Origin of the sequence: Acidocella aminolytica 101 = DSM 11237, assembly GCF_900129125.1 — a bacterium.
GTDB lineage: Bacteria > Pseudomonadota > Alphaproteobacteria > Acetobacterales > Acetobacteraceae > Acidocella > Acidocella aminolytica.
On the sequence record NZ_FQVJ01000006.1, the window covers coordinates 56277 to 113947 of the forward strand.

Here is a 57671-nt window from a genome sequence, read left to right on the forward strand (position 1 = left end):
AAGAAATCCTCCAGCGCCATTTGGCGCCGGTTGCCACCTTGCCGCAGCGTCAGCGCTGCTTCCAACGCGATGAGCGCGGGCGGTGTGTCACCGATTGGCGATCCATTGGCGATATTGCCGCCGAGGGTGCCAGTATTGCGCACCTGCGCGCCGCCAATCCGTCGGACCAATTCGCCCAGCGCAGGATGCAGGTTGGTAAGGACCGCTTGTGCTTCCGTATAACGCACACAGGCGCCCAGCCGCACGCCTTCCGGCGTTTCTTCAATGAGACGCAGATCCGGGATGTCGCCAATGAAAATGAGGTCATCCAGAACGCGCTGCTGCTTGGTGACCCAGAGGCCGACATCCGTGGCACCGGCCACAAGCCGGGCCTGCGGGTGACGCGTGTAAAGGACCGCCAGTTCATCCGCGCTGCGGGGGATGAAGGCGCGGCGCTCACGCCCCTCTAGTCCGTCCTGGAACTGCAATTCGGTGCTTGGCGCCTGCAAGGCCCGTAAGGCCGCCACGGTTGCTGAATCATCCCGCGGGGTGCGGCCTACCGCCTCGCCCGCCGCCAGAATTGGCCCATAGCCAGTGCAGCGGCAGAGATTGCCGGCGAGGATATCAGCCACGCTCTGCTCTGCTCCCAGTGCACCAATGGCGCGGCCGTAAAGAGACATGACAATGCCTGGCGTGCAGAACCCGCACTGTGAGCCATGATGCGCGACCATCTGCTGTTGCACGGGGTGGCCACCACCCAGACTTTCCACGGTCAACAGCGCCTTGCCATCCAGCATTGGCAAGAAAAGAATGCAGCTATTCACGGCGCGCCAGAGGATTTCATCGCCTTGTAGTTCGCCCAGAAGCACGGTGCAGGCGCCGCAATCGCCCTCCGCGCAGCCTTCCTTAGTGCCGGTGCGGCGCAGGCGCATGCGCAGCATTTCCAAAACCGTGCCGGTGGGGTCCACCTCATCCAGCGCGATCACCTCGCCATCCAGCAGGAACCGCACGCTCATCGGCGTATCTCCCCTCTTTGTCCCAACGGGCAGAATGTTCACCCCCGCATTCCGGCCTGTCAACCACGCGAACGGCGCCGTCAAATGCAAATGGGCAGAGCATGAAACCGCTCTGCCCATTCAGAAATCCAAGCCTGCACGCTTTTTAGGCGCGCTGTATGAAGTCAGCTCTTGCGGGTCACCGTGAAACGGGCCAGCGCACGTAGCAGGTCGGCACGTTCACCGAAGCTATCCAGATGCGCGCAAGCCTGCTCCGCCAGCGTTTCAGCCTGGGAGCGCGCGCGGTCCAACCCCAAAATCCGCACCATGGTCGCTTTCCCGGCGGCAGCGTCTTTACCGGCTGTCTTACCCATCTCCTCGGCGGAGGCGGTTTCGTCCAGCACGTCGTCATAAATCTGGAAGGCCGCGCCGAGGTCCCGCCCGTAGGCCATGATGGCGTGGCGCTGCGCGGCGGGCGCGCGGCCGAGAATCGCTCCAGCCTCAGCCGCGTACTGGATCAGGCGGCCGGTTTTCAGGGCTTGCAGACGGGTGATCTCGGCGCCAGTGAGATCTTTGCCTTCGGATTCCATGTCGATCATCTGCCCGCCGACCATGCCGCGCATCCCCGCCGCCAGCGCCAACGCCAGAACCAGCTCGATCCGGGCCTCAGAGTCGGCATGGGTGTCTTCCTCGGCCAGCACCTCAAAGGCACGGGTCTGCAAGGCATCACCGGCCAGAATGGCGGTGGCTTCGTCGAATTTCTTGTGGCAGCTCGGCTGACCACGACGCAGATCGTCGTCATCCATCGCCGGGAGGTCATCATGCACCAGCGAATAAGCGTGCAGCATCTCCACGGAGGCACCTACGCGTGCGGCGCAGGTGCGGTTGACGGAAAAAAGCTTAGCCACTTCCATCACCAGAAAGGCGCGCAAGCGCTTACCGCCATTCAGCACAGCATAGCGCATTGCTTCGATGAGCCGAACCTCGGCGGTTTCGGGCACCGGCAGCAGCGCGTCGAGTTGCGCCTCCACCAGGCGGGCAGTTTCGGCCATCGCCTCGGCCAGAGCATCCGGCTTGCGCACCGTATCAAGCGCCATGTCTTATTCTCCGTCCTTCAAGGCGAGCGACCCATCCGCCCGCGCCACGATTGCCTGCACCCGCGCCTCGGCCTGGGCCAGCTTTTCCTCGCAGTGCTTCTTCAGCGCCGCGCCACGCTCATAGGCGGTGATCGCGTCCTCCAGCTTTTGCTGGCCGGATTCCAGCCCACGCACAATGGCCTCAAGAGCTGCCAGCGCCTCCTCAAAGGACAGGGCGGCAATATCGGAATTATCTGTCATGCTTGCTCCCGTACCCAAGCCGCGCGTGAATCACAACCGCATCAGCGTCCGCACATGCGCCGCGCAGCTCTGTGCCAGCGCGTTGAGATCATACCCCCCTTCCAGCAGCGAGACGACCCGCCCCGGGCAGCTTTGATCCGCCACGGCCAGCAACTCCCGCGTGGCCCAGACGAAGTCTGGCTCGCGCAGGCGCATCTGCGCCATTGGGTCGGCGGCGTGGGCATCGAACCCGGCGGAAATAATCAACAACTCCGGCTCAAAGGCGGCCAGACGCGGCAGCAGCGCCATGGCCCAAGCTTCGCGGAAAGCCTCACTCCCGGTGCCAGGCGGCAAGGGTACGTTGACGATATTCCCCACCCCGGCCTCGGTTTGCGCGCCGGAGCCCGGGTAGCAGGGGAATTGGTGGGAAGATGCATACATAACCCCCGCATCCGCCGCGAAAATATTCTGAGTGCCGTTGCCGTGATGCACATCGAAATCCACGATGGCGACGCGCTTCAGTCCCCAGCGGCGTTGCGCCTGCCGAGCCGCCACCGCTGCGTTGTTGAAAAAGCAGAAGCCCATGGCGCGGTCTGTTTCCGCGTGGTGACCGGGTGGGCGCATGGCGACAAAAGCCGCCTGCGCCCAGCCTTCCATCACCGCATCCACCGCCGCCGCGGCCCCGCCCGCTGCGTGCAAGGCAGCGTCCAGCGTGCCGGGGCCAAAGACGGTGTCGCCATCTATGGTCGTGACCTGGTCACGCGGCAGGGCCAGGATGGCATCGACATAATCCGGGTCATGCGCGGCCTTGAGCTGCTCGAGCGTTGCCTTGGGCGCCAACTCGCGCAGGAGTGGGGTGAATTCAGGCGCCTCCAACACGCGCAGCACGTGGCGCAGCCGCTCCGCGCATTCCGGGTGGTCATACCCGGTATCATGCCCCAGGGCCGCCGGGTGGGTGAACAGCGCAATGCTCACGCGTCTTCCTCCCGCAGGCATTTCAGAGAGAAGCTGAACACGCCCTTGATCTCGCTCGCGGCAATGAGCGCGTGACCTGTGTTTTTGCAGAACTCCCGTATATCCGCCACGGCGGCGGGGTCCGTGGCCAGCAGGCGCAGTTTCTCGCCCACCGCCATGAAGCGCAGGGCACGCGCCGCCCGCAGCACGGGGATCGGCGATTTTTGATATTGTGCATCGATCAGACGTTCACCCATGACCGAAACATGCGCCTTCATGTGGGCTTGAGCAAGACAGTGTTTCGGCTCAGAAACCTGGCATGGGACATCGAATCGGCATCGACCTCGGGGGTACGAAGACAGAGATCATCGTTCTGGGGGACGATGGCGCGGCCCTGCTGCGCCGCCGCCGCGGCACTCCGGCTGGATATGATGCCGCCTTGCGGATGATGGCGGAGATGGTGGTCGAGGCCGAGCAGGAAACCGGCGCGCGTGCCAGTGTGGGGGTGGGGATTCCGGGCTGCATCTCGCCCGCCACCGGGCTGGTGAAGAACGCAAACTCCAACGCACTGAATGGCCACCCTTTTGACCGCGATCTGGCCGCCTTGCTGGGACGTGAGGTGCGGGTGGCCAATGACGCGAATTGCTTTGCCCTTTCAGAAGCTACTGACGGCGCCGCCGCCGGGCAGAGCGTAGTGTTCGGGGTGATTATTGGCACCGGCACTGGAGCGGGAATTGTGGTGAATGGTCGGATTCTTGAAGGCCGCCACCGGCTAGCCGGAGAATATGGCCACACCCCCCTGCCCTGGCCAAAGCCGGACGAAATTCCACTGCGAAGCTGCTGGTGCGGCCAGGCTGGCTGTTTGGAGTTATATCTCGCCGGCCCCGCATTGGCGCGCGAATGTGACGGCCCCGGCTATAATGACGCCACCGGCCTGCCCCAACGCGCCGCCGCCGGTGATGTGAAAGCGCAAGCGGCACTCGACCGCCATGCCGAGCGAATGGCCAGGGCCCTTGCTGTGACTACCAATCTGCTAGACCCGGATTGCATCGTACTCGGCGGCGGGTTGTCCAACATGGACCATCTTTACACCACGCTGCCGGCGCTGATGCGGCCTTATATTTTCTCGGACCATGTAGCGCCGAATATCGTGAAGGCCAAACATGGGGATTCGTCTGGTGTGCGGGGAGCCGCCTGGTTGTGGCCGGAAGACTGAACCATGCCCGAACGGACGAGCAAACACCGCCAAGACCGGCTTTAAATTTTTCTCAAATGCTCAGCGTCAAGCCAGGCAAGGTCGCTACATCGACCAACCGCCGTCGACGATCTGAGTCGTACCGGTGGTGAAGCTCGACTCATCGCTGCCCAGATAAACCGCAAGGGCAGCGATTTCTTCCGCGCTGGCCAAGCGGCCCATGGGCTGACGGGCGACAAAATCCTTGCGGACTTCATCTTCGCTGCGGCCTTGTTCGCGGGCCTGCGCGGCAATGCGCTGATCCAGAGACGGGGATTGCACCGTGGCCGGGCAAATCGCATTACAGCGCACGCCTGATTTAACGTAGTCGGCGGCAACAGATTTTGTGAGACCGATCACCGCAGCCTTAGTTGTGCCATATGCACAGCGGTTGGGCGCGCCTTTCAGGCTGGACACCAAGGAAGCCATGTTGATGATCGAGCCGTGCCCGGCTTCCAACATCCCGGGCAGCACAGCGCGGATGGTGTGGAACATGGAGGTGACGTTCAAGGCCCAAGAAAAATCCCAGGATTTTTCTTCGGTTTCCAGAACGGAGCCGGAATCCACATAGCCCGCGCAATTGAACAGAACATCAATCCGCCCAATCTCCGCGACGGCGCCGCAAATGGCGGCGTTGTCCGTTACATCGAGAAGCCGCGTTTCAACGCCACTCAGTGTTTCCAGGCTAGCAGGCTGAATGTCGGTTGCAATGACCTTCGCGCCCTCCGCCGCGAAGGCCAAGGCCGTGGCACGCCCAATCCCCTGCCCTGCCGCCGTGATAAGAGCCGTCTTGCCGTGCAGACGCATCTCTGAACCTTTCAATCTTTGGACGTTGTCTGAGTTTTAAAGGTTACGGCATGATTGGAACCAGCACACGATAACGTCAAATTCAAAAACCTCCAGAATCAATCATCAAAGTCACATCAATTGTCATGGCTGAGTGGCTAAGGCTTTGCGGACAACGATACTAATTTGACTATCAATCAGCGCAAAGATGCCATTTGACACCCGCTCGCCACGCCTACCAAAATGTTCAAGCAGACGATTTCAGCTGCCGATAAGCGGCCACCAAAACAAGCCATAAGCAAAATGAATATGAGGAAATGAGCATTTTCACCCAGTTCCACCATTCCGGCCTTCATACCTGTTTTACCGGTTTAGCGCGCAGATGAGCGGCAACGCCCTCCTGGCTGATTGGGGCACCAGCAATTTGCGCCTCTGGCTTGTGGATGAGGCTGGAACTGTGCTTGCCCACAGAGCCAGCACACAAGGCGCAGACGGCCTCGGGCCAGACGGCTTTGCTGCGGTTTTGCAAGGACATCTGCAAGCCATGGACATGCCCGTATCCCCCACGCCCCTGCCGGTAGTGATCTGCGGCATGGCCGGGGCGCGGCAAGGTTGGCGCGAGGCGGGATATGTGCATGTTCCAGCCACGCCAAACGCCTGTCTAGTCCAAGCCGTGACCGTTCCCGCCGAAGGGTTAGACGTGAGAATACTCCCCGGCCTTGCGCAGCAAGCGCCGCAACCATCCGATGTGATGCGTGGCGAGGAAACGCAGCTTATTGGCCTGCTCGCAACTTCTCCGTCATTGACCGGCACGGTCTGTCTACCCGGTACGCACAGCAAATGGGTCCGCACGAGCCACGGGCAGATACAGCAATTTCACACCGCGATGACCGGCGAATTATTCGCCTTGCTATCAAGGGATTCGGTTCTGCGACACGTAATAGCGGGTGAAACGCGCTTCGCCCCGGAGGACCCGGCCTTCGGGATGGGGCTGGAAACATCCTTCACGCAGCCGGGCACTTTGCCGCTTACATTATTTCAAATCCGTGCCGCAGGATTGCTGGCGGGGCAGACTGGGGCCAGCGCCGCCGCGCGGCTGTCCGGCCTGCTAATCGGAGCGGAACTGATCGCGGCGTTGGACGGCTTGCCGGAAACTGAGGAGGTTGCACTGGTAGCCGCCGGTGCTTTGGCACCGCTTTATGCCTACGCCTTTACCCAAGCCAAGCGCCGCTTTTGCCTTCTGGATGCTAACACCCTGACCCTAGCCGGGCTGCTTGCCGCGGCACGGCATTTATTCCCGGCCGTATTCAAGGATTAAGCCATGCACGACGACACACCCGCCTGCCCCCTGCCAGCTTTTAAGCGCGGACTTATTGCAATTTTGCGGGGCCTGACGCCAGAGGATGCGGAGCCGGTGGGGAAAGTTCTGGCCGAAGCCGGGTTCGAGGCAATCGAGGTGCCTTTAAATTCGCCCCGCCCGCTGCTCTCAGTTGAAAAACTAGCAAAACGCCTTGGTGAATCGGTGCTGATCGGTGCGGGAACCGTGCTGTCCGCCGAATCTGTGCGGGATGTGGCACAGGCTGGCGGGCGGCTAATTGTGGCACCGAATGTGGATGAAAGCGTGCTTACTGCCGCTGTTGTGCAAAAGCTGGTGAGTATGCCAGGTGTTTTTACCCCCACAGAGGCGTTGCAGGCCCTGCGCTGGGGAGCGTCCGCGCTAAAATTCTTTCCGGCGGTTACGCTAGGACCGGCGGGGATTGGCGCCATCCGCACCATTTTGCCGCCCGATACGTCCATTGGCGCCGTAGGAGGAGTGGCAGAGGCGGATTTCCCAGCTTATTGGCGGGCCGGAGTGCGGCTCTTTGGGCTCGGCTCCAGCCTTTATAAACCCGGCGACAAAGCTGCGACCGTTGCCGCGCGGGCAAAGGCCGTCATAACCGCATATGACGCACTTCATAATCACATTGCATGAAACTCGTCATGCGTGATAACAATTTCATCACAAAAAAGCATCACAAGGGGAATTGGAAACGCGCATGGACCCACTCGTTCCTCCCCCAAAACGGGGATTTTGAGCCGATGCCGCATGGCCTGATGCCTGATTGGTTTCTACGTTCACGCCTAAAGCTCCGACATCTACAATTATTGCTGGCCATTGACGAGCAGCGCAATTTACACCGCGCGGCAGAACGGATGAACATTGCCCAGCCCGCGGCCTCCAAATTGCTGGCGGAGGTGGAGGCTATTTTCGGACAACCGTTGTTTGACCGGCATCCGCGCGGGCTGACCCCAACCGTGCAAGGGGAAATTCTTATCCGCAATGGTAGCCTCGCCCTGCGAACTTTGACCCAGGCTGCAACCGAGGTGAATGCCTTTACCAAAGGCCAGACCGGCATGGTGACGGTAGGTACGGTAATGGCGCCGATGATCGAACTGCTGGTGGACGCCATTGAGGAAGTGCGCGCGCATCATCCGGGGCTGCAGATCACCGTTGAGCATAATATCAGCGATGTTCTCGCCCCGAAGCTGCTTGAAGGGGAAGTCGACTTCGCTCTGGCGCGGATTCCGGGGGATCATGACCCCAAACAATTCACCTACCAGCAACTTTGGGGCGAAGAACTGCATCTTCTCTGCCGGGAGACGCATCCACTCGCCAATAAGGAAGCCGTGACGATGGCGGAATTGGCGCAATGGCCGTGGGTGCTGCAACCCCGTGGCGCGCCGCTGCGGCAACGGATTGAGCATCTGTTTCTGGAAGCAGGTACGCCCATGCCGCGCTCCATCGTCAATTCCACCTCGGCCGTGATGTCTCTGATCATGGTCAATCAGTCCGATGCGATTACGTCACTGGAATGGAATGTGGCCAAGCTAATGTCCGGCATGAGCCGGTTGCGGATGCTGAATTTCCCTGAACGTGTTTTTTTGCAGCCTTACGGCCTGCTGACCGTGGCGGAACGGCCGCTCTCCCCCGGTGCGAAGATTATGTATGACGCGATTTTAGGGCTGGCAGCGCGCCGGGAGAGGGAAAAGTCGCTGGAAGAGTGCCAATAGATATTCAAAACGGCATCAAACAGCAAAAGATTAGCATTTGACGGCTATCTCAGCGATGCCTTACCCAACCTTGCCCAGTCAGGGCGCGCAGAAAAGCTGACGGCCTTCCAGGACGCTTCACACAGGACCGGCCCGTCAGAAAAGGAGAGGAAATGACACAAATTTTGACGGCGATTTATCCTAGCCTGAAAGACCGCGTGGTATATATCACCGGTGGCGGAACCGGCATTGGCGCCTCGCTGACCGCTGGATTTGCCGCTCAGGGTGCAAAGGTCGCGTTTGTTGACATCGCGGAAGAACCAAGCCGCGCCCTGGCTGAGCAGATTGGCGCGCAAACCGGCCGCAAGCCGCTGTATCTGCCTTGCGATCTGCGCGACATTGCCGCGCTGCGCGCGACCATCGCGCAGACCCAAGCGGAGCTGGGTGAGATTGATGTGCTGGTCAACAACGCCGCCAACGACCAGCGCCATAAGATCGAAGAGGTGACGCCGGAATTCTGGGATGAGCGGATGGCGGTGAATCTGCGCCCGCAATTTTTCACCGCCCAGGCCGTGGCCGAGTCGATGAAGGCGCGTAAATCCGGTAGCATCATTAATTTCGGCTCATCCTCCTGGAAGAAAGGGCAAGGCGGCATGCCAGCCTATACCGCCGCGAAGGCCGCCATCCATGGGCTGACGCGCGGTCTGGCGCGAGATCTTGGCCCCTATAATGTGCGCGTCAATACCATCGTACCCGGTTGGATTATTACCGAGCGCCAACTTGCCTTGTGGCTGACGCCGGAAGCCGATGCCGAGCGCGCACGCCAGCAATGCCTGCCGGAGCGGGTGATGCCGGACCATGTCACCGCCATGGCCTTGTTCCTGGCCGCCGATGACAGCGCCGCCTGCTCAGCGCAAGAATTCACAGTCGATGGCGGCTGGATCTGAGATCATGGCCCAGTTGCGCGACCCGGCAGGCGCGTTGCTGGGCGAAGGCCCAGTCTGGCATGTTGCGGAGCAAGCGGTCTATTGGGTGGATATTAAAGGCCGCCGGCTCAACCGCTACAAGCCGGAAGACGGCGCGGTACAGCGCTGGTCGTTTCATGATAATCTGGCCTGGGTCCTGCCGCGCCGCGCAGGCGGCTGGGTTGCGGGTACACGGCATGAAATTGGAGAATTAAGCCTGGACCCGGAACTGGTCTTTACCCCGCGCCTGCGCGTAGAGCCAGACAAGCCCGGTAACCGGCTGAACGATGCCAAAATTGATGCCGATGGCACAATCTGGTTCGGCACCATGGATGATAACGAGGCCGCACCCAGCGGAGCCTTCTATCGCATATTGCCGGATTTTTCGGTCTTGCGGATCGATACAGGCTTCACCATCGCCAATGGTCCGGCCTTCGCGCCGGACGGACGTACCATCTACCACACCGACTCTGCCGCACGGACCATCTATCGTTATCCGCGACATCATGACGGCACGGTTGGACCGCGCATGCCCTTTATCCGCTTTACTGACGCGGATGGGTTTCCCGATGGCATGACTGTCGATGCCAAAGGTGGATTATGGGTTGCGCATTGGGGCGGCGGACGGGTGAGCCGGTTCACGCCGGAAGGTGTGTTAGACCGCACCCTGGCGCTGCCTGTTTCGCAAGTGACAAGCTGCTGCTTTGGCGGAGCGAATCTGGACCGGCTGTTTGTCACCACCGCTGCGATTGGATTGAGCTCGGAACGGCAAAAAGGAGAACCATTGGCGGGCGGCCTGTTTGAACTGGCCCCTGACATTGAGGGCCTGCCCGCTCCGCTTTTCGCGGGCTGAACCGCAAACGACCGATAACAAAAACAATATGAAAATGCTCTTTTAAAATATTTGACATATATCATACGGATTTTAAAATCCTTCGCGTGGCGGACAGGCGGCCAAGCTGAACTGACTAAAAAACACGCGCCTGCATCTAGTAAAAAACCAAATGGAGAGGATAGCCAGGATGGATGAAGACAAGAAGACCGAAGGGCTTCTGAACGTCAAACGGCGCATGATGGTTCAGGGCGGCCCCGCTCTGCTGGCCGCTGCCGCCGGTATGGCCGCCATGACCAAGACCGCTCAGGCAGCGGATCCCAGCCCCTTGCCAAAGCATAAGCGCTGGAAGCTGGTTTTTGTGAATCACGTCACCACCAACCCGTTCTTTGTGCCGACACAATATGGCATTCATGATGCTTGCGCCTTTTTCGGCTGCGATTATCAGTGGACCGGCTCCGAGACCGCCGTGGTGGGCGAGATGGTGAATGCGATGGATGCCGCGATTGCTGGCAAAGCCGATGCCATTGCCATCGCCATTGTCGACCCCAAGGCTTTCAACGCCCCCACCGCCGCCGCGTTGAAGGCCGGTATCCCGGTTTTCTCCTATAACGCTGACGCCCCCGCCAATAGCGGTAATGAGCGTCTCGCTTATATCGGCCAGGATCTTTACAAATCCGGCTACGAGATGGGGCAGAAGGTCGTGGAACTGGTTGGGTCCGGCCATGTGGCGCTGTTCATTGCAACGCCGGGTCAGCTGAATATTCAACCGCGTATTGATGGCGCCGCCGCCGCGATCAAGGCGTCCGGCAAGCCAATTACGTATGAGGAAATCGCCACCGGCGCGACTATTGATGAAGAACTGCCGAAGATCAAAGCCTATTATCTCGGCCACCAGGATGTGAAAGGCATGTTCGCGGTGGACGCCGGATCCACGCAAAGCATCGGCCAAGTAATGAAGGAATTCAACTTGGCCGCCAAGGGGGTTCATGGTGGCGGTTTCGACCTAGTGCCCCGCACCCTACAATCCATCCATGAAGGCGTTCTCGATTTCACCATTGACCAGCAGCCTTATCTGCAGGGCTTCTACACGGTGATGGAGATGGTGATGTTCCTGGCCTCCGGGGGGCTGGTTGGTCCGGCGAATATCAATACAGGTCTGAAATTCGTGACGAAGGAAACGGTTGATCCGTACTTGAACACCGCGACCCGTTACGAGGGTAACAGCTCCAAACCTCAGATCGTCCCCCGCTCCGGGCCGATCGCGAGCTGATCCAGTCAAGGCAGGTAAATCTTGAATTTGGGATGAAAATAGCGTGAACAAGAAAACAAAAGGTTTACTTGCCTTACTGCTCCGCAAGCCGGAGGCAAGCATTCTTCTGGTTGGTATTATTCTGATCATCACCTTCCAGAGCCTAACACCGGACTTCTTCACCAACGCCAACATGCAGACGGTGAGCCAGTTCTTTGCTCCCTGGACGCTTATTGCCTGCGGCGAAATCATGCTGCTGATTTCGGGTGAGGTGGATCTTTCCGTTGGGCAGGTGTTTGCCCTGGCGCCTTTCATCATGCATTTCGCCATCGTGGCGGGCTTGCCGGTGGTGCTGGGTGTTGTAGTGGCCTTATTGGTTTCCGCCTTTCTGGGCTTTTGCATTGGTGTTATTACCGTACGATTTGGGGTGCCCTCCTTCATCACCACGCTGGGCGCCATGCTGTTGTTCAACGGGTTGACGCTGACAATCAGCGGTGGTTTCCCGCTTGATACGCCGGACGGTATAACAGGCGTTATTCTCGGCGGCTGGGAATATAGCGAAATTCTCTGGGCGGTGGGCATAGCCCTGGCAATGCATATCATGCTGCGCCACACCCGCTGGGGCCTGCATACGGTGGCTGCAGGCGGCAATCCCACTGGGGCCGCGGAAGCGGGTATCCATATCCGCCGCATCAAGATCGGCAATTTCATGATGTGTAGCGTGCTGGGCGGTTTCGCTGGTATTCTCAACGCGTTCCACGTCACCTCCATCGACCCGAATGCCGGCGGCGCGAATGTCATGTTCCTTGCCATTGCTTCGGCTGTTATCGGCGGCACCTCGCTGCTCGGTGGCTCAGGGACCATTCTGGGCGGTCTGTTCGGTGCAGCTGTGCTTGGTATTCTTCAGGATGGGTTTACGTTGCTTGGCATCAATGCCTTCACGTTCGACATCATCACCGGCGCGGCCATCCTCATCACCATGATCTCCAACGTCCAATTCGCGGCTTGGCGCCGCCGGAGCCGTATCTGACATGAGCGACACGAATCATGCGCTGGAGGCGCGTAATATCACCAAGCGTTTTGGACGGGTGCAGGCGCTGCACGGTATCTCCCTGACGCTAAAGCCCGGCGAAATGCTTGGCATTCTCGGCGATAACGGTGCGGGCAAATCGACCCTGATGAAGATTTTGTCAGGCTATCACGCCCCCACAACGGGTGAGTTGCTGGTCAAGGGCGAGCAGGTGGAGTTCACCTCGGTCGATCATGCCCGCAGCTTTGGCATTGAGTGCGTGTATCAGGATTTGGCACTGGTCAACACGCTCTCTGTATATCACAACATGTTCTTGAACCGCGAGGTGCGCCATGGCGCCTCGCCCTTCCTGAACCATAAGGAAATGCGTGAGCGCGCCGCCGCCGCGCTGGAAGATATCGGAGTAAATGTTCCCTCCGTGGATGAGGAGGTGGGCATGCTCTCCGGCGGACAACGCCAGGCGATCGCCATTGCTCGCGCCGTGTCCTCCAACGCCCGCGTACTGCTGCTGGATGAGCCCCTGGCCGCCATGGGTGCACGCGAGGCGGGCATGATTATCGCGCTGATTGAACGCTTGAAGGCGCGCGGTGATGTGTCGCTAATTATGATCGCGCATAATTACGCGCAAACGCTCGACGTAGCCGATAAAGTGATGATGGTTCAACGGGGCACCTGCACCTTCGAAGGGCGCTCCGCCGATACGTCGGTGCTGGAACTGCTCGATATCGTGAAACGCGAATACCGCGCCGCCGCGCAGTAACAGCAGGATTACCATCATGACCTCTCCCGCTCAGCCGCAGCCTTATCGCGGCGTCTTTCCTGTCGCCCCGACGGTGTTCAATGCGCAGGGCGCGCTGGACCTTGAAGGGCAGAAACGCGCCATTGATTTCATGATCGATGCAGGTTCGCACGGGCTCTGCATCCTGGCGAATTTCTCCGAACAATTCGCGCTAACGGATGCGGAGCGCGAACAGGTCATGATCACGGTTCTCGAGCATGTGGCTGGACGAGTGCCTGTTATCGTCACCACCAGCCATTTCAGCAGCGCGGTCTGCGCCGCGCGATCGCGTCAGGCGCAGGACGTGGGCGCGGCGATGGTAATGGTGATGCCGCCTTATCACGGCGCCACATTCCGCGCCGCCGAACCGCAGATATTCGAATTCTTCCAAACCGTGTCAGACGCCATCTCCATTCCCGTGATGGTGCAGGATGCGCCGGTGGCAGGCACGCCGCTTTCTGTCCCGTTTTTGGCCCGCATGGCCAAAGAAATCGAGAATCTGTCCTATTTCAAAATCGAGGTGCCGCGGGCTGCGGCCAAGCTGCGCGGGTTGATTGAAGCCGGTGGCACCCACATTCTAGGCCCTTGGGACGGCGAGGAAGCCATTACCCTGATGGCCGACCTCGAAGCGGGCGCCACCGGCGCCATGACAGGCGGCGGCTTTCCGGATGGCATCCGTCAGATTATCGATCCCTGGTTTGCCGGCAACCGCGAAGCGGCGATGAGCGCTTATGAACGTTGGCTGCCACTGATCAACTGGGAAAACCGACAATGCGGTTTCGCCACCGCCAAGATTTTAATGCAGGAGGGTGGCGTGATCGCTCACGACACGCTGCGCCACCCAACACCGCCCGTACACCCGGCGGACCGCGCCTTGCTGCTTGACTTGGCCCGGCGGCTGAACCCGCTCGTACTGCGTTGGGGGCGCTAAGCACATGACCGCACACCATCCGCGTTTTCTCACTCTTTCCGCTTTCAATGGAGAATCATTATGAGCTCCAAGACACCTCAGCTGCGCTCCCGTGCCTGGTTTAACGACCCCGCTAATCCTGACATGACGGCGCTGCATATCGAGCGCTATATGAATTTCGGCATAAGCCAGAAAGAGTTGCAGGACGGACGGCCGATTATCGGCATCGCGCAAACCGGGTCAGATCTCTCCCCGTGTAACCGGCATCATCTTGAACTCGCCACGCGGGTGAAAGAGGGTATCCGCGAGGCGGGTGGGATTCCGCTAGAGTTTCCAGTGCATCCGATACAGGAGACCGGCAAGCGCCCCGCCCCGGGACTGGACCGTAATCTTGCTTATCTGGGGCTGGTGGAACTGCTTTACGGCTACCCGCTGGATGGCGTGGTGCTGACCATTGGTTGCGACAAAACCACCCCTGCCTGCCTGATGGCGGCTGCGACGGTAAATATTCCCGCCATCGCTCTGTCTGTTGGACCAATGCTAAATGGTTGGTTCCGTGGTGAGCGCACCGGGTCCGGCACGATTGTCTGGAAGGCGCGTGAGTTGTTGGCGAAAGGCGAGATCGACGAGGCCGGGTTCATCAAACTTGTCGCGTCCTCAGCACCGTCAACCGGCTATTGCAACACAATGGGCACGGCGACGACCATGAACTCCCTGACTGAAGCGCTGGGGATGCAACTGCCCGGTTCCGCCGCTATCCCCGCCCCTTACCGTGACCGGCAGGAGATGGCATATCTCACTGGACTGCGGATTGTTGAAATGGTCCGGGAGGATCTGAAGCCATCTGACATTCTCACCCGCGAGGCTTTCATTAACGCCATCCGGGTAAACACCGCCATTGGCGGCTCCACTAACGCGCCGATCCATCTCAATGCGCTAGCGCGTCATATCGGCGTTGAGTTGTCGATCGATGATTGGCAGAATTTTGGAGAGGAGTTACCCCTGCTGGTTAATCTTCAGCCTGCGGGGGAATATCTGGGCGAGGATTATTATCACGCGGGCGGCGTGCCAGCGGTGGTAAACCAGTTGATGCGATATGGGTTGATCCATGAGGAGGCGCCAACCGTGAATGGCCGCAGCCTGGGCGAGAACTGCCGGGACGCGGAAATTACAAACGAAGCGGTGATCCGCCCCTTCGAGCGCCCCTTGAAGGAAAAAGCCGGATTCCGCGTGTTGCGTGGTAACCTCTTTACCTCGGCGATCATGAAAACCAGCGTGATTTCGGAGGAGTTCCGCACCCGTTACCTCTCCAACCCGGAAGACCCGGATGCCTTCGAGGGCCGTGCCATCGTGTTTGACGGGCCGGAGGAATATCATGCCAGTATTGATGACCCGGCCCTGAACATCGACGCCAACTGCATCCTGTTCATGCGTGGCGCCGGGCCGATTGGGTACCCCGGCACGGCGGAAGTGGTGAACATGCGGGCACCTGATTACCTGATCAAAGCGGGCGTCAGTTCCCTGCCCTGCGTGGGTGATGGGCGGCAATCCGGCACCTCGGGTTCGCCCTCTATCCTGAACGCTTCACCCGAAGCAGCCGTGGGAGGTGGCTTGGCCCTACTGCGTATGGGCGACCGGGTGCGGATCGACCTGAAGCGCGGCAGCGCTGATATCTTGATCTCCGAGGAGGAACTCGAAGTCCGGCGCCAAGCGTTGGAGGCGGCGGGAGGATATCAATATCCCGCGCACCAGACGCCCTGGCAGGAGATCCAGCGCGGCATTGTCGGCCAGATGGATACCGGCGCAGTGCTGGAACCCGCCGTGGCTTATCAGAGAATCGCCCAGACCAAAGGCATTCCCCGCGACAGCCATTAGCGGCGTCCCTCGCCTGCCCTACGGGGCAGGCGACAGTTTATAGCAGGTCGATAATCTCGATCCAGTTCGGCATTCCCCCAACGGGATACTGAGCTTGCAAACTTAAACTGCCATCGTCCTGATTGATGGCATGTACACTGACCTGGTTTGAATCCAGCCCGGCCGAGAGCAAAAACCGACCACGCGGGTCAATGGCAAAGCCACGCGGTGTGGTTTCGGTCGTCCATCTGCCGATTGGCACCAGGAAACCGCTTGCCGCGTCGATTTTAAAACCCGCCAGAGTACTGGTCTGGCGTTCGCTGGAATAAAGGAAACGCCCGTCCGGCGTGATATGAAGGTCAGCCGCGTTCGCCTCCCCCAGAAAATGCGCGGGCAATGTCGTGACTGTTTCGATCTCGGCGAGGACGCCCGACCCCGGCTCCATCCTGTAGGCGACGATTGTCGCATCTGTCTGGTTAAGCATGTAGAGAAAACGGCCATGCGGATGAAAGGCAAGATGCCTGGGCCCGGCATGAGGCCGAGCCGCAATCACCGGCGGGTTATTTGGCGTCAGCACGCCTTGTTCGGGATCGAACAAAAACTGCATCACATGGTCCGCCCCCAGAATGGCGCTGTAGGCAAAACGGTTGGCGTCATCTACCAGAATGCTATGGGCATTCGGCCCGGTTTCCAGAACCTGCACCGCTTTGCCGTCAATCCGGCCATCCTCATCGATAGGATAAATGGCAATTTTGGCGTCCGTGTACGACGCAGCGAGCAAAAATTGCCCGGTGCGGTCTGTGACGATATAGGCCATGGGGCAGAGCAAGGGCGTGGTGTTCATCAATGCGAGCCGCCCACTCTCAGGATCAACCTGGAAGCTAGACGCGGTGAAAGGCGGACTGCGCAGCGCGGCATAGAGATATTGGTGATCCGGGCTCATCGCCATTGGCAGGCTGGTGGGAGATGGCAAAGCCGTACCGGTGACCGGTACAATTTCGATCTGGCTGAGCGTGCCGGTTTCCGCATTCATTTCGAACACATAAATGTCTTTACTCTCGGCATTCGAGACATAGGCTATTGTTTTCGTCACGCCATCCTCCGCTTCTTGAGGCTATGATCCCTTCAGCGGAACGGTCTCTGATGGGACACAGAAAATATATTAAAAAACTGCCTCAGCACTCTCATACGCACTGTCATGGTCGTCAATATGAAGGGTCAAGCGCCAGGATCATCCTTGTGCCGAAATCAAACCTCACGACACCTTGACAAGGCTTCGGCCTGGTCTACGGAGCAAAAACCTCCCCGCAGGAGGATACCGGCCCGATAGAACTTGGCACCGGCGAGGTGAACTGGCATGGTGTTGCGAATGCGCTGCACACCATGGACTACTCAGCCACCGTTGCCATGACGACGTTTGCCTGCTTCGATTCAGACCTTGCCCTCAAACGCCTTCCGTGACCCGTTTACCCCACCCGCCTGATCGTTATTTGATCAAAATATTTGATATTTAACATTGTCAGACCTCATCCGGGCATGATCGAAGCAGAATTATGGAAGGTAAGCGCAAAAAGCTGAGTCTGGTCGCAGCAGTGGTTGTGGTTGCCGGTGTGGGGGGCATCGCCTATCTGCACTGGCGTGCCTCTCCCCCCGGAGATCGGCTCACGCTGTACGGTAATGTTGATATCCGTGAGATCAATGCGGCCTTTTATGATTCAGGCCGCATTCAGCAGCTCCTGGTTCAGGAGGGTGACAAGGTCCATAAAGGTGAGTTGCTCGCCACGTTGGATGATAGCCGCTTCACCGATGCGCTGATCGCCGCCAATGCCCGCGCGGCCAACCAGAAGCAGATTCTGGCGGCACTTCTGGCCGGATCACGGCCAGAGCAAATCGCCCAGGCCAAGGCGCAGATGGACGCGCTGGAGGCGGTTTACCAAAATAATCAGGCAAATTACCGCCGCTATGCCACTCTCACACCGGGAGGGGCGGCGACCATCCAGCAGCGCGACGACGCCCGCGCCGCGTTTCTGAACGCCCGGCAGAATTATGAAGCCGCCAAACAGGCGTATATCCTCGCCGTGAAAGGCCCGCGCACCGAGGATATCGCCGCTGCCCAAGCCGCCTATGACGAGGCAAAAGCCAACGCTGCCCTGGCCGCCCGGCAGGAACAGGACACCAAGCTATACGCACCCTCTGACGGCATTATCGAGGAACGGGTGCAGGAACCAGGCGACATGACCGCGCCATCCACGCCGGTTTATATCATTGCTCTCACCAACCCCATCTGGGTGCGGGCCTATGTGCCGGAAGCCGAGTTGGGGCGCGTCCATCCCGGCCAGGAAGCTAACATCACCACCGACTCTTATCCGGGCAAGATTTATCGCGGCTGGGTGGGGTATATCTCACCAACCGCCGAATTCACCCCCAAAACCGTCGAGACACCCGATCTGCGGGCCCAGCTTGTGTACCAGCTTCGCATCTATGCCTGCGCGCCGGATGGACAGTTGCAACTAGGTATGCCCGCGACCGTCTCCATCAATCTCGCCTCCGACCAAGGCCAGGGCGCGGCGCGCGGTGCTGATGTTTGCGATGGCCAACATGCCAGCGCCCCCTGAACCGGCCGCGACGCCTTTACGGCTGGCTGGCGTCACCAAACGGTTTCGTATCGCTAAGCGGGAGATCACCGCTTTAGGGGACGTACACGCCGAAACAAGCCCGGGCCTGGTGACCGGGCTGATCGGGCCGGATGGCGCGGGCAAAACCACTCTCATGCGTCTGGTTGCCGGGCTGCTAAGCCTTGATGAAGGGCGGATCGAGGTATTTGGCACAGATGTGAGCACCGAAGCGCTCAAGGTGCAGGGCATGATCTCGTATATGCCCCAGCGGTTCGGGCTGTATGAAGATCTGACGGTACAGGAGAATCTTGATCTCTATGCTGACCTGAACGGCGTGCCGCAAGCTGACCGCTCGGCCAGCTATACAGAGTTGCTGCACATGACCGGGCTGGCGCCTTTCACCTCCCGTCTCGCCGGGCGGCTTTCAGGCGGCATGAAGCAGAAGCTGGGGTTGGCCTGCACGCTCATCCGCCCCCCACGGCTGTTGCTGCTGGACGAGCCAACCGTCGGTGTTGATCCGGTTTCACGCCGGGAACTTTGGCAGATTGTCGATCATCTGGTGCGCCAAGCCGGGATGAGCGTGCTGCTCTCCACCGCTTATCTTGATGAAGCCGAGCGTTGCGATGAGGTTTTGCTGCTCCATGAAGGCCAGTTGATTGGTTCCGGGCAGCCGGAAGCTTTTACCCAGACCATGGCCGGACGCAGTTTCCACGCTCATGCGCCCGGTGTTCCAAAGCGTGCGCTGCAAGCTGTTCTAACCGCTACACCGGGTGTCACTGACGCGCTCATCCAGGGCGAAGCGGTGCGGCTGGTGCTTGATGAAGGCACCACACCGGAGACTATCCAGCCGCCGGGCGTCAGTGGACTGGCTTTGTCCCCCGTAGCGCCGCGGTTTGAGGACCGGTTCGTGGATCTCTTACGGGCCCAGAACGGCGCCAAGCCTCGCGCTGCCTTATCCCCGCCACCAAGCGGCGGCTCATCCACGGCCATGCGGGCTGCCATCGAGGTTGCGCATTTAACCAAACGCTTCGGCGCCTTCACGGCGGTTGACGACATCAGCTTTACCGTGAAACGTGGCGAGATTTTCGGCCTTTTGGGTGCCAATGGTGCGGGCAAGTCCACCACATTCCGTATGTTGTGCGGGTTGCTGCCAGCCACGGGCGGGCAGTTGAAAGTGGATGGATACGATCTGCGCCGCGCCGCCGCCGCCGCGCGCGGGCGGCTTGGCTATATGGCACAGAAATTCTCGCTTTATGGCGACTTGAGCGTCTTGCAGAACCTCCACTTCTTCGCCGCCGCCTACGGGCTGCGCGGCGCGCGGCGTAACGAGCGTATCAACTGGGCGCTCAGCGAGTTTGAACTCGCTCCCTTTGCCGACGCCACCAGTCGCGACTTGCCGCTTGGTTTCAAGCAACGCCTGGCCCTGGCCTGCGCGCTGATGCATGAACCTGACATCCTGTTTCTGGACGAGCCAACCTCCGGCGTGGACCCTCTGGCACGGCGCGAGTTTTGGCAACGCATCAACGCCCTGGCCGAAGGCGGCGTGACCGTGCTGGTGACCACTCATTTCATGGACGAAGCGGAATATTGCGACCATCTGGTTATCATGGCTCAAGGGCGGATCCTGGCCACCGGCACCTCCGAAGCCCTCAAGCACGCCGCCCGCTCATCTGCATTGCCGGACCCGACCATGGAGGATGCGTTCATCGCCCTTATCCATGCCGATAGCGGCCAGGAACAAGCCGCATGAACGAGCCGCTGATGCGGTTGCGCGGTCTGATCCGCAAGGAAAGTCTGCAAATTCTGCGCGACCCGTCCTCCATCGCCATCGCCTTCATCCTGCCTGCCTTGCTGTTGCTGTTGTTCGGCTACGGCGTGTCGCTTGATGCACGCCATGTACGGCTGGGGCTGGTGGTGGATGCACCCAGCGTGGCGGCCTCCAGCTTTACCGCCTCCTTCCGCCAGTCGCCTTATTTTAACCCGCGCGATTTCGCCAATGAGCCTGCGGCCGCGCAGGCCCTGGCTCAACGGCAGATTGACGGTTTCCTCTGGTTGCGCAGCGACTTCGCCCGCAAACTGAGTACGGGGCAAAGCCCGCCCATCGGGTTGTACGTCAATGGAATCGACGCCAACAATGCCCGGCTGATCGAAAATTATGTTCAGCAAAGCTGGGCTGGATGGGTCGCACGGCAGGCGGCACTGGCGGGTGTGGCCAACCCGACGCCCATCGCCGTCGAGCCACGTATCTGGTTCAACCCGGCCGTCCGCAGCCGGGATTATCTAGTGCCGGGGTTGATCGCCGTGATCATGACCCTGACTGGCGCCCTATTGACCGCGCTGGTGGTTGCCCGGGAGTGGGAACGCGGCACTATGGAAGCGTTGATGGTCACCAAGGTGAGCATGCACGAGATTCTAGCCTCGAAAATCGTGCCTTATTTCTTACTGGGCATGGGCGGCATGGTGGTCTCGGTTTTGATCGCGGTGTTTTTGTTTGGCGTGCCGCTGCTAGGCTCACTGATTGTGCTGGGGCTGGCCTCCGCGTTGTTCATGCTGGCCTCGCTGGGCATGGGGCTGCTGATCTCCAATGTCGCGAAAAACCAATTCGTTGCGGGGCAGATCGCCATCATCACCACATTCCTGCCCGCTTTTATCCTGTCAGGCTTTATTTTCGACATCTCCAGCATGCCGCTACCTATCCGGATCATTACTCATATTGTCGCGGCGCGTTATTTTGTTGCCATACTGCAGACGCTCTTTCTGGCCGGCACGGTGTGGTCTGTACTGCTGCCTAATCTCGCCGCACTACTGATTATGGCCGTACTGTTCCTGGGCGCCGCACGGCTCACAGCTCATAAACGGCTGGACTGACCCCATGCTCGCCCGTCTCCTCGCCCTAATTGTCAAAGAATTCCTCACCATCCTGCGCGATTCCAAAAGCCGCGCGGTGCTGATTGGCCCGCCGCTCATTCAGCTCATGGTGTTTGGCTACGCCGCCAGCTTCGACCTCAACCATGTGCCATTTGCCGTTTATGACCAGGACCAATCCTCCTATTCACGGGACCTAGTGGCTGATTTTGCCGGCTCGCCCACCTTCCAGCAGGTCGCGGTGTTGCACAGCCCTGAACGCATCCGCAGCCTGATTGATTCCCGTAAGGTCGATATGGTCCTGGATATCGACCCGCGCTATACGCGCGACCTGCTCACCAACCGGCCAGCTCCCGTGCAGATTATCGTCGATGGTCGCAACTCCAACAGCGCCCTGCTGATCCTTGGCTATGCCAATGACATTATTACAAGCGCCAGCGAAGAATGGAGCAAAAGCCACGGCGGCGTGGCACCGCTGGCCCGGCTGGTGTCGCGCGCGCTCTACAACCCCAACCTTGATTCTCACTGGTTCATCATCCCTGGCATCGTGGCCTTGCTGACCCAGGTTATCACCCTGCTTGTGGTCGGGCTTTCCGTCGCGCGAGAACGCGAGGCTGGAACATTCGATCAAATCCTGGTCACGCCGCTCCGCCCGCTAGATATCCTGATCGGCAAAAGCCTTCCCGGGCTGGTTATTGGCCTGGTTGAGGGTAGTGTTGTGATCCTCGCGACGCATTTCTGGTTTGACGTGCCCCTGGAGGGCGGGCTAGCACAGCTTTATACCGGCATGTTTCTGTTTACCGCCGCGGTTACCGGCATCGGATTGATGATCTCTTCCCTCGCCACCACCCAGCAGCAAGCGCTGCTCGGCGCCTTTTTGTTCATGGTGCCGTCCATCATTCTTTCCGGCTTTGCCACGCCCATCGCCAATATGCCCGTGGCCGTGCAATATCTGACATGGCTGAACCCCATGCGTTATGTGCTGGATGTCGTCCGTGACTGTTTTCTGGGGCAGCCCAGCTTTGCCATGCTGATGCCCGACTATGCCGCCATGGCCGCCTTGGCCTGCGTCAGCCTTGCCGCCGCCGGATGGCTGTTCCGCAAGCGCGCTGTTTAATCCCCTGGCTCAGCGGTTCCGCGAACCACCGCGCTCGCCTCGATTAAGCGGCGCTGGTTGGTGGACAAGTGCCGCTGCATCAAGGCGCTGGCACCCTGCGCGTCGCCGCGCTCCAGAAGATCAATCAGAGCCGCATGGTCTTTGACGCCGCGGGCCGGGTCTTCCTGCAGATCGTATAACAGCGTGGCTAAAGAGGTTTTGTCGGTCAAATTCTGCACGAATCCTTCCAACGCCCGATTGTCCCCCAAGGAGGCCAGAACGCGGTGAAATTCCGTGAGTAACCAGACCAGTTGCCCGCGATCCCCGCTTTTCAGCGCCTCCATCTGCAAATCGAGGTGGCTACGTAATTTGCGGATACCCTCCTCGGTGCAATGACGGCTGAGGCTCTCGACAATCTCTCGCTCGATCAGCCGCCGCGCGGCATAAGCTTGTTCCACCTCATCCGGCGAGGGCATGGCGACAAAGGCGCCACGATTACGCTCCAGCCGCACGACCCCGCCCAGCGCCAGATATTTCAACCCCTCCCGGACCTGAGCACGGCTGAGCAGCAGCTTGCGCATCAACACCGCCTCGCTCAGTTTTTGGCCAGGTTTGAAGTCCCCCCGGGAAATTAAAGCCGCAATAGCCGCTGAAGCCACATTGCTGGCTGCACCGCTTCCTCCATCAGGACGGGGCGCCTGACAGCCCAACCAGCTAGCGTGGTTGATTGTCCGCAATGCCATGGCATCAGGCTTCTTTTTCGAGCCTAGCGGGCGTTTGGCTGGCTCCCCCGCACGGCGAAGCACCTTGGCGATGGTGTCGATCGACAAATCCAACCCATGCCGACTGTTCAGCTCTTCGCGCAGACGCGCGACGCCCAGCCCCTGCTTGCGGCGCAATTCCAGGATAAGCGCCTCTTCCCGCTCAAAAACTTTCTGATTAGGAGATGAGGTCGGACGGCGGCTCTTTTCGTCTAAGCCATCCAGCCCATACTGACGGTAACGAAGCACCCATTTGCGCAAAGTTGGGCGCGAAATGCCAAATCGGTCGCAAACCAGCCCGGCATGCCCGGTCTGTTCGAACATTTTAACCCATTCCAAACGATCATCACGCGTCATTCAGGACAATCCAGATGCTCAATCACATATTGCTCAAATCAATCATAAAGACTGGATACAGCATGGCGGCAAACCATGTCATTACAGTCACGATAGCGTCCCTACCACGAAACAATATATTTTTGTACTAATCGCAGATATTGAGCAAAAACACCCTGATGATTGTCATTTCACAAAAAAAGACCAAATGACACCGCAAATATCCCGGTTCTCCAGGGATAAGGGATCACGCTACCAGCTCAATACCGGCTGCGATTATTTGGTATGAGGCACGCCCTGCCCGTCCCATAATGCCGGCGGTAGCGTAAACGGCGTGATGGGAGCAAAAAGGTTGGCCTGCATAACATCCAGCAAATTGCCCAGAAATATGTTGAGATCGTCAACGATGATCATGCTCTGCATCCGCAGCACCCCACGCAACCAATCCGCCAAGGAATAGACCGACATACGAATGGCAAACATCAGCCTTTGGTCACGGACGAGCTGGGGCAAATCCGGCGACAGTTCGGCTTGAATCTGCCGTACCACCAGCAAGCCTCGATTATACCCCTTGCCATGGAAGACGGCGCTGAAGTCAAAACTGTCCAGCTCATAGATCCGCGCCTGCAACCGGATCCAGCGATTAGGCGGATTACGTTCGAACATTGTCTCGGCCAGGGGCAGTACGATCGCTTCCGTCAGCTTGCGGTATTTTTCAGCGGCAGGGGTAGCCTCAAAGCGTTCCAGCATTTCCAGGCGCCGCGCATCAACCGGCGGCATCCTCCAGTCAATCAGCGCCTCCACGAGCTTGGTGCGGGACACAAAATGATAATGCAGCGAAGACGCGTTGCGCTGCCCGGCATGGCGATTAATCTCCCGCATTGAGACCGCGTTGATGCCACGCTCTACAAACAACTCCTCTGCACTGCGGAGAAGGCGTTCTTTTGTATCTAGGTGAAGTTTAGGTGGCATGTCTTGACCTATATTATAGATTTATCGCTATTTAACAAACCACCTTTATTCCTTTAATTCCTATCGAGACAAACGGCATATTGAACCACCCGACTTAGGTCATCACCGCCAAGTCTGGGGAAGCACGTAAGCGGGCTATGTCGCGCTTCGGCGCTTCTCCAAAGAGGCGGCGATACTCGCGGCTAAACTGCGACGGGCTTTCGTAACCCACGCGCAAAGCGGCTGTCGCGACGTCGATGTCCTGCACCAACATCAGGCTGCGCGCGTCCTGCAGCCTGAGCTGTTTCTGGAACTGAAGCGGTGTCATCGCTGTCACGTCACGGAAATGCTCGTGCAGGCTCGACGGGCTCATGCCGACTTCTGTGGCAAGGCGTTCAATGCTGAAATGTTCCCGAAAGTTCTTCCCAATCCAGGCGATCGCGCGCCCGACCTGGGACACCCTTCCCCGACCGGAGGTTATGTGACGCATTCTGGCGCCATCTGGGCCCGAGAGCAGGCGATAGAGGATTTCCTGTTCGGCGAGAGGCCCGAGTACAGGCAGTGCGGCAGGATCGCTGAGCAGGCGCAGGAGGCGTAGCACAGCGTCGAGTAGATCCGGGCTGGCGTCAGACACCATCTTGCCAATGGGCGGAGATGGCACTCCCGCTGGCAGCGGCACGCGCAACGCCAAATCCGCCAGCATGACCGGATCAAAATCGAGGTATAGGCAGAGATAGGGTTTGTCAGGCGTCGCATTGACCACATGGCCTGTCGCCGGCAGATCGCAGGTCACGACCCCATAGCGCCCCGGCGCATATCTGAACACGTGGTTGCCCAGCGTGACGTCCTTCCGCCCCTGCGCGACGAGGCACAGTTGCGGCCGATAGACATTGGGCATCGGCATCGTCAAGGTGGAGGATCGAACAAGTGTCAGACGTTCGACGGGGGTCGTGTGAAAACCATCTTTCGACACGTTGCCGGCTATTATCATCGCAATTTCGGCAAGTACCTCCATGGAATGGACCTTCGCACGCGGACGGAAGCCCGGCAACGCGCATCGATCCTTCTGGAGGATTAGGCAGAAATCTCAGTGCATCAGGCTCACTGTTCGGCGGCGGGCGCGTCACAGTGACGCAGCGCCTGGGTCAAAGGGGACCTGACGGCAGATCAGATATGGAGCCAACATGATAACCGATACTCTGAAGCCCCCGAGGGTAGCGCTCGGCACCTGGGCCTGGGGCGACAGCGGCGAAACCGGCAATGGCTATTTCGGCAGCAATTTCACCCAGGCTGAGCTGGAAGAGATTGCGGACAAAGCCCATACGGCCGGCTTTACCCTGTGGGACACCGCAATGGTCTATGGCATGGGCCGCTCAGAGACCATCCTTGGCAAAGTCCTGAAGCGCTACGCGCGCAGCGACTACCAACTTTCCACGAAATTTACCCCACAGGCAGCGGGAGCCGGAGGCAATCCAATGGAGGACATGCTGAAGCAGAGTCTGGCAAATCTCGGCACTGAATATATCGACCTCTACTGGATTCATAACCCAGCCAACGTAGATAGGTGGACGCAGCACCTAGTCCCGTTGCTGAAGAGCGGGAAGGTCAAGCATGTCGGCGTCTCGAATCATAACCTGAGCGAGATCGAACGCGCCGACGGGATCCTGGGCGAAGCCGGCTTCCGGGTCGAAGCCGTGCAGAACCACTACAGCCTTCTCTACCGTAGCTCTGATGACGCTGGTATCCTGAGCTACTGCCGTAACCGCAGCATCCCATTCTTCTCCTACATGGTGCTCGAGCAAGGGGCCCTCAACGGCAGGTACAGCCCGGAGACACCGCTTCCAGAAGGCACTAACCGGGCCCAAGCCTACAATAGCATCTTGCCTCAGTTGAAAGCCCTGACCGACAAGCTCGCGGCCATTGGCCAGAAACAAGGCGCGGAAATTCCCGATGTCGCAATAGCTTGGGCCATCGCCAAGGGCACAACGCCAATCATCGGCATCACTAGACCTAGCTACATTGATGGGCTGGTGCGGGCTACCAGCATGAGCCTCTCCAACGAAGACATTTCTGATTTGGAGGCTCTCGCCGGCGCCGCGAACGTGAACACCCGCGGTTGGTGGGAGCAAGAAATGTAAATCCGAAGCTCCGTTGCTGCGGTTCGCCGCCATTATTTCCTGAACAGCTTGCAGGCCAGCATGTATTCAGCCCGACCGCCCCATCGTGAAGAGCAGATTTCGGGATTCCCTGGCAGCTAGACGCACAATGATCGAAGGGGCCCGTGATATAGACGGAGCCAACCGATTTCGGATTAAGTGGACCAAAAACCGTTGCCATCGGTCCGTATTATTAGCCGCGTTGCTTTTGTGGGGATCGCTATTCGCCAATTTTTGACCGAGACCAGCGTCAGAAGTTCCGGTTAAGCAAAGTAGGGTCGCGTCCTGCCGGTAAGATCAGCGTCCGCCACAGGCCGTTAATCTTATTTTCTACCCCAGTGCGGCCAGACGGATTATGGGCCAGGCTGTCCAAAATATTAGACGGTCGGTACACACCCCTTCCCGGCCGTTCCTGCCGCTTTCGGGACCTGCCGAAAGTAGACATGAGACCAGTGCGAGTAATGTTCCTTATCCGTTCCGATGCTTGGTGGACAAATAATCAATCAGCATACCAAAACCCGACATCGCCCGCGCAGCGCTTCCTATTTGGCGTCTCAGAAGACGAGTTGCGTCAGAAAATGCAGCAGAGGATTGTCTTGTTCCATTGCGGTTTGCGAGGTGCCGTCCGGGTGGAGGGGCATCTGCGTATTTCGATAGGAAGCGGCATTGAACCATGGCGAGGGGTTAAAGTTCCGTTTGCCTCCGACCGCGAGGTAATGCATGAATGGGTCGCGGTTCGGACGGATCGAATCAGCATAGGCCGACATATAGAAATCGACGTCGAAAAACGGCAGCGGGCTGAACTTCTGTGTCCGGCGATGGCGCATGTAATGTTGCAACGGTGATTCTAGCTGCTCCCCCGCATAACGCTTTCGATACCATAACGGATTAAAGTACTTGCTGGGCAGGCAGCCTTGTGCTTCCCCGCACAGGATGTAGTGCAACAATGGGTTGGCGGGTGACAGAGGTTTATATCTCTCCAAATACCACACCGTATCGAAATACAGACTAGGTTTACGCCCTTCCTTCCAACCCTTGTGGCAAAAATGCTCGACCGGGTCCGCGCTGGCTTCGTGAACATCGGTATTATTGAGCAGATAATAGTTCAAATCGACTAGACCTGAAGCGCGGATTATGTCTACCTCCGACTTAGGCATCCGTCCTTCCGCACGACCGTGCAGGCAGAAATGTTCGAATGGATCCAAGCCTGCTTGGGCGACATCCTTATATTGGTTCAGGTAGAATGCGGCATCGAAGCCGGGGTTGGGGCTGACCGTTCCGCTACGCCGATGCCGCAGGAAATGGCCGAGTATGCTTTGTCCGGGCGGAGGTTCATAAGTGCACCGATACCAATTCAAATCAAAATGTTGTGATGGCGGCCAGCCTTGCAACTCACCTTGCGTGAGATATACGATCAGCGGATCCGCATCTCTCGAAATTTCTGGATGCTCAGAGATAAACCAGTAAGGATCAAAATAGAAATTGGGCTGACGGCCGTCACGCCAGCCCTGCTCCAGGTAATGACAGACAGGATCCACGCCAGCCGTCCTGACATCGGGATAGGCCGCTAAATACCAAGGCCAATCAACCAGACTCCGAAGCGCCTCGGACAGAGATTGGGCGGTAAAACTGGGCGCGGGTTCGCGCCTCGTACGGCGGTTGGCGCGACCGGTTTTTGTACGCCGGGCAGCGAGCTGCGTTTTCACCAACCAGCATTTCTCCGCGCCACAAAGATTAAAGCCTGGATGTTTGAGAATATCCTCAGGCCACAGCGGCCGTCAAGTGAAAGCCTTGGTAAGATTGGCGGTGAATTCGTCAGAAAGTGAAGTAATCCGGCAAGGCTCGCGTGAACGGCAAAAACTCCATTTTTACATTTTAAGGGCTGTTTTTCTGCGCGATCGAAAATTCGCAGCTACCTGAAGCATCACCTTTTGGCGGGGGTTGAATATACAGATACGTTCGGGGAACTTTAAATATAGCGCGAATAGCCAGATTCTACTTGTAGCATGGATATTGATGGATTTGGCGTGGGCCGCAGCTGCATAGGTTGATCCCCTTGCGACTTTACGCTTTAAGACTGATCACGTTACGCTTTAAGACTGATCACGTTGGGGGTGAGTTTGATGGCAACAATTTCGGTTACAAATCTGAATGATTCGGGCGCAGGCTCTCTGCGCAGCGCCATCGAAGCGGCAAATAGCGGGGGCGGCGCCACGACCATCACCTTCGCAGTCAGCGGCACCATCACGCTCGCGAGCGACCTGCCCATGATCAAGCAGAACGTCACTATCGACGCTACCAGCGCGCCTGGCGCCACGGCCGGGGGAGCGCCTGTCGTTGGCATCAACTTCAACGGTCATAATGGCCTGACGTTCACGAGCGGCTCGGATGGGTCCTCCTTGCTCGGTATTGCGGCCAGCGGCGCATCCGGCAACGGCATCACCATCGATTCGAATAATGTCACGCTCGCCGGCGATTATATCGGCCTCACCACCAGCGGCACCGCAAATGGCAATGGTGGAGCAGGAATCTATATCTCCTCGACCTCGTCGGGTAACAGCATCGGCTCCAACCCCACAGCTGCTTCGGGTGTCGTGTCAAATGTTATTTCCGGCAATACCGGCAACGGCATCGTCATCGATGGCAGCTCGGATAATACGCTTGCTAACAATTACGTCGGTACCGATCCGACCGGCACCGCAGCGATCGCCAATGGCGGCAGCGGAATTTTCATAACCGGAGGTGCTGCCAATAACTTGATCGGCGGCACGGCCTATACAGATTCCAACACTGGCCAGAAGAATAACCCAACCGGCTCCAAGGGCAGCAAGGCGGCTGTTATCGTCACCCCCCCGCTCGGTAACCTCGTTTCTGGCAATGGCGGGGATGGTATCCTCATCAATGCCGGGTCCAACAACAATACCTTGAGCGGCAATTTCGTCGGCACGACAGCGAGCGGCGATAAGGCACTCGGCAATACGGGAGATGGCATAGCCATAGTCGGTGCAAACAATAATTTTCTGATTGGTTGTACGGCGCAAGACAATCCATTTGTCTATTACAACGTCGTCAGCGGCAATGGCGGCAATGGCCTGCGCATTACCGATTCCAACGATACCGCCGTGCAGGCAAATTTCTTCGGTATTGGAGCAAATAACGCTACCATCGTCGGCAATGCGCTGAACGGCATCCTGGTCAACGGTACTTCCTCGAACACGCTGGTTGGCGGTGTCATCCCGCTGGGCAACGTCTGTTCTGGCAACGGCATGAATGGTATCGAGGTAGCCGACACCGCCAGTCACTTCACAAGCTTCAACACTTTCGGTGGGCTTTATGCGTTCGGCGCCGCCGCTCCGAATATGAATGATGGTATCCTCGTCACCTCTACCGGCGGCCACAATACGCTGGAGACCAATGTCATTTCGGGCAATGTGAATAACGGCATCGAAATCGGCGGCGATGCCTCCGGCGTAACCGTCGACCCCAATATCGTCGGTCTGGCTACGAACGGCCAATCGCTGCTCGAGGGCGGAGGCAATGGCAATGACGGGCTAAAGATCGATGGCACCGCACATAACAATATCATCGGCGGCAATCAGCAATCGATTATTCCGAAAAATGCTTTTTCGGGCAATGGCAATTATGGTGTGGAGATCACCGATAACGCTTATGGGAACCAAATCTTCGATAGCAACATCGGCCTTGGTATATTTGGCAAAACAGCTTTCGGTAATGGCGCTGGCGGTGTCTCCATCTCCGGAAATGCCCGGGACAATACGCTCGGCGGTACGGTGCCGCAGGGAGATAGCGCGGCAGATGTCATTAGCGGCAATGGCGGCAACGGGGTCACTCTTGGCGATCAGACCAGTGGTTCGACGATCACGAACAATATCATTGGTTACGACTCCAAGGGTACCACGCCCATACCCAATAAAGGGTTACCGATCGCCCCTGGCCAAAGTACAGACAATACGATTGCAGATAATCAAACCTTAGCCTGCTTCGCGCGTGGCACGCACATAGCGACTGGGCGTGGCAATGTCGCGGTTGAAGATCTGGTGGAGGGCGATCTCGTACTAACGCTGGATGGCACGTTGCAACCCATCCGCTGGATCGGCCAGCGCACGGTCGATTGCCGCCGACATAGCCGGCCGGAGGCAATCCTGCCGGTGCGTGTGCGTGCCCATGCCTTCGGCCCCGGTCAGCCGGGCCGCGACCTATTTCTCTCGCCCGACCATGCGTTGTTCCTGGAAGGCGTGCTGATCCCCGTAAAATATCTTATGAACGGCGATAGTATTACCCAGTTCCGGTGCGCGCGCATTACCTATTATCATGTCGAGCTGGCATGGCATGATATCATCCTGGCCGACGGCCTGCCGGCGGAAACATTTTTGGACACTGGCAATCGCGGCGTCTTTGCCAATGGCGGTAAAACCTCGGAATTACATCCAGATTTTGCGCCTATGGGCGTTGATCATCTGCTGCTGTGGGAGGCACATGGCTATGCACCGCTGGTGGTGACGGGTCCTGAAGTGGAGCGCGCAAGGCGGTTGTCGGAAAGGGAGTTGAAGAGCCGCGGCTGCCGACAGCGGCACGTGGCCTGACGAAACAAGGTGCGCCCTTCCTAGTCGTCCAGCCCGCATGAGGGCATGCTCCAAATGCGACACTCGTGGTCGCGCTACGGGTCGACCGGGTTGGGGGGATAGCTGCCGGGCAGCTCCTGGGGCTAGGGAGTGAATAACGGACGTTCGGCTTGCCGCCGTAATGGGTAGTTGAGATGTTCAGCATCTGGGCGACGCAGGTCGGAAGCCGTTGTTCGCCAAAGGGGTACCTATTTGACGAGCATTGAAGAATAATTTCGGAACTTGACCATCCCTGATCGACCACAATAGGTCACAGGTGCCGCAGTGGTCTCGCTACTTTGGTTGGAGTGCGGATAGTGGCACCCGCGTTGATTTCTCCGACGATCTGCCTGCGTCGGTAGTTCAGGTAGTTGAGAGTATCTCTCGTGTAGAAGAAGAACTGCTCCTGGTGATTGAGCAACGGCATGTCAACAAATTCGAAGGCGAGATTGATCGGATCTGCGCCTGGGCCAGTTGGCGATGCAATGTCCTCCATGTGAGCAAACGCCAGTTTGCCAACACGGCGATCGTGCCAAATGCAGTGCGCATACTGATTGCGGATAGTGCGGCACAACATCATGTCCTCGATGGCCTCAACAAATTCCGCACCAAGGCCAGCAGCGCAATAGCCTGCGCCCCCCAACTGCTTGGCAATGTCCACTCGCCTCTTCTCGCCTCGCTTGGAATAGATGTCAGTAATCGCCTTCGCAACGTCGCCACCGCCCATGCCGGCACAGAAACACAGCTGGTATTCGATGTCAGTGTAGCCGGTAAGGAGCCTTCCAACGATGGCACCCTCGCCTGGGAAGACCCTGAATGCCTGAACCAACATCACTTCTCCTTTCGCTCACAGCCCTCCGGCGCGCTTGGCGCCGGTCCCGCTGGTGTCGTGAGTTATTCACGCCCCATCTATATCATGGGTGAATGTCGAGTTTAGAGGAATGTTATGAACACCAGGAATGACCCCAGAGGGTCGGGAGGCGACCTGCGGCTGGGGGGCGGCCCGTCTGCTCCGGGCGCGCAGTCGGGAAAAGCGAACGAGCCCCGTGCCGCTGGCGTCACGCTATCCTCTTATCCGCGCTTGATGCTCGGTTCGGTGGAAACCGCAAAATTGACCGATCGCGCGATGAAGCACATCGCATGCGCGTCATGGTGCAGCGCCAATGCCGTCGCTTCATCCGAGTCAGCGGAGATGGTGACCTCGGGTCTTAAAACGACCGAAACGAATTGGCCCGCGCCGTTCTCTTCTTCCACCATAACGCCCTCGGCCCTGTCCTGATAGGCGGTCACAACGACACCAGCCTGCGCGCAGAGACCAAGATACCACAGCTTGTGGCAGGCCGAGAGCGAGGCAACGAGCAAGTCCTCCGGGTTCCATCGGCCACTGTCTCCGCGGAATGCTGGATCGGAAGAACCGGGGATCGTCGGCTTTCCTTCCGCGTCGATGTCATGGGCGCGTTCATAGCCACGATAGGTACGCGTGCCGCTACCCGTGTTGCCGGTCCAGGTTACCCGAACCGTATAGTGATGCGCCTTGCCCGCCATTTGCCCTCCAGAACTGAGATGGCTTTCATGGCCGCTTTCAAAGCATCGCGCTAGCCAGCGGAGAGTCGCAGATGGGTCGTCACCTGCCGGTACGGCCTGTGCCTGAAGTTGGCGGCTAATCCCATTTTCTTCACCAAAGCGGCGGACGGCGCCCATCCTGGCCGTCTAAAATATAAGACGGGCGGTATGCGCCCATCACGGTCATCTAAAAACCAATCGCCTACCCTCGAAAGCCGACCTTCGCCCGACGTTGCCGAAAGGCCAGCACCCGTCGACCGGCAGTCCCGGCCAACCGTGGCTTCAAGGTTCCTTCTCTCCAACCCGCGCCGCCTCGATTCTGGCGATATCGATCCGGTGCATGGTCATCATGGCGGCCATGGCCCGTTTTGCGGCGGCCCGATCTTCGTCCTGCAACGCCGCCAGTAATGCCCGCGGTACGATCTGCCACGAGAAGCCCCAGCGGTCCTTGCACCAGCCGCAGGGGCGCTCGCTGCCGCCATTCTCGATGATTGCGTTCCAGTAGTGGTCGGTCTCCGCCTGATCATCAGTGATCACCTGGAAGCTCACCGCTTCGCTGGGTGTAACCGAAGGTCCGCCGTTCAACCCGAGGAAAGCCTGGCCGAGCACCGTGAACTCGACCGTGAGTTCGTCGCCCGCTTCGCCGCCCGGGTAATCGGAAACGGCTCGATGTGAGCGCCCGATATGGCTATTGGGGAACGTGGCCGCGTAGAATTCCGCCGCCTTGCAAGCCTCACGGCGATCGAACCACATGCAGGTAACGAGCTTGCTCATCGATCCTCTCCTCGAGAAAGCACTCTAATCGGCGACAGTACGAACGCGCCCGGATCGCCCAAGCTGTAGACGAGCTCACGGCGGTCGAAGTGTGCGGCGTCACCAAGCGCTCATTTGAAGGCGGTAATGCCTGCCACCTGATACCGGGCGAACGGATCCACCCTATCCCAGTCGGGCGGCATCCTGGAGGCCAATCCTGCCGCGTTCAACCGGCCGTTCTCAGCATGCGAAACAAGCCCGAGCCGATACCAACGCTCGAGATGTGCGCTGATGTCGGCCAGAGCGAGATCGGACACGACGGCGCTAGCTGAGTCGAACAGCATGTCCGCCATCACGCCGATCGGCACGGCGTGATCTACCATCAGTCTGACATTCGTGTCGCGGACCTTATAGAGCCGATCATAGCCGTCGGGGTCTTGTCGCGCATAGCTGAGAATATCCGCTGCTCCGCCGGAGATGAAATCAAGGGATTCCAGCATCGCCATCCGCTTGGTCGCAGAAGGATTATTGAACCAGCGGGGACGATCGCCACGGCTTCTGTGATGATCCGTCTCAGACCGGAACGCGTTCCAATTGTCGAAGAAGTCCCGGAACGGCGCGCCCCGGTCCTTGGCCGCAACCGCTATACGGATATGATCAAGGTAGCTATTCGCAAGGATCTCCAGGCGACGCGTCATGTTCCGGGACCAGAGAAGGGATCACAAACTGCAGCGTGGCCGAGGTTCGCGCCTTAACTGCCGCATGTCTACTGGCCCACCTTGCGATCTTGACTCAGGTCGGCGCCGTCCGATCGCCTCTTCGTGATGCAGGGATCGATCGGGCAGTAATGCGCCCTACTCAGTCGCAGGTGCTTACAATTTGATTTCCTGAAACTGGACATTTGGGCCGCTGCCGCCATAGTCGTACCAATGATCGGCCCAGTCAGCGCTTATAGTTCTGTCCAACGTACTTCAACTGGTTCCGATATCGAGTGTTTTGGTTTTTGAAAGCCGCTTTTCAAGTACGTACTGCACATGATCCGTCACTGTGCTCTTAATCCAAAAAATCAGGAGGCCGGCCATGCATTCAATGATCACGCTACAAAACGAACTATCCTCTACGGTTTCCGTTTCAGTCGGCGTCTCTCCTGTACTCAACCAAAGCTATTGGGGGAATGTCCAAGACGATGCGCTTTCCGAGCAGGATACGTCGATCTTCTGGGTGAGCCGTTCGGCCGGCATTACCGATGGTCAAACCTGGGTTTTTAGCGCGGGCACCTCGGTGGGCAATACGCCCGTCATGCTCCAGGTCAAGCTTACAGGAACGCTGCTCGGTAGCGACATCGCTATCGCGGTGCAGGCTGGCGCCCAGTTCAGCGGATGGTCGGACAGCGCGGACGTTTCGCTTGTCTTCGCCGCCGACGACACGAATACCTACCGGATTTCGGGTACCTATATTGACGAGGGCGCGCAATATAACAATGTACAGTTCGCTGTCAGCAAGGTCATTCTGCCGCAAATTAAGCACGTCGTGGTGTTAACGCTAGAGAATCGCTCATTCGATAATTTGCTCGGCTGGCTTTATGATGGAACCCCCGGAAACTCACCCGCCTGCTATATCCCGAACATCTCGCCTCAGCCCTTCAATGGCCTCTCCGCGAATAGTTATTTCAACGAGAACAGCGCGATGAACGGCGGCGCCCCAGTCTTTGCAAGTAATGGCACGACACCATGGACGGTAGGCACAAAAACAGTGGCTGCATCCTCCGTGCCGAATCCCGACCCTGGTGAGGAATTTAACCGCGTAGCGACGCAAATTGGCGCCAATAAAATGGACGGGTTCATTTCCGACTATATTTCGTGGGTTACATCTGCTGGGGGAACGCCGGACGAGGCGGCACAGATCATGCAATCCTACAGCCCAACGCAGATCCCGGTCATCACCACGCTTGCGAAGAGCTTCGCTGTCTCCGATGCTTGGCACGCCTCGGTACCAAGCCAGACCTGGCCGAACCGCGCATTTCTTCAGGCCGGCGCATCGGCCGGCCACGTAAATAATGAGGGTTGGCCGTGGAATATTCCCACTATCTTTGATGTTCTGACCGAACAGAAACTGAGTTGGATGGTTTATAACAACAGCGTGCTACCCTCGTTGACCAAGACCTTGTTCTTCGAGAAGTACGGGGCGAACGAGACGAATTTCAGCGGGATCGGAGATTTTCAAAAGGCCTGCCTAGAGGGCACGCTCCCGGTATTCACGTTTTTGGAACCAAGCTTTGGCCCTTACGAGGTCGATGAGAGTTACCATCCCCCCTACGACGTAAGCCCCGGCGAGACCTTTCTGGCCAAAATCTATGAGATGATCCGAAGCAGCCCAGCCCGGGACGATATCCTGTTCGTGGTGCTATTCGATGAACATGGTGGCACGTACGACCATGTCGTACCGCCCGCCGCGCCCGCTGGCTTCCCAGCCGCAACGGATGCTTCAAAATTTGCCTTCAACCAATTCGGGGTCCGGGTACCGGCCATCGTCGTCTCGTCATACGTCACGGCGGGCACGGTCTTTCGCAGCGGGACCGGCATCCCCTATGATCATACCTCCGTACTCGCGACTTTACGTGACTGGCTCGGGCTGAGTGCCGCGTTTCGCAAGGACTTAGCAAGCTCGCGCATCGTCACTGCACCAACCCTCGCCCCTGTGCTAAACCGAACCGCGAAGCGCGATTGGCCCGACATACATGCCCCAGCAAGCCTAACCGAAGCTGCGGCAAGTCCGGCGGCAGCCCTGCCATCGGCCGACGTCCCCTTGAACGACAATCAGAAGGCTGTTTTGATGGCTTGTAGCGCGCTGGTCGCCAAGCGCCCCCTATCCTTATCGGAAAAACAGAGGGCTGGGGAACAACTGCAGACGCATGGTGATGCGCAAGTCTGGCTGGCGGCGCTGCAACCACATTTACAAAGGAAATAAGGAAGGGATGATCATTGTTTTTCAGTAACGATAAGTTCGAGCCGACTGAAGCCCTCTACGGCTGCGCGCCCATTATCGCCGTTTACGTGCCCTACCGGTTCATCCGAAACGGGTCATTCACATGGATCATGAATTTTCGAAACTTAAGACTTTCGAACACTTTCCTCGGCTCATGAATTCAATGGGTTAGAGTGCCCATTCCCGGCTTGGCGCTTGAGCTGACAGGCAAACCGCCCTAGTGTTACATTCGGGCTTTTCCATGGGCCGAACTGCTGCGTACAACGAGAGGCACCGCTTGATATCGGCGAAGTCGATCCTAGACATTCTCAATTGGGCCAATGCTTTAGAGCATTATGAGTCTAGAATGAAAGTTCATAAACAGTTAGGGATTTTGCATGAAAGAAGACAAACCATCCAGTTTGCAAAGTTACTCGTAGGAATCAGCGATGACCACGGAAACTACAGTGCACGAGAGCATGGCCTCGGACCTTTGATATTGAGTCAGAATCCAAACGCGGCAAAGCGCTTGTTTAATGTCGCGGAGACACTGTACGCTGTAAAAAACGCTAATGATGTTCCTGACATAATACGAATGGCCGGCCTAAAGTATTTTCAAATCGGAGTTGGTTCCGAAGCATCATGCATGCTTAATCCGCAAGTTTGTTGGATTGCCAACACTCGAAGTATCTGGACACATCTCGTATTTAAGCACAAGGGAGATTTCGGTCGAGCGAACGAGGAGCTTAAACTTTATAGGGATGAGGATGAAACGTCAGAAATGGCTTACAGAAAATGGGCTGCAATTCATCGGGCCATGAATGCTAATCTAACGGAAATCGTTGAGCAAGGCAGCCAATTTGCAAAGAATGCTTCAGTTAAATCAGGCAAGGTTAAGTATCTCTGGGCTGATGCGATCGCGAACGCTTTGTATGCCTACCACCATGAAGAATAGAGATCTCCCTGTTTTCTACATCTCATTTTTTGATACGTGGGAAAGCGGAGTGTGTGGCAAGCAACACCTTCCATCCTTCCCGGAGTTTGGTGAGCAGGCGACCAGTAGGCACATCAATGGTAGGCGTCACCCGCCTACGCTCATTGCGTTCATGAAGAAGATATCGGAGGAGGTAATGCCGGGTTAGTGCCATCGCTTCCAGGAGAAGGTAGCTGTGGCGGCTTTGATGTGATTGACTGATCTGGTTTGAGAAAATGTTGTGCTATCTTGTATGCGCCATAGCCGCCAGCGAGTGCTGCGACCGCAGGCGCAGCCATGACCATTATCGTGCCTGCTGCCATGCCACCGCCGACTATGCTACCTATTGTTGCCAAGCCACTTGTTATTCCTGCCGCGCCAAGTCCAGCAGTCGCCCCATAAGTTGAAATTAGGGCTACACCACCAGCCGAGGCCGCGACGCCGGAGAGATAGCTCGAAACTTGTCCAATACGACGAGCCAATTTTTCTGACTTTGAATGCTCCTTCTGAACATTCAAAATATATCGGTGCATCAAAGCAGATATCAGAACGCCAATAGTTACTGGTGTTAGAATTAAACCGCCGACAGCGCCACCGAAACCGAAGGAAAGAGCCTTTATGCCTGACATTATTCCGGCTGCGCTTAGCCCCGAAACGCTTCCGGCCACACTTACGGCGAAGTTTGCAAGCTGGCTTATTAGGCCGGTGGCAACTGCAACAAGCCCTCCAACTCCCCAATCAACTTGCGAACTTTCATGCTTTCCATATATGCACCAATTGACGAAATGCTGACAATTGTTGCCGAAAACTGAATATCCATCCTCCCCGAGACGTGATCGTGCCCGCTTCACAATTTGTTCACCGTGATGCGGCGCATTTGGGTGGGGACGAACCCAAACCAATTGATTTCCACGAAAGTCACTAAATTTGGTGACTTCTACCATGCCGGGTTTAAGATCGTGGGCTAAACCGGAATAGTGGATGACCAATCCATCGCCAATGTAGATACCGTGATGAGTGTAACCAAGGCGCCTTGAAACGAGATGGGTCCCGGGCTCAAGATCAATTTCATCACCTATCGGATGATAAGTTTTTGCCATAATCAAATTCCAAGAGCGAGAAAATTTTTCAACTTGAGCTCATATAAGGCATATTGTAACGTTTCTGCAAAAGCTATAATCTGGGCGGAGCATGATATTTATGGGGTTTGGGAATAGATAGATTTATTTTGTTTTGGGACTGTCGCCGTTGACAGTCTCCTCCGGCCCGTTGGCCTTTAGGACGGGGGCGTCGTGCAATCGGGAATGTCTATTAATACGATTCATCACAAAAATTTGACCTCCCGGCCGTCAGACGCCCATGACGGCACTTTTGGGCCAGTTTCAGCACGCCCGAGAGCAGACACGGGGAGTTGGGCCACGTAGCTTACCTTCTCTCGCCGATTTGATCAGATGCCAAGGCTCCCGCCTGCACTATTGCAAGCCAATCCTTGAAATCAGAAATTCCCCATTTGTTTTTTGCTAAGTTACAGGCCAAATGAGTGATTTGTAGGTTTTTATCATCATAGTTAACATTTGTACTATCGATCCGGTCAGGCGACGGTTGAAGCATCGAGCTTTTTGTTTGCACAAGACTTCCGCCGCAGAGAGCGCATTTTCCCTTCTGATCATCTTGCCATTTCTGCGTAATGAGCGCGATCAAATCCGATAGATTGGGCGCGGCTCTTACGGGGTTTAGGCGTGAACTGACCTCGCCACCTTTACGAAGCCGATCAAGAATATTTTCAGCAATCCGGTAAGCTTCCTGTTTAACAGTCTTGTCGGGAATTAGCGCTGAACGCATTAGGTTCATATACCGCTGAACAGGCTCGGCCAGCTTTAAGGCAATACGCTCAACAGCAAGCGCCATAATTAAAGCACGCTCCTCACCTAATGCCTCAACAACATTGCCACGATTCTGAATCTCGGCAAATGATGTATAAGCCGTGGGTGCGACGGCTCTTGCTTCAGGAAATGGCGGACCAATCATGAGTGCGGCATCTATCGCAGCCATGGAGTATTGCCATTTTTCACCCCACGTAGACACAGACCATTCCCACATATGTTCGGGAACAATCTTAGATGTGTCCAAGATTTGATTCGGCTCTATCGATACGGCCGATATCAAACGGCTTCGATGGTCCGGGTTTTCTGTAGTCTCAGGGTTTGTTGTACCTACATAGACAATAATGTCACGGCCAGGTCGAAACTCAGTCTGAAGCCGTTGGCCCACGCTCTTTTTTGTGAAGGAGAAGCACGGCCACTCGTCGCTAATAGGCCCGAACTCGCTCTTCATGAAAACGCGCCCTTCGGGATGCATCATATCTGCAACAAGCAATTCATTTACTCCCCGTCGACCCCAACCGCTACGTCACGCAATCATAAGTATTTGTGCCTACTTTGGGCCGTGTCGATCGGTGTTTCAATAGCTGCCACAGGACATCATCTTTAGGCGCGAACTCCTCCGGCCAATAATGGCAGCTTACCCTATTTTCCGCTCCAAACCGGACAGGCAGAAATCGGCCCTTCATAACAGGACCTGTTGGATACGCTTATAACCAGTTCGGTGCTGATTCTAGGCCAAAGCAGCTCAACGCCGACAAACCTGTAGAACTCGCTGCTGGCTGGCTTGTCAGCTATAAAATTGGAAAGCTTGCCATATCAGACGCTACTCAAAAGAAATTTTCGTTAGCCTTCCAAAAACAATTAAGTTTCAGTACAAATCCCGAAGATAGCGCTTATCAGTAATCATTTTATCTAAATATGCGTTAGCAGCGCTTCGGTCCATGCAGCCGTGTAAGCCAAGAATTCCACATAGGCTTTCGTGTACATCTTTTGCCATGCACGCGGCATCGCCACAGATATAAAGATGCGCACCATCCTGAAGCCACGTCCAAAGCTGTGCGCCTTCCTCACGCAGCCTGTCCTGCACATAGATTTTTTGCACTTGGTCACGCGAGAAAGCCGTGGTGAGGTGATGCAGAAATCCATCGCGCGCCAGCGCCTCCAACTCTTCACGATAATAGAAATCGCTGGCTTCCCGTTGCTCACCGAACACCAACCAGTTGCGGCCCTTGGCGTTACGGGCTCGGCGCTCCTGCAAAAACCCCCGGAACGGCGCAATGCCGGTACCCGGACCGATCATGATGATGGACGTGGCATCGTCCGCCGGCAGATGAAAATGCCCGGAGGGCTGAATGAACAGCCCGGCCCCCGTTGCGCGGTCCGCCAGAAAGCGCGAGCAGAGCCCGCCACTGGGCCGGCCGGCGAATTCATGGCGAACGATGTTCACTGTCAGATGCACTTCACCGGGATGAACACTCTGACTGGAGGAAATAGAATAAAGGCGCGGGGTGAGCGGTTTTAAAACACCCAGCCATTCCTCCGGCGTGGCGCAAACGGTAAATTCCACCAGCACATCCCGTAATTGCCGGCCCCAAAGCCAAGCCTGCCGGGTTGGGTCATCCTGCGCCGGGAGTTGTACGGCCAGCGCCGGATCGCGCTCGGCGCAGAAGGCCAGCAGCGGCGGAGTCAGGCGGGAAATATCGCGCTTAGCCAACGCCTCGGGGGCTAGCCCCATCAGCTTGGCCATCTCCTCCAGCAGAGCTGGATCGTTTTCCGGCCAGACGCCCAATGCATCACCTGGCTGATAGCTGAGGCCGGATTCGGCCAGATCAAACACCAGATGCCGCGTTTCCTTTTCGGAACCTGAGGCATTCAAGCGGCGATTACCGGCCAACCGCGCCAGGAACGGGTTGGCGCGGGAAATAGCGGGCGTCGCCGTTGGAGCCAGGGCGGCTTCCTGCTGGCCGAGAGCTTCTTGCGCTCGCGCCAGCCAGGTTTGCACCTTGTCATCCTCGCCCGGCTCGCAATTCCAACGCGGCAGCAAGGGCTGCGCGCCCAGCGCGGCCAGGCGTGTTTCCAGCCGGGCGCCAAAGCCGCAGAACTGGGCGTAAGCCGAATCCCCGAAGGCCAGTACGCCAAAGCGCAATGCCTCCAGTCTCGGCGCGGTTTCCGCTGCCAGGGCTTGCCAAAAGCGGTCGCCATTATCCGGCGCCTCGCCATCTCCAAAAGTGCTGGCAAACACGAACACCGTGCCGGAGAGCGCGGATGGGGTCACATCATTCAATGCCCGCACTTCGGCATTCAGGCGCTGCGCTGCCTCCCGCGCATACCCCTCCGCCGTGCCGGTTTGCGAGGCGTAGAGAATGGTCACTGCCGCCGCCCCTGGTTCCGGTGCGCGGGAAAGCAACCCTGCCAGCAGGCCGTTGAGATAGAGCAACCGCTCCGGCGCCAGCGGCGCGTTGGCGGGCAATTTGGGGATTCCAGTGGGGTTCAGGCTATAGCCTTGCAGGAAGCCGTGCAGATAAAGCCGCTCTTCCACCGCCAGTTCCGGCAGGGCGATTTTGGTTCCCAGAAGCGCGCTCATGGGCGCCGGCGCTTCAGGCACAAGCATGGCCGGCTTAATGGCTTCCACCCGCGCCAGCGCCACAGCGCAGATTTTATATTCCGGCTGTAGGGAAATTTCGTCCACCGCAGCATTGGTGATCTGGTTGATGGCGAGATCGTCCCCGAACACATCGTTCCAATGAAAGGGAGCGAACAAGCAACCGGGCTGCACGCGGCCGCTGACCAAAGCGGGCAGCACAGCGCGGCCACGGCGGGAACGCAGTTCCAGGCTGTCCCCCTCCAGGAGCCCTAACGCCGCAGCATCCTGCGCGTGAATCTCCACGAACGGGCCGGTATTGAGCCTGTTGAGGGCGGGCACTTTCCCGGTTTTGGTGAGGGTGTGCCACTGGTGCTGCACCCGGCCGGTATTCAGGGTGAAAGGAAACGCCTCATCCGGCATCTCGGCGGGCGGCATACAGGGGCGTGGGTAGAACTGCGCCCTGCCGGAGGCGGCGGGAAAAAGTGGCGCGCCGCTTTCCATGTAGCGCACCGGATTGCGTGACGCGGCCTCCGGGCCGATGGGCCATTGCAGAGGGGTTTGCGCCAACCGGGCATGGCTGGCGCCGGAAATATCGTAGCCGGTGCGGGGATTGGAAAACCGCCTGATTTCATCGAAGATTTCGGCGGCGTTGTCATAGGCGAAGCCAGAATAGCCCATGGCTTTGGCCACCTCCGCCAACAATTGCCAATCCGCCATCGCCTCGCCGGGCGGGGGCACGGCCTGGGAAGCAAGCGTCATGTTTCGTTCGGAGTTCACCATCACCCCGTCCGCCTCGGCCCATAGGGCACCAGGCAGCAGAATATCCGCATAGGGGGCGGTTTCCGTGTCCAGATAGGCATCCTGTACAATCACCAATTCCGCCGCCTTCAGCCCGGCGATGGTGCGGCTGCGCGCCGGCATGCTGGCCACCGGGTTGGTACAGATGATCCAACATGCCTTGATTCGGCCTTGCGCCATCTCATCAAACATATCCACCGCCCCAGTAGCGGGGGCGTTTCGCAACGTGCCTAGGGGCAGGTTCCAGATGGTTTCGGTGAAGGCGCGGTCTTCCGCATTTTTTGCCGAACGCTGGCCGGGCAGGCCAGGGCCCATATAGCCCATCTCGCGCCCGCCCATGGCGTTGGGCTGGCCGGTAAGGGAGAATGGCCCCGCGCCGGTGCGGCAGATGGCGCCGGTGGCCAGATGCAGATTGCAAAGCGCATTGGTGTTCCAAGTGCCTCGTACGCTCTGGTTCAGTCCCATCGTCCAAAGGCTGACGAAACGCCGGCTGCGGCCGATCCATGCGGCGGCCTGACGAATATCGGCCTCTGCCAGCCCGGTCATCTCCGCCACGCGCAGCAGGGTGTAGTCTTCCAGCAAGGGCAGCATCGCGCCCCACCCTTCGGTATGGGCGGCGATGAAGGCGGGATCGGTTTTCCCCGCCTCGTGCAGCAGACGCAGAATACCGTTGATGAGCGCGATGTCGCTGCCTGGCCTAGGTTGCAGGAACAGATCCGCCTTGTCCGCCGTAGCGCTGCGGCGCGGGTCCACCACGATCAGCTTGGCACCCTGCTTAACGCGATCCATAAGGCGCAGGAACAGAATGGGGTGGCAATCCGCCATGTTGGCGCCGATGACCAGGAAGGTATCGGCATGGTCCAGATCGTCATAGGAGCCGGGCGGTGCATCCGCGCCTAGAGAAAGCTTGTAGCCAGAGGCGGCGCTGGCCATGCAAAGGCGGGAATTGGCCTCGACATGGCGTGTACGAATGAAACCTTTCGCCAGCTTGTTGGCGAGATATTGCGCCTCCAGAGACATTTGGCCGGAGATATAGAAGCCCACTGCATCCGGGCCATGTGCCTCAATAACCTCTTGAAGCTGCCTTGCAGTTTGCGCAATCGCCATGCTTAGGGGCACGGGCCGTTGCTCATCCTCCCGCACCGGACGCAGATAGGCGCTGGCCAAACGCCCTTGCGTCAGCGGCACGTGGCATGTCTGGCCCTTGGTGCAGAGCCGCCCCTTGTTGGCGGGGTGAGATTTGTCCCCGCTGACCTTGGTGACGCGCCCATCTTCCACCTGCAGCACAATGCCACACCCCACCCCGCAAAAGGGGCAGACGGATTTTACGGCTTCTGTGTTCATGCCATCCAATTGCTCGGCCTCAGGCAAAAGCTTCGGCCAGAAGGCTGGCGGGGTGGCGTTTTGCCAACGCATCGCCAACCAGAATCAGCACCGGCCCCTCCCCTGCTTCGCGCAGAGCTCCGGGCAAGCTACCCGCCGTGCTGTTGATGATACGCTCATCCGGCCTTGAGACATTCTCGATGGCGAGGGCTGGCGTTGCCGGGTCCAGCCCGCCTTCCACCAGATGCGCCGCGAAGCCGCCGAAACTTTGCGCGCCCATATACACCGCCAGAGTGCCGCCCTTCTGCGCCAGGGCGGCAAAATCATGCCCGGGGATTGAACCATCCGCCGCATGGCCCGCGACAAAATGCACCGCGCGCGACACCAGGCGCTGGGTGAGTGAGCGCTTGAGCGAGGCGGATGCCGCCAGGGCAGCAGTGATGCCGGGCACAATCTCATAAGCGATACCGGCCGCTTCCAGCGCCTGCATTTCCTCCGTAGCGCGGCCGAAGATCATCGGGTCGCCGCCTTTCAACCGCAGCACGATGCCGTCGCTGGCCAGTGCCTCCTGCACCAACAGCGCGCAAATCTCGTCCTGCGTCGCGGAATGGCGGCCGCAGCGTTTGCCAACATCGATAAGCTGCGCTGCCGGATTGGCAAGAGCGAGGATCTCCTCGCTCACCAGCGAATCATGCAGAATAACGGTAGAAATTTGCAGCAGGCGCAGTGCCCTTACTGTGAGCAGGTCCGGGTTGCCCGGCCCCGCCCCGGCCAGAAACACGCGGCTCATGGCGCTACCGCCAGCAACACGCGGCCATTTTCCAGCTTCACACTAAAACGCTTGGTACATCCATCATCCGGCCCCTCCACCTCACCGGTTTCCAACGAGATCACCCAGGCGTGCAGCGGGCAAGTGACGGAGGTGCCATGCACGATGCCCTGGCTGAGCGGGCCGTGCTTGTGCGGGCATTGATCGCGCAGGGCGAACACGCGGTCATCTGCAGTGCGGAAGATGGCGATGTCGCCCATGGCGGTTTTCACACAGCGCGCACCAAGACGAGGAATATCAGCGAGGGCACCGACGTCTGTGAAAATCGGAGAGATCATGTTCATTACACCAACTCCGCAAGCGGTTGATATTTCTGCCGATGTTTCGAGGCTTCCTCAGCCCAGGGATCGATCTGCGAGAAGCTTTGCGCATACAGAAATTTCGCATAGAGCGCTTTGCGGTTTGCCTCGTCATCAACCATCTGCGCCTGCACATATTTGAGACCCACACGCTCCACCCACGGGGCCGTGCGTTCCAGATAGCGCGCCTCTTGCCGGTAAAGTTGCAAGAATGCACCACAATATTCTAGAACCTCATCATCCGTCGTTACCTTGCAGAGCAGATCCGTGGCACGAACCTTTATGCCGGCATTGCCGCCAACATGCAGGTCCCATCCGGCCTCGGTAGCCACCACGCCGAAATCCTTGATCGTCGCTTCCGCGCAATTGCGCGGGCAGCCTGAGACAGCCAACTTCACCTTATGCGGATGCCAAGAGCCCCAGGTCATCTTTTCCAGCGCGATGCCCATAGCGGTGGAATCCTGCGTGCCGAAGCGGCACCATTCGGACCCCACGCAGGTTTTCACGGTGCGCAATGCCTTGCCATAAGCATGGCCAGAAACCATACCGGCGGCGTTGAGGTCCGCCCATACCGCGGGCAGATCCTCCTTTTTCACGCCAAACATATCCACGCGCTGGCCACCGGTGATCTTCACCGTGGGGATTGCGAATTTCTCGCACACATCGGCTATGGCACGCAGCTCCTTCGCGGAGGTGACCCCACCCCACATACGCGGAACGACGGAATAAGTGCCGTCCTTTTGGATATTGGCGTGCACACGCTCGTTTACGAAGCGTGATCGCGAATCATCCTGATATTCTCCGGGCCATTCGCACAACAGATAGAAATTCAAGGCCGGGCGGCAGGAGGCGCAGCCATCGGGCGTGGTCCATTCCAGCGCCTGCATCACGGCGGGAATACTCTTGAGACCTTGGGAGCGAATGCGCTGGCGCACCTCATCGTGCCCATGGCTGGTGCATTTGCACATCGGCTTCACCGTGGCGGGCTTAAAGTCGGCACCCAGGGTGAGCTTCAGCAGCCCTTCCACTAACCCCGTGCAAGAGCCACAAGATGCCGAAGCCTTGGTGCAGGCGCGCACATCATCCACGCTGGCGCTGCCGGCTTCGATAGCCTTGACGATGGTGCCTTTCTTCACGCCATTGCAGCCACAAATCTCGGCATCCTCGCCCAACATCGCCAGGCTCTCATGCGGGTCCGCAGCCGTGCTCACAGGACCGTGAATCACGGTTTCCCGTAAGGCACCGAGATCCTCGCCATCCTTCAGAAGCTGGAAATACCAGTTGGAATCGGATGCATCCCCAAAGCACACCACACCGGCCAGCCGGTTTTCCCTCAGGACTAGGCGTTTATAAACACCGCGCGCGGCATCGCGCAGCACAATATCCTCAGCGCCCTCGCCGCCCAGGAAATCACCCGCCGAAAACATCTCGATGCCCGAGACCTTCAGGCGCGTGCCCGTGGCCACGGGCGCGAAAGCGGTTTGCGCGACGCCGGTGAGATGATCCGCCGCGATTTTCGCCATGTCCCAAATGGGCGCCACCAAGCCAAAACATTGCTTCTCGAACTCGATGCATTCGCCGATCGCAAATACATCCGGGTCTGAGGTGCGCATCGCGGCGTCAACCTTGATGCCCCGGTCGCACTCCAGCCCCACGGCGCGGGCCAGCCCCGCATTGGGGCGGATGCCAACAGCCATCACCACCAGATCTGCCTCAATGCGCGTGCCGTCCTTCAGGCGCACGGCGGTAACGGCACCGTCTTCACCTTCGCCTTCCAATTCTTCTGTGTTGGCATCAGTAAAAATTTGCATTCCCCGGGCCAAAAGATTCTGCTCCAGTAGGTGCGCGGCTGAGGAATCCAACTGGCGTTCCATGAGGGTAGGCATCAGATGCACCACCGCCACCTCCATGCCGCGCAGATTAAGCCCATGCGCCGCCTCAAGCCCCAGCAGCCCGCCGCCTATGACCACGGCTTTCCGGCTGGGTTGGGCAATGGCCAGCATGTCGTCCACATCCGCCTTGGAACGGAAGGTCATCACACCCGGCCGCCCGGCACCAGGCAGCGGCAGCGTGATTGGGTTAGATCCGGTAGCAATCAGCAACTTATCGTAAGCGCGCTCCGTACCACCATGTCCGCGCACGATCTTTTTCGCGCGGTCAATCCAGTCCACATGCTCGCCCGCCACCAGATCGATCTGGTTTTCCTTGTACCAGTCGAGCGAGTTGATCACGATCTGATCGAAACTCTTGTCACCCGCCAGCAACGGTGAAAGCATGATACGATCGTAGTTCGGATGAACTTCTGCACCAAACACCGCTATTTCGAATTTCCTAGGTGCGCGCTTAAGAATTTCCTGAACTGTTCGCATTCCGGCCAAGCCGTTTCCGACTATCACCAATTTTTCGACGCCCACGGCGAACACTCCTTATGATTACATGCCCCGGCACGTTCCAGTGCTGGGGATCGCGTTTTGTCAGATACGAACGGAACCTTCTTCATAACCGCGAGAAAAGCTCATGCGCCATTCATTGCGGACAATGTTGATGCCAATGAAGGCAATCAATGAAACAACAGCGAAGATCAGGAAACCATCCTGGTAAGATCCAGTCCATTGCTTTGAAAAGCCGAGGGAAGATGCCAAGAAAAAGCCTCCCAGCCCGCCCGCGCAACCAACCACACCGGTGACGACGCCGATCTCTTTCACATACCGCACTGGGACAAGCTGGAACACTGCACCATTACCGGTGCCCAACGCGAACATGGCGATGGCGAAAGTGCCCAGCGCAGAAGCCGAATTTGGCAAACCGAAACTCACCGTAACCAGCGCCGCACAGGCCAGTGCGTAAAGCACCGCCAGCACGTTGATGCCGCCCACACGGTCCGCCAGCCAGCCGCCGATGGGCCGGAACAACGAGCCCACAAACACACAGGCCGCGCTTGAATAGCCCGCCTGCACCGGGGTGAGGCCGTATTGTGTGTGGAAGTAAATTGGCAAGGAAGAGGCGAGCCCGACAAAACCGCCGAAGGTCACACCATAGAACAGCATGAACCAGTACGTGTCCTTCATGCCGAGAACCCGTAGGTAGTAGCTAAGATTTTTCTTCGCCACCTGCTCCGGTGCATCTTTGGCGAGGATAATGAACAGCACCAGCACCACCAGCATCACACCCGCTGCCATGCCAAACACATTAGTCCAACCAAAGACCAACCCGAGGCCAGGCGCGAACAAAGCCGCCAGCACGGTGCCGAAATTTCCTGCCCCCGCCAGGCCCATGGCCTTGCCTTTATGCTCCACCGGATACCAACGTGCGGCCATCGGCAATGCGATAGCGAAGGACGCCCCCGCCATGCCCAGCACCACGCCCAGCCCCAGAATGGCAGCAAAGCCCGGTACGCCGAACAGCCAGGCGGCGACAAGACCGAGGATCACAACAATTTGCGAGAAGATACCTGCCTTTTTGCCACCGATATGGTCGGCCAGCGTGCCGGTGAATAGCCGCAGCAGCGCACCCGCCAGAACCGGCGTGGCGACCATCAAACCCTTATGGGCGGGGTCGAGATTGAGCGCCTTGGCAATCTGAATGCCCAGCGGTCCCAACAACACCCAGCACATGAAGCTGAGATCGAAATACAGAAATGCGGCCAGCAATGTGGCAAAATGGCCGGATTTGAGAAAGCTCTTGCCTAGTGCTTGAGACATTGAACACCTGGTCGTAGCGCCGTATCGCGCCACACGCCGGCCATCTTTGGCCCGCTACGTCAAAGAATGGGGCTCGCCCCCAATTCTAACTTTCTCAATCTCCGTTGATCGGAAAGTGCGCGGCATGTACGCCGCATATTGCGATGAAGCAGGTATACTGATGAGAACTCAAGCGTGTTTTTTAGAAAAAACGCCAAGCCAAAACGTGTTCAGCCTTTACTTTAATCCTTCAAAACAAAAGAAAGGCAAATATAGACCAATATTTACTCATACATGACTTCCAGGGGTGGCGGTACGTCTTTTTCCCACTCACCACCCGCGCACAGGAATAGGTCTGGACGGTAGAGTTGCTCTGTCACGCCCTCCAGCCCAGCAGGAGCCTTGCTCCAACGTTGCATCTGCCGCGCATACCATTGCGCCTGCGTGACGGAGGGGTAAGGGGCGGTGAAACTGGGGCCACCTTTTTCGCTATCCAGCGCCTCGGCCAACAGGTCCGCCGGAAGATCGAGATATTCCGGCCGCTCCAGCAACGCCGCCAGTTTGGCGCGCGATTCGGGGGCGGCACATTCACGCTGGGTGCGCAGCAAAACCTGCAGCATAAGGTGCAGGCGCTCTGGCGCCGTGGCCACGAAATCCGCCTGCAGCGTCAGGCACTTTTCAGGATGTCCCGGCCAGATATCCCGGCTGCGGCAAGCGGTGAAGCCCATGCCCGCCTTGTTTGCCACCAAACCCCAGGGTGCGCCGACACAAAACCCGTCAATTGCGCCCGCAGCCAGGCTGCCGACCATTTCAGCGGGCGGCAGCACCGTGATCTCCACATCCTGGTCCGGCTGGACGCCCTGGGTGGTAAGCCAGTGGCGCAGCAGCAAATCATGCGAAGAGAAGCCGTGAACCACCGCCAGGCGTAAACGCTTGCGCGCCACCAACCCGGCCATGCCATGTTGGTTAAAAATCTCCTGGCAGGCAACAGAAAGCGTGACGCTGTTGCCCTCAGCGGAGAGGCTCATTGGCACCGCTAGCGCCACTTTCCGCCCGCGCAGCCCGGCCGCGCAGGCCATAGCTAGAGGCGGCAATACCACCGCCCCGTCCAACATATTATAGACCAACTTGTCGGCTATATTCGCCCAAGAGGGCTCGATGGAAAGCGCCACCTCCAGTCCTGCCTCAGCAAATAGCCCTTCATGCTTGGCTAGGATCACGGGCGCGGCGTCGCATAGCCGCAACAGCCCCAGGCGGATTGGTTCATTCATGGTTTCTGCCCCTTACACGTCTGCGCGGCCAAATAATCAGCCGCCACATCGGCCAGACGTTTCTGCTGGTCCATCGCGCGGCGCTGCAGGAACCGATGGGCGGCGGGCTCGCCCATCCGCTCCTCTTTCATCAACACGCGCTTGGCGGCGTCAATGGTACGACGCTGGGCAGCCTGCCCCTCTACCTCCTGCAATTTCGCCGCGACCTCCTGGTTACGCTGGAAAAACGCCACCGCCAGTTGCATCACCAGCTTGGCAGCATCCGGCGCCACGTCTTGCCCATGATAAGAACTGACCCCAGCGCTGATTGCTTGTTGCATAAAGCCAGGGTCGTCATTGTCGAGAAACATCACGACAGGCGGAGCGCCATTTAACGCAGGCAATGAATCCAGCATGTCACGGTCCGGGCGAGCCATATCCACCAACACCACGTCGGGCCGCAACCGTTCCACTTCAGCCATTAACGACGCTTCTCCCGCCAAGGGAGTGATCGAAAAAGCAGCACCCAACTTTATTAATTGTGCAGTTAGAGCCTCGCGACGCACTTCATTAGAATCGGCTAGCAGGATTTTCATGGTAATCGGAAGTCCATGAGCCGATGTTCAGCAACTTTCTTGCCAACGGCGCTGCTCTATGATTTGGCATGAGCGGCATGGCGGCTTAAATTGTAGGGAATGTGAGTAGTGGCGCAAGCGGTACCGCAAAGCCAGTCTTTTTAAACTTAGAGTATGTCCGCTATCTCACTTTTTAATCCAAAGGCTGCCATTCCGCTCACGGCCCTTCCTACATGCTGGCAAGGCAGCACCCAACGCATCTGTTTTGCCTAGCTTCTATCTCACTTTATCTGGATCTTACCTATCAGAGGCCAAGCACCGCAGCGATCGTAGCTAGCTTTTCCGGATTTCGAATAATGTAGACCGCTGCGATACGCTGGTCCTCCATATCTAGGACAGTCACCTGGGGCAAGCCGTCCGGCTCCTTCGTTACGAACCCGGGCATACCGTTGATGAGGCCGCAATATAACGAGACCGGCGCGCCCACCTTCTTCAACGCAAGCCTTGCAAGCATGCGCGCTGTTTTCTCGGCGCCATGGATGAGATTAAGAGCTGCCGGGCGGATGCCACCCCCGTCGGTATGCAGAACCACATCTTCGGCCAGCAGATCGCGCAGGGCCACCTCATCGCCGGTCTGGGTCGCGGTCAGAAAGGCTCTCGCCAACCGCGTGCCATCCGCCTCAGAAACCTCGTGACGGGGCTTTGATTCGCCTAAACGTTGACGGGCACGTACCGCCACTTGTCGGCACGCCGCCTCCGACTTGTGGAGAAGGGGCGCAATCTCGTTGAACCCCATGTCAAACAGGTCGTGCAGGATAAAAATGGCCCGCTCCGGCGGCGAGAGACGTTCAAGGGTAAGAAGAAAGGCAAGTGATACACTCTCGGCTCTCACCCAGACTTCCTCCTGCGGCGCGCCCTGATATTCCAGCACGGGCTCCGGAAGCCAGGGCCCAACATAGGCTTCCCGTCGTACCTGAGCCGATTTCAAGTGATCGAGGGCTAGCCGCGCCGCCGTCTTCATCAGCCGCGCACGGGGGAGCGAGATTTCCGCTCGCACCGCCCCTTCCCAGCGCAGGAAAACCTCCTGCGCTATATCCTCGGCCGTGGCGTGCGAGCCAGTCATCCGATAGGCGAGACCAACCAAAGCCGCCCGATACGGAAGAAAGCTCGCCGCCGCATCCATCTGCTATTTGCCCACGGGAACCGAGCGGAAGCCGATGGCCAGCCGGTTCCAAGCATTGATGGTCGCGACGAGCAAAGACAGCTTCACGATCTCCCCCTCGGAGAATTCAGCCTTCAACGCGTCCCAGTCCTCATCCGGGGCATGGGTTTCGGAAATGAGCGTCAACGCCTCAGTCCAGGCCAGGGCCGCCCGTTCACGCGAGCTATAAAACGGCGCCTCGCGCCAGGCGTCGAGCAGAAGCAGGCGGGTCGCCGTCTCGCCGCCCTTCATGGCGTCCGTTGTGTGCATGTCAATGCAAAAGGCGCAGCCATTGATTTGGGAAGCGCGGGTCTTAACCAACTCGATCAAGCTCTTCTCCAGGCCAGAGGTCGCCACGGCCTTCTCAAGAGCCAGCATTGCTTTCATGACGTCAGGTGCTGCTGCATAGTAATCGATGCGGGATTCCATAGTATCGCTCCTATTTGCGGTTGCGCAGATAAGACGAGGTAGCCCCGAAAAATGTGACAGGACTTTTATTATTTAACGTCGAATCCCAGTAGCAGTCATTCGTTGGCGTTGGCCAGCAACGACTGCTGCGGGACAAAGCCGATCTCGGACTATACTGACTTGCAATGTACAACGATCGTTTTACATTGGTACCCATGGACACCGAACGAGGCTTACCATGGACATGACCACCAAGCTCATCGTCGCCGCCGAGCGGCTCTTTGACCGTCACGGCTACATGGCCACCGGCATGGATCGGCTGACCGAGGCGGCTGGGATGTCGAGCCGGACGCTTTACAAGCACGCCGGCAACAAGGCGCAACTCATGGCGCGGGTGTTGATGGAGCGGAACCGCCGTTTCATGGCCCGGTTCGAGGTGCAGACCGTCGACGCGCTGTTTGCAGCTCTCGAGGACTGGGTCCGTGTCGAGGGAACACGGGGATGCCTGTTCCTACGCTCACGCGCCGAGACCGGCGGCGACACGCCCGAGATCGCCGAGGCGGTCGCGGCGCACAAGGCGGCTTTTCACCGACGGATCGAGCAGGTCGTCGAAGCGAACCTCGGGCACGAGGACCCGATACTGGCCGAGCAGGTACTGGTTCTCCTTGAGGGGGCAACCCACGCGGCGGTCTACAGGGGCGCAGACGCCGTATCCGCCGCGCGGGCGGCGGCGAGCATCCTGATCGCGAAGGCACGCACATGAGCCCCACCCTTCGCATCAGCGCGACAGGCTTCGGCTTGATCGCGGTCTGTTACGGCTTTGCCCGCTTCGCCTTTGGACTGTTCCTGCCGCAGATCGACGGCGATCTGAGCCTCGGCCCCTCGCTCAGCGGTATCATCTCCGGCGGCTCCTTCGCCGGCTACTGCGTCGCCATCCTTGCCTCGGTCATCCTGACCGAACGTGTCGGCGCCCGTGCCGTCGCCGTTGGGGCGGCCATAGTCGCGGCAATCGGCATGGCCGGGATCGCGCTCGCGCCGTCACCGCTGATCCTTACCGGTGCCGTGGTGGTGGCTGGGTCGAGCACGGGTCTTGCCTCCCCGCCCATGGCCACTGCCGTGGCGGCCGTGGTGCGCAAGAGCCGTCAGGATCTCGTGAACACCGTTATCAATGCCGGGACGAGCGCGGGTGTGGCCCTGACGGGGCCGATCGCCCTGGCCATTGCCGGACAGTGGCGGCTGGCTTTCGGCGCATTCGCCGCCGTCGCGGTGGTGCTCGCGATTGCGGCTGCAGTCTCCCTTCCTGCTTCCGCTGGTGGCAAGGGCGCTGGCGGTGTGCCTCCGATGAATGGCTCGATCTTGCGTCTGGTCTCCGCGTCATTCTTGATGGGAGCGGCGAGCACCGCCCTGTGGTCCTTCGGAGGTCAGCTCGTCTCGCAACAACTGGACTGGGGGCCGACCGGGACCGGCATCCTTTGGACCTGCATCGGCGCTGGCGGTATTGCCGGAGCCTGGGCCGGCACCCTTGTCAATCGGTTCGGTCTCGCCCCTGTTCACTGGACTTTTCTGGGATTGATGGCAGTGGGCATACTCGCGGTCGGATCAGGTATTGCCACTCCCGCACTCGCATTGATCGGAGGCGCTCTCTTTGGCGCGGCGTACATGATGTTGACGGGGGTCTACCTCGTTTGGGGAACGCACGCCCTGCCAGACCGTCCCGCGACTGGGCTCATGATCGGGTTCCTGACCATCGCCGTTGGCCAGACCGCCGGAGCGCCGCTCTTCGGGTTTCTGATGGCGGGACCGGGCGCAGGACCAGCCGTGATCTGCTTTGCCGTCGTAGCTCTCCTCGCCGGGGCCTTCAAAGCAAGAGGCGCAATCGACGGTATGCCCGCGTAGCTTAGTTGGGGGGATTTCTGCAGGGCAGCTTGCGGTCAAAATATGCGGATATCGGATATCACCCTTCTGGCGAGGTTGAAACAGACGCTGGCTGTTGGCGGCTTCCTTTGCTCCGGGATTTTCCGGGTCTTTGCTCCGGCTTACTGGGACAAGTGACACCGCCATGGGCTACAAACACGACATGACAAACTGTTCGATCACCCTCGCCATTGCCGATGCAGCCGACTACCCGGCTTTCAAGAGGGAACTGCAGGAAGCCTTTGCAATTGCCGTCATCGCCGAAAATGGCGCTTTGCCGGATGGGCCGATCCCCTCCGATCAGGAACTCGATACGGCAATCGCCGCGCCTGATTCGGTGGTTTTGCGGATCCTCCGTGAGAACAAGCCGGTGGGCGGCGCCATCGTTACTATTAACGATACGACGCACCGAAACGCGCTTGATCTCTTTTTCATTAAGTCTGGTGAAATTGGACGCGGGCTAGGGTACCAAGCCTGGATCGCGATCGAGCAGAGATATCCGCAGACCCTGACCTGGGAGACACATACCCCCTATTTCGAGAAACGGAACATCCATTTCTACGTCAACAAATGTGGCTTCAAGATTGTCGAGTTTTTTAATACCCATCATCCTGACAAGCACAGACCAAGCCCCGACGAAGTTCCCGGCCTGGACGAAGGCTTCCGATTCGAAAAGGTCATGTAAGCCTTCAAGATTCTGAACTGGTCACGCTGAAACCTCGACGGTGCCAGGTTGGCTGGCGGTGAGAGATCGAAGGACCGGTCCTGGATGGCACGTTGCCGCCTTGCTATGGTTCGGTAGGGTCGTGAACTGCCGGCGCGACCGGTAGCCGCCAATGGCCGTTTATCTCATTTGCTGATCCAGACCTGCCATTTCGCATTCGGTCCCGCTCCCCGTCCTATGCCTGAGATCCACGCGATGGATACAGAGCGGTTTGGTTGGGAGGAAAGCGGCATGGCAGCTTCCGAATCCAGCTCTGCAAAAGCTGCCATCACCTGCGGGGACTTTGGGAAACGCGGATCGTGGTTTATTTTTATGGGCGAAGGCAATTCGTTGTTACGCGGGTTTGGTGTAAATATCTGAACGAAGCACTTCCATAAATCGCCACGGATTGCCGATTTCAGTAAATCCGAATTGGGCGTAGAGGGCATGGGCATCTGACGTCAGAAGCAGCAACCTGCGGAGACCTTTCAAGTCCGCATGTTCCATTACTTCACGCATCAACCATTTAGACAAACCTTTTCCGCGATGGCCCTCTAAAACGAACACGTCTGCCACGAGGGCAAAAGTAGCCTTATCGGTTACAATCCGTGCAAAGCCTACCTGGGAACCTTCCGAATAAATGCCAAAGCAGAGCGAGTTTTTTATCGCTTTCTCTACGATGTCTCGGGGAATTCCAGGGGACCAATAGGATTCTTCATTCAAAAATCGATATACGACCTCGACATCAATTTTAGCTGCATCGGACGAAATCTCATAACCAGGCACGCTCATGAAGTCGCATCTCATAATTCAAGGTTGATAGAGCCCCTCCAGTGTTGCCGATCGAACTGGCCAAGGCAATGTCGGCTGTAGAGTATTGTTATCATTGGCGGCAACGTCAAAATTTGGTAGTCATCTGCCAAAGCGTCCTTGGGTCACCAATGGCAGCTAATGCTATTCTCCGCTCCGAAGCGGTCGGACCGCTTAGGCCCGTTTCTACTGTTGGATCATATAACGCCGAATAACGACAAAAGCAGATTTCCGCCCAGCAACTTACCGCCGACGAAAGTTGCGGCATCAAGGAAAAAGTACACTGAAAAACAGCAAAAAAGTGCACAAGATGCATGACGAACGAAACGTAAGCATCCGACCAGTATCGCGGGATAATTGAGATATTTTTGGTGAGTTTTCAGGTCGGCTGCATGTGCTGCCTGACTTTTCTAGCCTCACTAGTATCACCATGTACCTCATCGCGGATGATGCGTGTCTTTACCTCACTCAGATACTGCATAAGCGCTTTATTCAACTCCTGAAATTCCAGCCACGGCACTTGCGAAAGCCGGCCGCCCCCCCTTATGGGGCAATACCAACGTGGTTTTGCTCCTCCATTGATAAGGTTACTGCATCCCCAGGAATTGTTGCAACTCAGCCGTGGTGGGAGCGTTGAACACCTGCTCTGGCGGTCCGCTTTCATGAAGACGTCCCTGATGCATGAACACCAACCGATGACAGACTTCCCGGGCGAAGCGCATTTCATGCGTCACCATCACCAGTGTCATCCCCTGGCGGGCCAAGTCTCGTACCACAGCCAACACCTCGTTCACCAACTCGGGGTCGAGGGCTGAGGTGATCTCGTCGCACAATAATGCGAGAGGCTGCATGGCGAGCGCGCGGGCAATAGCCACGCGCTGCTGTTGTCCACCAGAGAGCTGGCCTGGATAAGCATCGAATTTCTGCTCCAGCCCCACACGGTCCAACATCTCGCGGGCCAGCGCCTCTGCTTCACCTTGGCGAGTCTTCTTCACCACCGTTGGCGCCAGCATCACATTGCGCCCTACGGTCAAGTGCGGGAACAGATTGAATTGCTGGAAGATCATGCCAATCTTTTGGCGCAGCAAGCGCAACTGGTTGGGGCTGTCCATCACGCTGGTGCCTGCCACCAATATGCTTCCTTCCTGAAAGCTCTCCAACCCGTTGATGCAGCGCAGGAGCGTGGACTTGCCCGAGCCGCTCTTGCCAATGAGTGCGATCACCTCGCCCGGCTCGATATCCAGTGAGATGCCTTTCAGCACCTCGTTCTGGCCATAACTTTTATGAAGATTAGTGAGCGAGATGAGCGGCATTGAGCCTCCGTTCGAGCCAGCGGCTACCCATAGCAATAGGAAAGCAGAGGGCAAAATAAATAAGCGCCACAAGCCCGTAGACGGTAAAAGGCTCGAACGTGGCATTGGTGATGGCGGTGCCCGCCTTGGAAAGCTCGACAAAGCCGATGATCGAGGTGAGCGCCGTACCTTTGATTACCTGAACCATGAACCCCACCGTAGGGGCGGTAGCGATACGCAGAGCCTGCGGCAGAATAATGTAGCGCATCAGCTCGACGTAGGAGAGGCCGAGGCTCGCCCCTGCCTCCCACTGGCCGGGCGGCAAGGCTTCCGCACAGCCGCGCCAGATGTCCGCCAGGAAGGCGGAGGTCCAGAGCGTCAACGCCATCCAGGCTGCCACCCAGGCCGGCACATTGAAGCCGAACAAGGCCGGGGTGAAGAAAGCCAGGAACAGTTGCATCAGCAGCGGCGTGCTCTGGAACAGCTCGATATAGCCGCGCGCGAGATGAGCGATATACACCCGGTGCTGCACGCACAGGAACAGAACGATCA

General features: G+C 58.2%; 53 protein-coding genes (2 of these 53 cut by a window edge). 23 read left to right on the forward strand and 30 right to left on the reverse strand.

Annotated elements, in window-relative coordinates:
• The 5 genes from xdhA to BUB54_RS04940 all read right to left on the reverse strand — a co-directional run.
• Window positions 1-995, reverse strand: partial view of a xanthine dehydrogenase small subunit gene (gene xdhA / locus BUB54_RS04920; protein WP_048877612.1) — the 5' portion only. Its footprint begins 433 nt before the window's first position; 995 of the gene's 1428 nt are visible here — the first part of the coding sequence; its start codon is at window positions 993-995; the stop codon falls past the left edge of the window.
• A gap of 164 nt (window positions 996-1159) precedes the next feature.
• On the reverse strand, window positions 1160-2071 hold the full coding sequence (locus BUB54_RS04925; protein ID WP_048877613.1) for a polyprenyl synthetase family protein: 912 nt from the start codon (window positions 2069-2071) through the stop codon (window positions 1160-1162).
• 3 nt (window positions 2072-2074) lie between these two features.
• Window positions 2075-2311 carry an exodeoxyribonuclease VII small subunit gene (locus BUB54_RS04930; protein ID WP_048877614.1) on the reverse strand — a complete coding sequence of 79 codons (237 nt, stop codon included), beginning with the start codon at window positions 2309-2311 and terminating at the stop codon, window positions 2075-2077.
• A 30-nt stretch (window positions 2312-2341) separates the two neighbouring features.
• Complete coding sequence (locus tag BUB54_RS04935) at window positions 2342-3265, reverse strand: histone deacetylase family protein (protein WP_048877615.1); 924 nt, start codon at window positions 3263-3265, stop codon at window positions 2342-2344.
• Window positions 3262-3501: a sulfurtransferase TusA family protein gene (locus BUB54_RS04940; protein WP_048877640.1), complete on the reverse strand. Its 240-nt coding sequence runs from the start codon at window positions 3499-3501 to the stop codon at window positions 3262-3264. Before BUB54_RS04940 ends, BUB54_RS04935 begins: the two co-directional genes overlap by 4 nt.
• Window positions 3502-3563: 62 nt before the next feature.
• Between BUB54_RS04940 and BUB54_RS04945 the strand changes: the two genes are divergently transcribed.
• Complete coding sequence (locus BUB54_RS04945) at window positions 3564-4460, forward strand: ROK family protein (protein ID WP_048877616.1); 897 nt, start codon at window positions 3564-3566, stop codon at window positions 4458-4460.
• An 84-nt stretch (window positions 4461-4544) separates the two neighbouring features.
• Here BUB54_RS04945 and BUB54_RS04950 read toward each other — a convergent pair whose 3' ends face one another.
• Complete coding sequence (locus BUB54_RS04950; RefSeq protein ID WP_048877617.1) at window positions 4545-5285, reverse strand: SDR family oxidoreductase; 741 nt, start codon at window positions 5283-5285, stop codon at window positions 4545-4547.
• Window positions 5286-5646: 361 nt separating this feature from the next.
• Between BUB54_RS04950 and BUB54_RS04955 the strand changes: the two genes are divergently transcribed.
• The 10 genes from BUB54_RS04955 to BUB54_RS05000 all read left to right on the forward strand — a co-directional run bounded on the left by BUB54_RS04955 (window position 5647) and on the right by BUB54_RS05000 (window position 15936).
• Window positions 5647-6582, forward strand: a complete 936-nt coding sequence (locus BUB54_RS04955) for a 2-dehydro-3-deoxygalactonokinase (RefSeq protein ID WP_048877618.1) — start codon at window positions 5647-5649, stop codon at window positions 6580-6582.
• 3 nt (window positions 6583-6585) lie between these two features.
• Window positions 6586-7236, forward strand: a complete 651-nt coding sequence (locus BUB54_RS04960) for a 2-dehydro-3-deoxy-6-phosphogalactonate aldolase (protein WP_048877619.1) — start codon at window positions 6586-6588, stop codon at window positions 7234-7236.
• Window positions 7237-7343: 107 nt separating this feature from the next.
• Entirely contained in the window at window positions 7344-8315 is a 972-nt protein-coding gene (locus BUB54_RS04965; RefSeq protein WP_241869306.1) for a LysR family transcriptional regulator, read from the forward strand.
• Between the two features lie 152 nt (window positions 8316-8467).
• Window positions 8468-9241, forward strand: coding sequence for an SDR family NAD(P)-dependent oxidoreductase (locus tag BUB54_RS04970; protein ID WP_048877621.1), 774 nt, complete (start codon window positions 8468-8470; stop codon window positions 9239-9241).
• A 4-nt stretch (window positions 9242-9245) separates the two neighbouring features.
• Window positions 9246-10112: an SMP-30/gluconolactonase/LRE family protein gene (locus tag BUB54_RS04975; protein ID WP_241869307.1), complete on the forward strand. Its 867-nt coding sequence runs from the start codon at window positions 9246-9248 to the stop codon at window positions 10110-10112.
• 169 nt (window positions 10113-10281) lie between these two features.
• Window positions 10282-11364: a sugar ABC transporter substrate-binding protein gene (locus BUB54_RS04980; RefSeq protein WP_139284800.1), complete on the forward strand. Its 1083-nt coding sequence runs from the start codon at window positions 10282-10284 to the stop codon at window positions 11362-11364.
• Window positions 11365-11407: 43 nt separating this feature from the next.
• Window positions 11408-12373 carry an ABC transporter permease gene (locus BUB54_RS04985; protein WP_048877623.1) on the forward strand — a complete coding sequence of 322 codons (966 nt, stop codon included), beginning with the start codon at window positions 11408-11410 and terminating at the stop codon, window positions 12371-12373.
• Window position 12374: 1 nt separating this feature from the next.
• The gene (locus BUB54_RS04990) at window positions 12375-13133 is read left to right on the forward strand and encodes an ATP-binding cassette domain-containing protein (protein WP_048877624.1); all 759 of its coding nucleotides are present in this window, start codon (window positions 12375-12377) and stop codon (window positions 13131-13133) included.
• A gap of 16 nt (window positions 13134-13149) precedes the next feature.
• Entirely contained in the window at window positions 13150-14082 is a 933-nt protein-coding gene (locus tag BUB54_RS04995) for a dihydrodipicolinate synthase family protein (protein WP_048877625.1), read from the forward strand.
• Window positions 14083-14142: 60 nt separating this feature from the next.
• Window positions 14143-15936, forward strand: a complete 1794-nt coding sequence (locus BUB54_RS05000; RefSeq protein WP_048877626.1) for an IlvD/Edd family dehydratase — start codon at window positions 14143-14145, stop codon at window positions 15934-15936.
• 37 nt (window positions 15937-15973) lie between these two features.
• Here BUB54_RS05000 and BUB54_RS05005 read toward each other — a convergent pair whose 3' ends face one another.
• Window positions 15974-17008 (reverse strand): lactonase family protein, encoded by a 1035-nt coding sequence (locus tag BUB54_RS05005; RefSeq protein WP_048877627.1) that lies wholly within the window; start codon window positions 17006-17008, stop codon window positions 15974-15976.
• Window positions 17009-17468: 460 nt separating this feature from the next.
• Between BUB54_RS05005 and BUB54_RS05010 the strand changes: the two genes are divergently transcribed.
• The 4 genes from BUB54_RS05010 to BUB54_RS05025 are packed head-to-tail and all read left to right on the forward strand — an operon-like array spanning window position 17469 to window position 22512.
• Window positions 17469-18530 (forward strand): efflux RND transporter periplasmic adaptor subunit, encoded by a 1062-nt coding sequence (locus BUB54_RS05010; RefSeq protein WP_048877628.1) that lies wholly within the window; start codon window positions 17469-17471, stop codon window positions 18528-18530.
• Entirely contained in the window at window positions 18496-20280 is a 1785-nt protein-coding gene (locus tag BUB54_RS05015; RefSeq protein WP_139284806.1) for an ATP-binding cassette domain-containing protein, read from the forward strand. Before BUB54_RS05010 ends, BUB54_RS05015 begins: the two co-directional genes overlap by 35 nt.
• Window positions 20277-21398 (forward strand): ABC transporter permease, encoded by a 1122-nt coding sequence (locus BUB54_RS05020; RefSeq protein WP_048877629.1) that lies wholly within the window; start codon window positions 20277-20279, stop codon window positions 21396-21398. The genes BUB54_RS05015 and BUB54_RS05020 overlap by 4 nt, the downstream gene beginning before the upstream one ends.
• 4 nt (window positions 21399-21402) lie before the next feature.
• Entirely contained in the window at window positions 21403-22512 is a 1110-nt protein-coding gene (locus BUB54_RS05025; protein WP_048877630.1) for an ABC transporter permease, read from the forward strand.
• Here BUB54_RS05025 and BUB54_RS05030 read toward each other — a convergent pair.
• The 3 genes from BUB54_RS05030 to BUB54_RS05040 all read right to left on the reverse strand — a co-directional run bounded on the left by BUB54_RS05030 (window position 22509) and on the right by BUB54_RS05040 (window position 25554).
• On the reverse strand, window positions 22509-23609 hold the full coding sequence (locus BUB54_RS05030; protein WP_052948292.1) for an FCD domain-containing protein: 1101 nt from the start codon (window positions 23607-23609) through the stop codon (window positions 22509-22511). The two genes, BUB54_RS05025 and BUB54_RS05030, sit on opposite strands and share 4 nt — an antisense overlap.
• Before the next feature lie 255 nt (window positions 23610-23864).
• Entirely contained in the window at window positions 23865-24560 is a 696-nt protein-coding gene (locus BUB54_RS05035; protein ID WP_082075577.1) for a TetR/AcrR family transcriptional regulator, read from the reverse strand.
• Between the two features lie 94 nt (window positions 24561-24654).
• Window positions 24655-25554, reverse strand: coding sequence for an AraC family transcriptional regulator (locus tag BUB54_RS05040; RefSeq protein WP_048877632.1), 900 nt, complete (start codon window positions 25552-25554; stop codon window positions 24655-24657).
• A gap of 169 nt (window positions 25555-25723) precedes the next feature.
• Here BUB54_RS05040 and BUB54_RS05045 point away from each other — a divergent pair, with 169 nt between their 5' ends.
• A complete protein-coding gene (locus BUB54_RS05045; RefSeq protein ID WP_048877633.1) occupies window positions 25724-26677 on the forward strand; it encodes an aldo/keto reductase in 954 nt (317 codons plus the stop codon).
• A 572-nt stretch (window positions 26678-27249) separates the two neighbouring features.
• On the opposite strand, the gene BUB54_RS05050 is transcribed toward BUB54_RS05045, so the two are convergent.
• The gene (locus BUB54_RS05050; RefSeq protein ID WP_139284801.1) at window positions 27250-28401 is read right to left on the reverse strand and encodes a hypothetical protein; all 1152 of its coding nucleotides are present in this window, start codon (window positions 28399-28401) and stop codon (window positions 27250-27252) included.
• Window positions 28402-28781: 380 nt separating this feature from the next.
• A complete protein-coding gene (locus BUB54_RS20695; RefSeq protein WP_175556467.1) occupies window positions 28782-28940 on the reverse strand; it encodes a hypothetical protein in 159 nt (52 codons plus the stop codon).
• A 154-nt stretch (window positions 28941-29094) separates the two neighbouring features.
• Here BUB54_RS20695 and BUB54_RS05055 point away from each other — a divergent pair, with 154 nt between their 5' ends.
• The gene (locus BUB54_RS05055) at window positions 29095-31299 is read left to right on the forward strand and encodes a Hint domain-containing protein (protein WP_158320067.1); all 2205 of its coding nucleotides are present in this window, start codon (window positions 29095-29097) and stop codon (window positions 31297-31299) included.
• 289 nt (window positions 31300-31588) lie between these two features.
• Here the strand turns inward: BUB54_RS05055 and BUB54_RS05060 are convergent, their stop codons facing one another.
• From BUB54_RS05060 to BUB54_RS05075, 4 genes are all read right to left on the reverse strand, one after another.
• Window positions 31589-32149, reverse strand: coding sequence for a hypothetical protein (locus BUB54_RS05060; protein WP_048880598.1), 561 nt, complete (start codon window positions 32147-32149; stop codon window positions 31589-31591).
• A 239-nt stretch (window positions 32150-32388) separates the two neighbouring features.
• Window positions 32389-32862, reverse strand: coding sequence for an OsmC family protein (locus BUB54_RS05065; protein WP_048880599.1), 474 nt, complete (start codon window positions 32860-32862; stop codon window positions 32389-32391).
• A 300-nt stretch (window positions 32863-33162) separates the two neighbouring features.
• Entirely contained in the window at window positions 33163-33654 is a 492-nt protein-coding gene (locus BUB54_RS05070) for a VOC family protein (RefSeq protein ID WP_048878507.1), read from the reverse strand.
• A gap of 110 nt (window positions 33655-33764) precedes the next feature.
• A complete protein-coding gene (locus tag BUB54_RS05075) occupies window positions 33765-34331 on the reverse strand; it encodes a hypothetical protein (RefSeq protein WP_048878508.1) in 567 nt (188 codons plus the stop codon).
• 382 nt (window positions 34332-34713) lie between these two features.
• Here BUB54_RS05075 and BUB54_RS05080 point away from each other — a divergent pair, with 382 nt between their 5' ends.
• Window positions 34714-36600 carry an alkaline phosphatase family protein gene (locus BUB54_RS05080; protein WP_048878509.1) on the forward strand — a complete coding sequence of 629 codons (1887 nt, stop codon included), beginning with the start codon at window positions 34714-34716 and terminating at the stop codon, window positions 36598-36600.
• A gap of 364 nt (window positions 36601-36964) precedes the next feature.
• The gene (locus BUB54_RS05085) at window positions 36965-37552 is read left to right on the forward strand and encodes a hypothetical protein (RefSeq protein WP_139284802.1); all 588 of its coding nucleotides are present in this window, start codon (window positions 36965-36967) and stop codon (window positions 37550-37552) included.
• Between the two features lie 149 nt (window positions 37553-37701).
• Here BUB54_RS05085 and BUB54_RS05090 read toward each other — a convergent pair whose 3' ends face one another.
• From BUB54_RS05090 to BUB54_RS05140, 11 genes are all read right to left on the reverse strand, one after another.
• The gene (locus tag BUB54_RS05090) at window positions 37702-38670 is read right to left on the reverse strand and encodes a lecithin retinol acyltransferase family protein (protein WP_073211325.1); all 969 of its coding nucleotides are present in this window, start codon (window positions 38668-38670) and stop codon (window positions 37702-37704) included.
• 325 nt (window positions 38671-38995) lie between these two features.
• The gene (locus BUB54_RS05095) at window positions 38996-39904 is read right to left on the reverse strand and encodes a hypothetical protein (protein WP_241869353.1); all 909 of its coding nucleotides are present in this window, start codon (window positions 39902-39904) and stop codon (window positions 38996-38998) included.
• Between the two features lie 417 nt (window positions 39905-40321).
• Entirely contained in the window at window positions 40322-44179 is a 3858-nt protein-coding gene (locus BUB54_RS05100; RefSeq protein ID WP_048878538.1) for a bifunctional nitrate reductase/sulfite reductase flavoprotein subunit alpha, read from the reverse strand.
• 19 nt (window positions 44180-44198) lie between these two features.
• Entirely contained in the window at window positions 44199-44948 is a 750-nt protein-coding gene (gene cobA, locus BUB54_RS05105) for a uroporphyrinogen-III C-methyltransferase (RefSeq protein WP_048878513.1), read from the reverse strand.
• Complete coding sequence (gene nirD, locus BUB54_RS05110) at window positions 44945-45271, reverse strand: nitrite reductase small subunit NirD (protein WP_048878514.1); 327 nt, start codon at window positions 45269-45271, stop codon at window positions 44945-44947. The genes cobA and nirD overlap by 4 nt, the downstream gene beginning before the upstream one ends.
• Window positions 45271-47655, reverse strand: a complete 2385-nt coding sequence (nirB, locus tag BUB54_RS05115; RefSeq protein WP_241869354.1) for a nitrite reductase large subunit NirB — start codon at window positions 47653-47655, stop codon at window positions 45271-45273. Before nirB ends, nirD begins: the two co-directional genes overlap by 1 nt.
• A gap of 105 nt (window positions 47656-47760) precedes the next feature.
• Complete coding sequence (locus BUB54_RS05120; protein ID WP_048878515.1) at window positions 47761-48987, reverse strand: nitrate/nitrite transporter; 1227 nt, start codon at window positions 48985-48987, stop codon at window positions 47761-47763.
• A 263-nt stretch (window positions 48988-49250) separates the two neighbouring features.
• Window positions 49251-50237 carry a CmpA/NrtA family ABC transporter substrate-binding protein gene (locus BUB54_RS05125; protein WP_048878516.1) on the reverse strand — a complete coding sequence of 329 codons (987 nt, stop codon included), beginning with the start codon at window positions 50235-50237 and terminating at the stop codon, window positions 49251-49253.
• Window positions 50234-50698 (reverse strand): ANTAR domain-containing response regulator, encoded by a 465-nt coding sequence (locus tag BUB54_RS05130; protein WP_241869355.1) that lies wholly within the window; start codon window positions 50696-50698, stop codon window positions 50234-50236. The genes BUB54_RS05125 and BUB54_RS05130 overlap by 4 nt, the downstream gene beginning before the upstream one ends.
• Window positions 50699-51095: 397 nt before the next feature.
• Complete coding sequence (locus tag BUB54_RS05135; protein ID WP_048878518.1) at window positions 51096-51974, reverse strand: sigma-70 family RNA polymerase sigma factor; 879 nt, start codon at window positions 51972-51974, stop codon at window positions 51096-51098.
• A 3-nt stretch (window positions 51975-51977) separates the two neighbouring features.
• A complete protein-coding gene (locus BUB54_RS05140) occupies window positions 51978-52421 on the reverse strand; it encodes a carboxymuconolactone decarboxylase family protein (RefSeq protein ID WP_048878519.1) in 444 nt (147 codons plus the stop codon).
• A 217-nt stretch (window positions 52422-52638) separates the two neighbouring features.
• Between BUB54_RS05140 and BUB54_RS05145 the strand changes: the two genes are divergently transcribed.
• From BUB54_RS05145 to BUB54_RS20190, 4 genes are all read left to right on the forward strand, one after another.
• Window positions 52639-53163 carry a TetR/AcrR family transcriptional regulator gene (locus BUB54_RS05145; protein WP_048878520.1) on the forward strand — a complete coding sequence of 175 codons (525 nt, stop codon included), beginning with the start codon at window positions 52639-52641 and terminating at the stop codon, window positions 53161-53163.
• Window positions 53160-54296 (forward strand): MFS transporter, encoded by a 1137-nt coding sequence (locus BUB54_RS05150; RefSeq protein WP_048878521.1) that lies wholly within the window; start codon window positions 53160-53162, stop codon window positions 54294-54296. The genes BUB54_RS05145 and BUB54_RS05150 overlap by 4 nt, the downstream gene beginning before the upstream one ends.
• Before the next feature lie 163 nt (window positions 54297-54459).
• Window positions 54460-54999 (forward strand): GNAT family N-acetyltransferase, encoded by a 540-nt coding sequence (locus BUB54_RS05155; RefSeq protein ID WP_241869356.1) that lies wholly within the window; start codon window positions 54460-54462, stop codon window positions 54997-54999.
• A gap of 216 nt (window positions 55000-55215) precedes the next feature.
• Window positions 55216-55398, forward strand: coding sequence for a hypothetical protein (locus tag BUB54_RS20190; RefSeq protein ID WP_139284803.1), 183 nt, complete (start codon window positions 55216-55218; stop codon window positions 55396-55398).
• On the opposite strand, the gene BUB54_RS05160 is transcribed toward BUB54_RS20190, so the two are convergent.
• The 3 genes from BUB54_RS05160 to BUB54_RS05170 all read right to left on the reverse strand — a co-directional run.
• A complete protein-coding gene (locus BUB54_RS05160) occupies window positions 55372-55809 on the reverse strand; it encodes a GNAT family N-acetyltransferase (protein WP_048878522.1) in 438 nt (145 codons plus the stop codon). The genes BUB54_RS20190 and BUB54_RS05160 overlap by 27 nt on opposite strands.
• A 605-nt stretch (window positions 55810-56414) precedes the next feature.
• A complete protein-coding gene (locus tag BUB54_RS05165) occupies window positions 56415-57140 on the reverse strand; it encodes an amino acid ABC transporter ATP-binding protein (RefSeq protein WP_048878523.1) in 726 nt (241 codons plus the stop codon).
• On the reverse strand, window positions 57118-57671 hold the 3' portion of the coding sequence (locus BUB54_RS05170; protein WP_048878524.1) for an amino acid ABC transporter permease. The gene runs 106 nt beyond the window's last position; only the last 554 of its 660 coding nucleotides appear in the window; the start codon falls outside the window, past its right edge — the gene reads right to left on this strand; it ends in the stop codon at window positions 57118-57120. Before BUB54_RS05170 ends, BUB54_RS05165 begins: the two co-directional genes overlap by 23 nt.

Bases quoted from the DNA above. Each gene is read 5' to 3' on its own strand.
- BUB54_RS04925 (WP_048877613.1), bottom strand. From the start codon at position 2,071: ATGGCGCTTGATACGGTGCGCAAGCCGGATGCTCTGGCCGAGGCGATG.
- BUB54_RS04930 (WP_048877614.1), bottom strand. From the start codon at position 2,311: ATGACAGATAATTCCGATATTGCCGCCCTGTCCTTTGAGGAGGCGCTG.
- BUB54_RS04940 (WP_048877640.1), bottom strand. From the start codon at position 3,501: ATGGGTGAACGTCTGATCGATGCACAATATCAAAAATCGCCGATCCCC.
- BUB54_RS04945 (WP_048877616.1), top strand. From the start codon at position 3,564: ATGGGACATCGAATCGGCATCGACCTCGGGGGTACGAAGACAGAGATC.
- BUB54_RS04950 (WP_048877617.1), bottom strand. From the start codon at position 5,285: ATGCGTCTGCACGGCAAGACGGCTCTTATCACGGCGGCAGGGCAGGGG.
- BUB54_RS04955 (WP_048877618.1), top strand. From the start codon at position 5,647: ATGAGCGGCAACGCCCTCCTGGCTGATTGGGGCACCAGCAATTTGCGC.
- BUB54_RS04960 (WP_048877619.1), top strand. From the start codon at position 6,586: ATGCACGACGACACACCCGCCTGCCCCCTGCCAGCTTTTAAGCGCGGA.
- BUB54_RS04965 (WP_241869306.1), top strand. From the start codon at position 7,344: ATGCCGCATGGCCTGATGCCTGATTGGTTTCTACGTTCACGCCTAAAG.
- BUB54_RS04970 (WP_048877621.1), top strand. From the start codon at position 8,468: ATGACACAAATTTTGACGGCGATTTATCCTAGCCTGAAAGACCGCGTG.
- BUB54_RS04975 (WP_241869307.1), top strand. From the start codon at position 9,246: ATGGCCCAGTTGCGCGACCCGGCAGGCGCGTTGCTGGGCGAAGGCCCA.
- BUB54_RS04980 (WP_139284800.1), top strand. From the start codon at position 10,282: ATGGATGAAGACAAGAAGACCGAAGGGCTTCTGAACGTCAAACGGCGC.
- BUB54_RS04990 (WP_048877624.1), top strand. From the start codon at position 12,375: ATGAGCGACACGAATCATGCGCTGGAGGCGCGTAATATCACCAAGCGT.
- BUB54_RS04995 (WP_048877625.1), top strand. From the start codon at position 13,150: ATGACCTCTCCCGCTCAGCCGCAGCCTTATCGCGGCGTCTTTCCTGTC.
- BUB54_RS05000 (WP_048877626.1), top strand. From the start codon at position 14,143: ATGAGCTCCAAGACACCTCAGCTGCGCTCCCGTGCCTGGTTTAACGAC.
- BUB54_RS05010 (WP_048877628.1), top strand. From the start codon at position 17,469: ATGGAAGGTAAGCGCAAAAAGCTGAGTCTGGTCGCAGCAGTGGTTGTG.
- BUB54_RS05015 (WP_139284806.1), top strand. From the start codon at position 18,496: ATGTTTGCGATGGCCAACATGCCAGCGCCCCCTGAACCGGCCGCGACG.
- BUB54_RS05020 (WP_048877629.1), top strand. From the start codon at position 20,277: ATGAACGAGCCGCTGATGCGGTTGCGCGGTCTGATCCGCAAGGAAAGT.
- BUB54_RS05025 (WP_048877630.1), top strand. From the start codon at position 21,403: ATGCTCGCCCGTCTCCTCGCCCTAATTGTCAAAGAATTCCTCACCATC.
- BUB54_RS05030 (WP_052948292.1), bottom strand. From the start codon at position 23,609: ATGACGCGTGATGATCGTTTGGAATGGGTTAAAATGTTCGAACAGACC.
- BUB54_RS05035 (WP_082075577.1), bottom strand. From the start codon at position 24,560: ATGCCACCTAAACTTCACCTAGATACAAAAGAACGCCTTCTCCGCAGT.
- BUB54_RS05040 (WP_048877632.1), bottom strand. From the start codon at position 25,554: ATGGAGGTACTTGCCGAAATTGCGATGATAATAGCCGGCAACGTGTCG.
- BUB54_RS05045 (WP_048877633.1), top strand. From the start codon at position 25,724: ATGATAACCGATACTCTGAAGCCCCCGAGGGTAGCGCTCGGCACCTGG.
- BUB54_RS20695 (WP_175556467.1), bottom strand. From the start codon at position 28,940: ATGGTGCCGCTGACTGCGAAGGTGATGGTCGTGGCGCCGCCCCCGCTA.
- BUB54_RS05060 (WP_048880598.1), bottom strand. From the start codon at position 32,149: ATGTTGGTTCAGGCATTCAGGGTCTTCCCAGGCGAGGGTGCCATCGTT.
- BUB54_RS05065 (WP_048880599.1), bottom strand. From the start codon at position 32,862: ATGGCGGGCAAGGCGCATCACTATACGGTTCGGGTAACCTGGACCGGC.
- BUB54_RS05070 (WP_048878507.1), bottom strand. From the start codon at position 33,654: ATGAGCAAGCTCGTTACCTGCATGTGGTTCGATCGCCGTGAGGCTTGC.
- BUB54_RS05075 (WP_048878508.1), bottom strand. From the start codon at position 34,331: ATGACGCGTCGCCTGGAGATCCTTGCGAATAGCTACCTTGATCATATC.
- BUB54_RS05080 (WP_048878509.1), top strand. From the start codon at position 34,714: ATGCATTCAATGATCACGCTACAAAACGAACTATCCTCTACGGTTTCC.
- BUB54_RS05085 (WP_139284802.1), top strand. From the start codon at position 36,965: ATGAAAGTTCATAAACAGTTAGGGATTTTGCATGAAAGAAGACAAACC.
- BUB54_RS05090 (WP_073211325.1), bottom strand. From the start codon at position 38,670: ATGGCAAAAACTTATCATCCGATAGGTGATGAAATTGATCTTGAGCCC.
- BUB54_RS05095 (WP_241869353.1), bottom strand. From the start codon at position 39,904: ATGAAGAGCGAGTTCGGGCCTATTAGCGACGAGTGGCCGTGCTTCTCC.
- BUB54_RS05100 (WP_048878538.1), bottom strand. From the start codon at position 44,179: ATGAACACAGAAGCCGTAAAATCCGTCTGCCCCTTTTGCGGGGTGGGG.
- cobA (WP_048878513.1), bottom strand. From the start codon at position 44,948: ATGAGCCGCGTGTTTCTGGCCGGGGCGGGGCCGGGCAACCCGGACCTG.
- nirD (WP_048878514.1), bottom strand. From the start codon at position 45,271: ATGAACATGATCTCTCCGATTTTCACAGACGTCGGTGCCCTCGCTGAT.
- nirB (WP_241869354.1), bottom strand. From the start codon at position 47,655: ATGCGAACAGTTCAGGAAATTCTTAAGCGCGCACCTAGGAAATTCGAA.
- BUB54_RS05120 (WP_048878515.1), bottom strand. From the start codon at position 48,987: ATGTCTCAAGCACTAGGCAAGAGCTTTCTCAAATCCGGCCATTTTGCC.
- BUB54_RS05125 (WP_048878516.1), bottom strand. From the start codon at position 50,237: ATGAATGAACCAATCCGCCTGGGGCTGTTGCGGCTATGCGACGCCGCG.
- BUB54_RS05130 (WP_241869355.1), bottom strand. From the start codon at position 50,698: ATGGCTGAAGTGGAACGGTTGCGGCCCGACGTGGTGTTGGTGGATATG.
- BUB54_RS05135 (WP_048878518.1), bottom strand. From the start codon at position 51,974: ATGGATGCGGCGGCGAGCTTTCTTCCGTATCGGGCGGCTTTGGTTGGT.
- BUB54_RS05140 (WP_048878519.1), bottom strand. From the start codon at position 52,421: ATGGAATCCCGCATCGATTACTATGCAGCAGCACCTGACGTCATGAAA.
- BUB54_RS05145 (WP_048878520.1), top strand. From the start codon at position 52,639: ATGGACATGACCACCAAGCTCATCGTCGCCGCCGAGCGGCTCTTTGAC.
- BUB54_RS05150 (WP_048878521.1), top strand. From the start codon at position 53,160: ATGAGCCCCACCCTTCGCATCAGCGCGACAGGCTTCGGCTTGATCGCG.
- BUB54_RS05155 (WP_241869356.1), top strand. From the start codon at position 54,460: ATGGGCTACAAACACGACATGACAAACTGTTCGATCACCCTCGCCATT.
- BUB54_RS20190 (WP_139284803.1), top strand. From the start codon at position 55,216: ATGCCTGAGATCCACGCGATGGATACAGAGCGGTTTGGTTGGGAGGAA.
- BUB54_RS05160 (WP_048878522.1), bottom strand. From the start codon at position 55,809: ATGAGCGTGCCTGGTTATGAGATTTCGTCCGATGCAGCTAAAATTGAT.
- BUB54_RS05165 (WP_048878523.1), bottom strand. From the start codon at position 57,140: ATGCCGCTCATCTCGCTCACTAATCTTCATAAAAGTTATGGCCAGAAC.